This is a genomic window from Xanthomonas sp. WHRI 10204, from assembly GCF_040202875.1.
Taxonomy (GTDB): Bacteria; Pseudomonadota; Gammaproteobacteria; order Xanthomonadales; family Xanthomonadaceae; genus Xanthomonas.
On sequence record NZ_JBEGDW010000001.1, the window covers coordinates 1,392,284 to 1,449,434 of the forward strand.

The 57,151-nt window shown below is 62.2% G+C and carries 52 protein-coding genes, 2 tRNA genes and 1 other RNA gene (2 of these 55 cut by a window edge); 49 read left to right on the forward strand and 6 right to left on the reverse strand.

The features are described from left to right. Window positions 1-300: the start of a LysR family transcriptional regulator gene (locus ABQZ00_RS06035; RefSeq protein ID WP_323537344.1), read on the reverse strand. Its footprint begins 627 nt before the window's first position; only the first 300 of its 927 coding nucleotides appear in the window; it begins with the start codon at window positions 298-300; its stop codon lies beyond the left edge, outside the window. 107 nt (window positions 301-407) lie between these two features. On the opposite strand from ABQZ00_RS06035, the gene trpB reads away from it, so the two are divergent. From trpB to ABQZ00_RS06090, 11 genes are all read left to right on the forward strand, one after another. Beyond that, on the forward strand, window positions 408-1,625 hold the full coding sequence (gene trpB, locus ABQZ00_RS06040; protein ID WP_055850419.1) for a tryptophan synthase subunit beta: 1,218 nt from the start codon (window positions 408-410) through the stop codon (window positions 1,623-1,625). An 11-nt stretch (window positions 1,626-1,636) separates the two neighbouring features. Next, complete coding sequence (locus tag ABQZ00_RS06045) at window positions 1,637-2,140, forward strand: hypothetical protein (protein WP_503064244.1); 504 nt, start codon at window positions 1,637-1,639, stop codon at window positions 2,138-2,140. After that, complete coding sequence (gene trpA, locus ABQZ00_RS06050; RefSeq protein ID WP_323514937.1) at window positions 2,137-2,958, forward strand: tryptophan synthase subunit alpha; 822 nt, start codon at window positions 2,137-2,139, stop codon at window positions 2,956-2,958. Before ABQZ00_RS06045 ends, trpA begins: the two co-directional genes overlap by 4 nt. 295 nt (window positions 2,959-3,253) lie before the next feature. After that, window positions 3,254-4,138, forward strand: coding sequence for an acetyl-CoA carboxylase, carboxyltransferase subunit beta (gene accD, locus ABQZ00_RS06055; RefSeq protein WP_104615893.1), 885 nt, complete (start codon window positions 3,254-3,256; stop codon window positions 4,136-4,138). A gap of 148 nt (window positions 4,139-4,286) precedes the next feature. Next, window positions 4,287-5,636, forward strand: coding sequence for a phosphoglucosamine mutase (gene glmM / locus ABQZ00_RS06060; RefSeq protein ID WP_323537342.1), 1,350 nt, complete (start codon window positions 4,287-4,289; stop codon window positions 5,634-5,636). 123 nt (window positions 5,637-5,759) lie between these two features. After that, window positions 5,760-6,698, forward strand: a complete 939-nt coding sequence (locus tag ABQZ00_RS06065; RefSeq protein WP_055850060.1) for an isopenicillin N synthase family dioxygenase — start codon at window positions 5,760-5,762, stop codon at window positions 6,696-6,698. A 257-nt stretch (window positions 6,699-6,955) separates the two neighbouring features. Beyond that, the gene (locus ABQZ00_RS06070) at window positions 6,956-7,639 is read left to right on the forward strand and encodes a methylamine utilization protein (protein WP_323537446.1); all 684 of its coding nucleotides are present in this window, start codon (window positions 6,956-6,958) and stop codon (window positions 7,637-7,639) included. Continuing rightward, window positions 7,636-10,002 (forward strand): putative bifunctional diguanylate cyclase/phosphodiesterase, encoded by a 2,367-nt coding sequence (locus tag ABQZ00_RS06075; protein ID WP_323537341.1) that lies wholly within the window; start codon window positions 7,636-7,638, stop codon window positions 10,000-10,002. The genes ABQZ00_RS06070 and ABQZ00_RS06075 overlap by 4 nt, the downstream gene beginning before the upstream one ends. Beyond that, a complete protein-coding gene (locus ABQZ00_RS06080) occupies window positions 9,999-10,871 on the forward strand; it encodes a DUF3034 family protein (protein WP_323537340.1) in 873 nt (290 codons plus the stop codon). The genes ABQZ00_RS06075 and ABQZ00_RS06080 overlap by 4 nt, the downstream gene beginning before the upstream one ends. Next, window positions 10,871-11,296: a group I truncated hemoglobin gene (locus ABQZ00_RS06085; protein WP_115513335.1), complete on the forward strand. Its 426-nt coding sequence runs from the start codon at window positions 10,871-10,873 to the stop codon at window positions 11,294-11,296. The genes ABQZ00_RS06080 and ABQZ00_RS06085 overlap by 1 nt, the downstream gene beginning before the upstream one ends. A 61-nt stretch (window positions 11,297-11,357) precedes the next feature. Continuing rightward, window positions 11,358-11,434, forward strand: a non-coding RNA gene (locus tag ABQZ00_RS06090) — sX9 sRNA. 90 nt (window positions 11,435-11,524) lie between these two features. Here ABQZ00_RS06090 and ABQZ00_RS06095 read toward each other — a convergent pair. Further along, on the reverse strand, window positions 11,525-12,325 hold the full coding sequence (locus ABQZ00_RS06095) for an SDR family NAD(P)-dependent oxidoreductase (protein ID WP_323537339.1): 801 nt from the start codon (window positions 12,323-12,325) through the stop codon (window positions 11,525-11,527). A gap of 112 nt (window positions 12,326-12,437) precedes the next feature. Between ABQZ00_RS06095 and tpiA the strand changes: the two genes are divergently transcribed. The 25 genes from tpiA (at window position 12,438) to pnp (ending at window position 38,428) form a co-directional block, all read left to right on the forward strand. Beyond that, entirely contained in the window at window positions 12,438-13,193 is a 756-nt protein-coding gene (gene tpiA, locus ABQZ00_RS06100) for a triose-phosphate isomerase (protein WP_323537338.1), read from the forward strand. Between the two features lie 33 nt (window positions 13,194-13,226). Continuing rightward, complete coding sequence (gene secG, locus ABQZ00_RS06105; RefSeq protein ID WP_323537337.1) at window positions 13,227-13,700, forward strand: preprotein translocase subunit SecG; 474 nt, start codon at window positions 13,227-13,229, stop codon at window positions 13,698-13,700. Between the two features lie 49 nt (window positions 13,701-13,749). Further along, window positions 13,750-13,834: transfer RNA gene (locus ABQZ00_RS06110), tRNA-Leu, on the forward strand. Between the two features lie 105 nt (window positions 13,835-13,939). Further along, window positions 13,940-14,296 carry an NADH-quinone oxidoreductase subunit A gene (locus tag ABQZ00_RS06115; protein WP_005991364.1) on the forward strand — a complete coding sequence of 119 codons (357 nt, stop codon included), beginning with the start codon at window positions 13,940-13,942 and terminating at the stop codon, window positions 14,294-14,296. Further along, the gene (locus tag ABQZ00_RS06120) at window positions 14,287-14,841 is read left to right on the forward strand and encodes a NuoB/complex I 20 kDa subunit family protein (RefSeq protein WP_039420570.1); all 555 of its coding nucleotides are present in this window, start codon (window positions 14,287-14,289) and stop codon (window positions 14,839-14,841) included. The genes ABQZ00_RS06115 and ABQZ00_RS06120 overlap by 10 nt, the downstream gene beginning before the upstream one ends. Window positions 14,842-14,877: 36 nt before the next feature. After that, entirely contained in the window at window positions 14,878-15,630 is a 753-nt protein-coding gene (locus ABQZ00_RS06125; protein WP_115528405.1) for an NADH-quinone oxidoreductase subunit C, read from the forward strand. Continuing rightward, window positions 15,627-16,934: an NADH-quinone oxidoreductase subunit D gene (locus tag ABQZ00_RS06130; RefSeq protein ID WP_115513331.1), complete on the forward strand. Its 1,308-nt coding sequence runs from the start codon at window positions 15,627-15,629 to the stop codon at window positions 16,932-16,934. The genes ABQZ00_RS06125 and ABQZ00_RS06130 overlap by 4 nt, the downstream gene beginning before the upstream one ends. Continuing rightward, window positions 16,931-17,458: an NADH-quinone oxidoreductase subunit NuoE gene (gene nuoE, locus ABQZ00_RS06135; protein ID WP_005991372.1), complete on the forward strand. Its 528-nt coding sequence runs from the start codon at window positions 16,931-16,933 to the stop codon at window positions 17,456-17,458. Before ABQZ00_RS06130 ends, nuoE begins: the two co-directional genes overlap by 4 nt. A gap of 3 nt (window positions 17,459-17,461) precedes the next feature. Further along, a complete protein-coding gene (gene nuoF / locus ABQZ00_RS06140) occupies window positions 17,462-18,796 on the forward strand; it encodes an NADH-quinone oxidoreductase subunit NuoF (RefSeq protein WP_055850080.1) in 1,335 nt (444 codons plus the stop codon). Next, entirely contained in the window at window positions 18,793-21,027 is a 2,235-nt protein-coding gene (gene nuoG, locus ABQZ00_RS06145; RefSeq protein ID WP_323537336.1) for an NADH-quinone oxidoreductase subunit NuoG, read from the forward strand. Before nuoF ends, nuoG begins: the two co-directional genes overlap by 4 nt. After that, the gene (gene nuoH, locus ABQZ00_RS06150) at window positions 21,024-22,115 is read left to right on the forward strand and encodes an NADH-quinone oxidoreductase subunit NuoH (RefSeq protein ID WP_055850084.1); all 1,092 of its coding nucleotides are present in this window, start codon (window positions 21,024-21,026) and stop codon (window positions 22,113-22,115) included. The genes nuoG and nuoH overlap by 4 nt, the downstream gene beginning before the upstream one ends. 3 nt (window positions 22,116-22,118) lie before the next feature. Beyond that, window positions 22,119-22,607: an NADH-quinone oxidoreductase subunit NuoI gene (nuoI, locus tag ABQZ00_RS06155; RefSeq protein ID WP_055850086.1), complete on the forward strand. Its 489-nt coding sequence runs from the start codon at window positions 22,119-22,121 to the stop codon at window positions 22,605-22,607. Window positions 22,608-22,611: 4 nt separating this feature from the next. Next, window positions 22,612-23,274: an NADH-quinone oxidoreductase subunit J gene (locus tag ABQZ00_RS06160; protein WP_323537445.1), complete on the forward strand. Its 663-nt coding sequence runs from the start codon at window positions 22,612-22,614 to the stop codon at window positions 23,272-23,274. After that, on the forward strand, window positions 23,271-23,576 hold the full coding sequence (nuoK, locus tag ABQZ00_RS06165) for an NADH-quinone oxidoreductase subunit NuoK (protein ID WP_006450557.1): 306 nt from the start codon (window positions 23,271-23,273) through the stop codon (window positions 23,574-23,576). The genes ABQZ00_RS06160 and nuoK overlap by 4 nt, the downstream gene beginning before the upstream one ends. A 7-nt stretch (window positions 23,577-23,583) precedes the next feature. Then, on the forward strand, window positions 23,584-25,758 hold the full coding sequence (nuoL, locus tag ABQZ00_RS06170) for an NADH-quinone oxidoreductase subunit L (protein WP_323537335.1): 2,175 nt from the start codon (window positions 23,584-23,586) through the stop codon (window positions 25,756-25,758). Between the two features lie 20 nt (window positions 25,759-25,778). Next, window positions 25,779-27,281 (forward strand): NADH-quinone oxidoreductase subunit M, encoded by a 1,503-nt coding sequence (locus tag ABQZ00_RS06175; protein ID WP_115513329.1) that lies wholly within the window; start codon window positions 25,779-25,781, stop codon window positions 27,279-27,281. A gap of 36 nt (window positions 27,282-27,317) precedes the next feature. Further along, complete coding sequence (nuoN, locus tag ABQZ00_RS06180) at window positions 27,318-28,778, forward strand: NADH-quinone oxidoreductase subunit NuoN (protein ID WP_055850423.1); 1,461 nt, start codon at window positions 27,318-27,320, stop codon at window positions 28,776-28,778. A gap of 205 nt (window positions 28,779-28,983) precedes the next feature. After that, window positions 28,984-29,060, forward strand: a tRNA-Met gene (locus tag ABQZ00_RS06185). Between the two features lie 211 nt (window positions 29,061-29,271). After that, window positions 29,272-29,862, forward strand: a complete 591-nt coding sequence (rimP, locus tag ABQZ00_RS06190) for a ribosome maturation factor RimP (RefSeq protein WP_055850092.1) — start codon at window positions 29,272-29,274, stop codon at window positions 29,860-29,862. 4 nt (window positions 29,863-29,866) lie between these two features. Continuing rightward, window positions 29,867-31,378: a transcription termination factor NusA gene (nusA, locus tag ABQZ00_RS06195; protein ID WP_055850094.1), complete on the forward strand. Its 1,512-nt coding sequence runs from the start codon at window positions 29,867-29,869 to the stop codon at window positions 31,376-31,378. A gap of 95 nt (window positions 31,379-31,473) precedes the next feature. Next, on the forward strand, window positions 31,474-34,185 hold the full coding sequence (infB, locus tag ABQZ00_RS06200) for a translation initiation factor IF-2 (protein ID WP_323537334.1): 2,712 nt from the start codon (window positions 31,474-31,476) through the stop codon (window positions 34,183-34,185). A gap of 142 nt (window positions 34,186-34,327) precedes the next feature. After that, the gene (gene rbfA, locus ABQZ00_RS06205) at window positions 34,328-34,720 is read left to right on the forward strand and encodes a 30S ribosome-binding factor RbfA (RefSeq protein ID WP_005991395.1); all 393 of its coding nucleotides are present in this window, start codon (window positions 34,328-34,330) and stop codon (window positions 34,718-34,720) included. A gap of 81 nt (window positions 34,721-34,801) precedes the next feature. Beyond that, window positions 34,802-35,728 carry a tRNA pseudouridine(55) synthase TruB gene (truB, locus tag ABQZ00_RS06210; RefSeq protein ID WP_323537333.1) on the forward strand — a complete coding sequence of 309 codons (927 nt, stop codon included), beginning with the start codon at window positions 34,802-34,804 and terminating at the stop codon, window positions 35,726-35,728. Between the two features lie 156 nt (window positions 35,729-35,884). Continuing rightward, a complete protein-coding gene (rpsO, locus tag ABQZ00_RS06215) occupies window positions 35,885-36,145 on the forward strand; it encodes a 30S ribosomal protein S15 (RefSeq protein ID WP_055850100.1) in 261 nt (86 codons plus the stop codon). 168 nt (window positions 36,146-36,313) lie between these two features. Next, a complete protein-coding gene (gene pnp / locus ABQZ00_RS06220; protein WP_115513327.1) occupies window positions 36,314-38,428 on the forward strand; it encodes a polyribonucleotide nucleotidyltransferase in 2,115 nt (704 codons plus the stop codon). Between the two features lie 378 nt (window positions 38,429-38,806). Here the strand turns inward: pnp and ABQZ00_RS06225 are convergent, their stop codons facing one another. From ABQZ00_RS06225 to ABQZ00_RS06235, 3 genes are all read right to left on the reverse strand, one after another. Then, on the reverse strand, window positions 38,807-39,859 hold the full coding sequence (locus ABQZ00_RS06225; protein WP_323537332.1) for a DUF2272 domain-containing protein: 1,053 nt from the start codon (window positions 39,857-39,859) through the stop codon (window positions 38,807-38,809). Window positions 39,860-39,922: 63 nt separating this feature from the next. Continuing rightward, window positions 39,923-40,804, reverse strand: coding sequence for a carboxylating nicotinate-nucleotide diphosphorylase (gene nadC / locus ABQZ00_RS06230; RefSeq protein ID WP_323518330.1), 882 nt, complete (start codon window positions 40,802-40,804; stop codon window positions 39,923-39,925). Beyond that, window positions 40,801-41,070 (reverse strand): Trm112 family protein, encoded by a 270-nt coding sequence (locus ABQZ00_RS06235; RefSeq protein WP_055850108.1) that lies wholly within the window; start codon window positions 41,068-41,070, stop codon window positions 40,801-40,803. The genes nadC and ABQZ00_RS06235 overlap by 4 nt, the downstream gene beginning before the upstream one ends. A gap of 58 nt (window positions 41,071-41,128) precedes the next feature. Between ABQZ00_RS06235 and purE the strand changes: the two genes are divergently transcribed. After that, the gene (gene purE, locus ABQZ00_RS06240) at window positions 41,129-41,632 is read left to right on the forward strand and encodes a 5-(carboxyamino)imidazole ribonucleotide mutase (protein ID WP_115562410.1); all 504 of its coding nucleotides are present in this window, start codon (window positions 41,129-41,131) and stop codon (window positions 41,630-41,632) included. Further along, on the forward strand, window positions 41,629-42,774 hold the full coding sequence (locus ABQZ00_RS06245; protein ID WP_323537331.1) for a 5-(carboxyamino)imidazole ribonucleotide synthase: 1,146 nt from the start codon (window positions 41,629-41,631) through the stop codon (window positions 42,772-42,774). The genes purE and ABQZ00_RS06245 overlap by 4 nt, the downstream gene beginning before the upstream one ends. 132 nt (window positions 42,775-42,906) lie before the next feature. Here ABQZ00_RS06245 and ABQZ00_RS06250 read toward each other — a convergent pair whose 3' ends face one another. Continuing rightward, complete coding sequence (locus ABQZ00_RS06250) at window positions 42,907-43,485, reverse strand: superoxide dismutase (protein WP_323537330.1); 579 nt, start codon at window positions 43,483-43,485, stop codon at window positions 42,907-42,909. Window positions 43,486-43,606: 121 nt separating this feature from the next. On the opposite strand from ABQZ00_RS06250, the gene grxD reads away from it, so the two are divergent. From grxD to ABQZ00_RS06305, 11 genes are all read left to right on the forward strand, one after another. After that, entirely contained in the window at window positions 43,607-43,927 is a 321-nt protein-coding gene (gene grxD / locus ABQZ00_RS06255) for a Grx4 family monothiol glutaredoxin (RefSeq protein WP_055850119.1), read from the forward strand. Continuing rightward, window positions 43,924-44,667 (forward strand): SDR family NAD(P)-dependent oxidoreductase, encoded by a 744-nt coding sequence (locus ABQZ00_RS06260; protein ID WP_323537329.1) that lies wholly within the window; start codon window positions 43,924-43,926, stop codon window positions 44,665-44,667. The genes grxD and ABQZ00_RS06260 overlap by 4 nt, the downstream gene beginning before the upstream one ends. After that, entirely contained in the window at window positions 44,664-45,263 is a 600-nt protein-coding gene (locus ABQZ00_RS06265) for a YhgN family NAAT transporter (protein WP_005996031.1), read from the forward strand. Before ABQZ00_RS06260 ends, ABQZ00_RS06265 begins: the two co-directional genes overlap by 4 nt. A 375-nt stretch (window positions 45,264-45,638) precedes the next feature. Then, window positions 45,639-48,884 (forward strand): TonB-dependent receptor, encoded by a 3,246-nt coding sequence (locus tag ABQZ00_RS06270; RefSeq protein WP_323537328.1) that lies wholly within the window; start codon window positions 45,639-45,641, stop codon window positions 48,882-48,884. A 106-nt stretch (window positions 48,885-48,990) separates the two neighbouring features. Beyond that, a complete protein-coding gene (ppnN, locus tag ABQZ00_RS06275) occupies window positions 48,991-50,376 on the forward strand; it encodes a nucleotide 5'-monophosphate nucleosidase PpnN (RefSeq protein ID WP_323537327.1) in 1,386 nt (461 codons plus the stop codon). A gap of 175 nt (window positions 50,377-50,551) precedes the next feature. After that, on the forward strand, window positions 50,552-51,067 hold the full coding sequence (locus ABQZ00_RS06280; RefSeq protein ID WP_115513318.1) for a GspH/FimT family pseudopilin: 516 nt from the start codon (window positions 50,552-50,554) through the stop codon (window positions 51,065-51,067). After that, window positions 51,067-51,543: a type IV pilus modification protein PilV gene (pilV, locus tag ABQZ00_RS06285; RefSeq protein ID WP_115514560.1), complete on the forward strand. Its 477-nt coding sequence runs from the start codon at window positions 51,067-51,069 to the stop codon at window positions 51,541-51,543. Before ABQZ00_RS06280 ends, pilV begins: the two co-directional genes overlap by 1 nt. Next, the gene (locus ABQZ00_RS06290) at window positions 51,540-52,706 is read left to right on the forward strand and encodes a PilW family protein (protein WP_115513317.1); all 1,167 of its coding nucleotides are present in this window, start codon (window positions 51,540-51,542) and stop codon (window positions 52,704-52,706) included. The genes pilV and ABQZ00_RS06290 overlap by 4 nt, the downstream gene beginning before the upstream one ends. Before the next feature lie 3 nt (window positions 52,707-52,709). Further along, window positions 52,710-53,219: a pilus assembly PilX family protein gene (locus tag ABQZ00_RS06295; RefSeq protein ID WP_115513316.1), complete on the forward strand. Its 510-nt coding sequence runs from the start codon at window positions 52,710-52,712 to the stop codon at window positions 53,217-53,219. 10 nt (window positions 53,220-53,229) lie between these two features. Then, on the forward strand, window positions 53,230-57,117 hold the full coding sequence (locus ABQZ00_RS06300) for a pilus assembly protein (RefSeq protein WP_115559038.1): 3,888 nt from the start codon (window positions 53,230-53,232) through the stop codon (window positions 57,115-57,117). A gap of 24 nt (window positions 57,118-57,141) precedes the next feature. Continuing rightward, window positions 57,142-57,151, forward strand: the start of a protein-coding gene (locus ABQZ00_RS06305) for a type IV pilin protein (RefSeq protein ID WP_193552457.1). 428 nt of this gene lie beyond the right edge of the window; only the first 10 of its 438 coding nucleotides appear in the window; it begins with the start codon at window positions 57,142-57,144; the stop codon falls past the right edge of the window.

The window sequence follows — 57,151 nt, forward strand, 5'->3', positions numbered from 1 at the left end:
GCAGCCCAGCACCAGCGGTGCCTCGCTGGCCGGGCGTTGCAATGCGGCCCAGGTATCGGCGATCAGCGCGAAGCCTTCGCCGGTGGCATCGCGCAGGCGGGCGCCGGCAGCCGTCAGCACCAGGCCGCGGCCCTGGCGGGCGAACAACGCCGCGCCCAGCGCCTGTTCCAGCGAGCGGACGTGGCGGCTGATGGCGCCATGGGTGACGTGCAGTTCCTGCGCGGCGCGGCTGACGCTTTGCAGGCGTGCGGCGGCCTCGAAGGCGCGCAACGCCGCCAGCGGTGGAAGCACGGTGCTCATGTGTGAGTCCAGATCACAGGTTGCGGCAATCTTATCGATTTATCGCATTGCCTGGCTGCGGTAAGGTGGCGGCTTCGCGTATGACCGCATCGCTGCAGAGGATCTCCATGTCGGCCCAGCCCATCAGTGACTTTTACGCCTATCCCGACGCTGCCGGTCATTTCGGCAAGTTCGGTGGCCGGTTTGTCGCCGAAACCTTGATCGGCCCGCTGCAGGAACTCTCTGCCGCCTACGATCAGGCGCGTCAGGACCCGGCGTTCATCGCCGAATACGACAAGGACCTCAAGCACTACGTCGGCCGGCCCAGCCCGATCTATCACGCCGAGCGGCTCAGTCGCGAAGTGGGCGGGGCGCAAATCCTGCTCAAGCGCGAAGACCTGAACCATACCGGCGCGCACAAGATCAACAACACCATCGGCCAGGCCCTGTTGGCCAGCCGCATGGGCAAGACCCGGATCATCGCCGAGACCGGCGCCGGCCAGCATGGCGTGGCCAGTGCCACGGTGGCGGCACGGCTGGGCCTGGAGTGCGTGGTCTACATGGGCGCCACCGACATCGAACGGCAGAAGATCAACGTCTACCGGATGCAGCTGCTGGGCGCGAAGGTGGTTCCGGTGACCTCCGGCTCGGCCACGCTCAAGGATGCGCTCAACGAAGCGATGCGCGACTGGGTCACCAATGTGCGCGATACCTTCTACATCATCGGCACGGTGGCCGGCCCGGACCCGTATCCGCGCATGGTGCGCGACTTCAACGCGATCGTGGGCCGCGAAGCACGTGAGCAGATGCTGCAGGACTACGGCCGCCTGCCGGATGCGATCAGCGCCTGCGTCGGTGGCGGCAGCAATGCCATCGGCCTGTTCCACGCCTTCCTCAACGATCCGGGCGTCAAGATCTACGGCGCCGAAGCCGCCGGCGACGGCATCGCCACCGGCCGCCATGCCGCGTCCATCGCTGCCGGACGCCCCGGCGTGCTGCACGGCAACCGCACTTACGTGATCTGCGACGACGACGGCCAGATCACCGAAACCCATTCGATCTCCGCGGGCCTGGATTACCCCGGCGTCGGCCCCGAGCACGCGTTCCTGTCCGACAGTGGGCGCGCCGTGTATCAGGGCATCACCGACGACGAGGCGATGGCGGCCTTCCATCTGCTGGCACACACCGAGGGCATTCTTGCGGCGCTGGAATCCAGCCACGCAGTGGCGCAGTCGATCAAGCTGGCGCGCGAGATGCCCAAGGACGCGCTGATCCTGTGCAACCTGTCCGGGCGTGGCGACAAGGACGTGCACACCATCGCCGCGCGCGAGGGCATGGTGCTGTGATCGCAGCGCAGATGCGCACGCTGGGCGGTGGTGTGGCACTGCTGTGCATGTCTGCGCTGGCCTGTGCTGCGGCATCTGCCGCCGTGCTGGACCGCAGCGGTGAGGTACGTGTTGGCCAGCGCTTCAGTGAGCTGGAACCACGCGCGCGCTGGGCACCGCTCAACGTGGGGCCGCTGGGACATTGCGGCTATGTGGAAGCCGGGCTGTTGCCCAACGGCGTGGCGATGATGGTCGAAGCCGATCGCATCGTCCGTTTCGACGTTACCGACCCCGGCCCGGTGGGCCCGTTCGGTATCCGCGTTGGCGACAGCGAAGCGGACGCGCGTGCGCGCCTGCCATCGGGCTACAGCGTCCAACCGCATAAATACGGCTGCGACGGCGGCAACGATCTTTATCTGACGTGGCGCGACCCGCAAGGCGGGTTCGCCGTTCGCTATGAAACCGGAGAAGGCACTGTGACATCGATGTATTGGGGACGCTGGGACGCCGTGCAACTGGTGGAGGGCTGCGCATGAGCCGTGCGCCAGACCGTATCGCTGCGCGTTTTGACGCCCTGCGTCAGGCCGGCCGCAAGGCACTGATTCCCTTCATCACCGCCGGCGACCCGTCGCTGGAAGCCACCGTGCCGGTGATGCACGCGCTGGTGCGCGCCGGTGCCGACGTGATCGAACTGGGCGTTCCGTTTTCCGATCCAATGGCCGATGGCCCCACCATCCAGCGCAGCTCCGAGCGCGCGCTGGGGCGTGGCGCCGGCCTGGCCTACGTGCTGGAAGCGGTGCACGAATTCCGCCGCGAAGACGCCACCACCCCGGTGGTGCTGATGGGCTACCTCAACCCGATTGAAATCCACGGCACGCGCCGCTTCGCCGAAGCCGCCGTCGCTGCCGGTGTGGACGGCCTGCTGCTGGTCGATCTGCCTCCCGAAGAAGCGGCAGAAACCCGCGAAATCTTCACCGAGGTCGGGCTGGCGCTGATCGCGTTGGCGTCGCCGACCACCAGCGAGCAACGCCTGGACATGCTGTGCAGCACCGCGCAGGGGTATCTGTACTACGTCAGCTTTGCCGGCGTGACCGGTGCGTCGAACCTGCTCGATACCCATGCCGCCAGCGATCGCTTGCGCCAGTTGCGCCAGCGCGCCGGCGCACCAGTGGTGGCAGGATTCGGCATCAAGGATGCTGCCAGTGCCGCCGCGATGGCGGTCGATGCCGATGGTGTCGTGGTCGGCAGCGCCCTGGTCGCGGCCCTGGCCGAAGCCGAAGATGTGCGCAGCGCCCGCGAATGCGCCGAAGCCTTCCTGGCCCCGCTGCGGCAGGCGCTGGATCAGGCGCAGTGAGGCACCTGCGCAGCAGGCCCGGTTAGCGCTCGCTGCGTGGGAAAGGCGGTGCGGCGTCAATCCCTCTCTTGCGGCAAGGGGAGGGGGTGGACGTCAAGCGGTGCGAGGCTGTGTTAGCGGACGTTGCGTCAAATACCAGCCCGCAGCGCGGCGCCCAACAGCCATCTCCAGCAAGCCCCGCCAGAACCCCGGCCATCCGTCACTACCCCACGCGCTGCACCAGCCTGGGGCGCTGCGTTAGACTGTCGCCCCTCTGCGGCCCGCATCGCCGCCCTGCATGGATTGTCATAAACGCATGAGTTGGCTCAGCAAATTGATGCCCTCCGGCATCCGCACCGAGAACACCCCGGCCAAGAAGCGCAGCGTTCCCGAGGGGCTGTGGGAAAAGTGCAGCAACTGCGGCAGCGCGCTGTACGGCCCGGAGCTTGAGGAGAACCTGGAGGTGTGTCCGAAGTGTGACCACCACATGGCCATTCGCGCCCGCGCGCGCCTGAACTCGCTGTTTGACCCGGAAACCGCGACCACCGAAATCGCCGCCCAGCTGAGTCCGGTCGACGTGCTCAAGTTCAAGGACCAGAAGCGCTACGGCGAACGCATCAAGGCCAGTCAAAAGGCAAGCGGCGAGTACGACGCGCTGATCGCCATGCGCGGCACCCTCAAGGGCAACCCGCTGGTCGCCGCCGCCTTCGATTTTCCCTTCATGGGCGGCTCGATGGGCTCGGTGGTCGGCGAGCGCTTTGCGCGTGCGGCCGAAGTGGCACTGGAAGTGGGCTGCCCGTTCGTGTGCTTCTCCGCCAGTGGCGGCGCGCGCATGCAGGAAGGCCTGTTTTCGCTGATGCAGATGGCCAAGACCTCCGCAGCGCTCGGTCGCCTGCGCGAAGCCGGCTTGCCGTACATCTCGGTGCTGACCCATCCCACCACCGGTGGCGTGTCGGCGTCGTTCGCGATGCTGGGCGATATCAACATCGCCGAGCCGCATGCATTGATCGGCTTCGCCGGCCCGCGCGTGATCGAACAGACCGTGCGCGAAACCTTGCCGGAAGGCTTTCAGCGTTCGGAATTCCTGCTCGATCACGGCGCCATCGACCAGATCTGCGACCGTCGCGAGATGCGCGACCGCATCGCCGACCTGACCGCGATGATGATGCGTCAAGCGCGTCCGCAGGAGGCGGTGGCGTGAGGGTGGCACTGATGAACACGGGGCCCGGGACTCAGGGCCGGGGCCTCGAAAACGCTGTGCTCGCTCGCATGGCATTTTGCGATTGCGACGGTTCTTCCCAGGTTCCAGGGTCACGGTCCCTGGTCTCGGCCCTCAAGGTCCAGACCCTGTGAGCACCCGCAAATACTTCGGCACCGACGGCATCCGCGGTCGGGTTGGGCAGGGCGTCATTTCTGCCGATTTCGTGCTGCGTCTGGGCAATGCGCTCGGGCGCGTGCTGACGCAAGGGCGCAGCAAGCGTCCGTTGGTGTTGATCGGCAAGGACACCCGTATTTCCGGCTACATGTTCGAAGCGGCGCTGGAAGCCGGCCTGGTCGCTGCAGGCGCCGATGTGCAGATGATCGGCCCGATGCCGACGCCCGCCATCGCGTTCTTGACCAGCACCTTGCGCGCCGATGCGGGCGTGGTCATCAGCGCGTCGCACAACCCGCATTATGACAACGGCATCAAGTTCTTCTCCGCCGAGGGCGAAAAGCTCGATGACGCCACCGAAGCGGCGATCGAAGCCGCGCTGGACGAGCCGTTCCACACCGTGGAATCCGAGCGCCTGGGCAAGGCGATTCGCACCCGCGATGCGATCGGCCGTTACATCGAATTCTGCAAGGCCAGCGTGGCGCGCGGCTTCACTCTGCAGGGCCTGAAAATGGTGCTGGATTGCGCGCACGGTGCCACGTATCACATCGCGCCGATGCTGTTCCGCGAGCTGGGTGCCGATGTGGTGGTGATCGGTGCGGCGCCGGACGGGCTCAACATCAATGATGGCGTTGGCTCGACGCATATCGACAATCTTGCCGCCAAGGTGCGCGAGAGCGGCGCGCATTTGGGCATCGCCTTCGATGGCGATGGCGATCGCGTGCTGATGGCCGACGACCAGGGCAACCCGGTCGATGGCGACGATCTGCTGTATCTCCTGGCCCGCTCGTGGCAGGCCAGCGGCCGGCTCACCGGCACCGTGGTCGGCACCTTGATGACCAATTACGGCCTGGAGCCGGCACTGGCCGCGCTGGGGATTCCGTTTCAGCGCGCAAAGGTGGGCGACCGCTACGTGCATCAGGCGCTGGTCGAAGGCGGCGGCACGCTGGGCGGAGAGACCTCCGGCCATTTGCTGTGCCTGGACCGCGCCAGCACCGGCGACGGCATCGTCAGCGCACTGCAGGTGCTCGAAGCGCTGGGCCGTGATGGGCACAGCCTTCGTCAAGCGCTGAGCGGCCTGGCCAAGGTGCCGCAAAAGACCGTGAATGTGCGTCTGGAGGGCGGAGCGGCCAAGGCCATCGTCGAAGCGCCCGGCGTGCAGCAGGCGCTGCAGCAGGCGCAAGCCGCCGTGCAAGGCCGCGGACGTGCGTTCTTGCGTCCGTCCGGCACCGAGCCGGTGGTGCGCGTGACCGTGGAAGCCGACGACGCCGGCCTGATGCAGGACACGCTCGACCGGCTCTCCGGAGCGGTGCGTGACGCGGCGTGAGTCGCTGATCATTGGCGTTTGCGTGGTCTTCGCCAAGGCCGCAACGTTCTATGTGTTGTATCGCCTGTTGTCCTGAGCGGCAGGCGTCCTCCCGACTTTTCGACTTCGACTGCAGATATCCGTATGAGCGCGCGCATCCCCACCCTGGACATCACCCGTTTCGATACCGATCGCGATGCTTTCGTCGCCGAGCTCGGTGCGGCCTATCGCCAATGGGGCTTTGCCGGCATCCGCAATCACGGCATCGCGCAGACCGAGATCGACGCGGCCTACGACGTGTTCAAGGCATTCTTCGCCTTGCCCGAAGAGGTCAAGCGCCGCTATCACGTGCCGGGCAGTGGCGGCGCACGTGGCTACACCGCCTTTGGTGTGGAAACCGCCAAGGACTCCAAGCACTTCGATCTGAAGGAGTTCTGGCACATCGGCCGCGAGATTCCGGACGATTCGCCGTACCGCGAGGTGATGGCGCCGAACCTGTGGCCGGAAGAAGTCCCCGGATTCCGTGAGCGCGGCTACCAGCTGTATCAGCAGCTCGACCAGCTGGGCTCGCGCGTGCTCGCAGCACTGGCGCTGCACATCGGCCTGCCGCAGGACTATTTCGTCGACAAGACCAACAACGGCAATTCGATCCTGCGCCCGATCCATTATCCGCCGATCACCAGCGACGACATTCCCAATGTGCGCGCCGGTGCGCATGGCGACATCAACTTCATCACCTTGCTGGTCGGTGCGAGCGCGGCCGGTCTGGAGGTGCGTTCCAACGACGGCGAGTGGGTGCCGTTCACCGCCGACGCCGACACCATCGTGGTCAATATCGGCGACATGCTGCAGCGCCTGACCAACCATGTGTATCCGTCCACGATTCACCGCGTGGTGAACCCGCCGGGCGAAGCGGCGCGCAAGCCGCGCTACTCGGTGCCGTTCTTCCTGCATCCAAATCCGGACTTTTTGATCGACGTGCTGCCCTCGTGCATCAGTGCCGACAACCCGAGCCGCTACCTCGAGCCGATCACCGCACACGGGTTTCTGGAAGAGCGCCTGCGCGAGATCAAGCTGAAGTAACTCGACAGAGAGGTCGACTGTTGGCGCTGTTGGTTTTTTCGGCGCCAGGTGCGCAATGCGTTGCCGATAATTCACGCAGCGAATGGCTGCGTCCGCAACATGCGGCATGACAGGTGCCACACTTCTATTCATAAAATTCCGCTCGTGTCTGGTTAAAGCTTGCGTTCACCCGCGCCGATAACTCAGTCTGATCGCTAGCGCGACGTCGGATTCGCCTGGCGCCCGCTGCCGATTGCACGAGGTAGGGGCGCATGCGGATGCCGTGGTTCAAACAATTAGGTGCGATGTCGTTGCTTGCGCTGTATGGCGCGATGGCACCGGCTGCAGCAACGCCGGTGAGCGTCACCGTCACTGATGCCAATGGTGTCCTGGTCGATGCGGTGGTCAGTCTGGAACTGCCGCGGCCCGCCGCAGCCAGCGCGGGCAAGATGCTGGAGATGGATCAGGTCAATTCGCAATTCGTGCCGGCGGTCTTGGCGGTGCGCACCGGCACCTCGGTACGGTTTCCGAACAACGATCAGATCCGTCACCAGGTGTATTCGTTCTCGCCCGCCAAACGCTTCGAATTGCCGCTGTTTCAGGGCACTACCGCCGCGCCGGTGCGATTCGATCAGGCCGGTCTGGTGACGGTGGGCTGCAACATCCATGACTGGATGCTGGGCTATATCGTGGTGCTGGAGACGCCGTATTTCGGCAAGACCGGTAGCGATGGTCGCGTACAACTCGATGCCCCGGCAGGAACCTACACGCTGCGCGTGTGGCATCCACGCATCAAGGGCGCTGCGGTGGGCGAGCCGCTGGTGATTGCGCGTGATGCCTTGCAACGCAAGGTCACCTTGCAGACCACTGGCGCCGCTCCGGCGGTGGCGCCGCCGGACGAGCGGATGCGCGCGCTGCAGGACAAGTTCCGCAGCGCCGACCCCAAGAAGCCGCACCCATGAGGGCGATGCGCCTGCACACGCGCATCGCGGCTCTGCTGGTACTGGTCGTGCTGGCCACGCAGGCGTTGACCTTCATCGCCGTGCAGCTGGCCACCGAGCGCAGCGTCAAGGCGCAATTGGGCGAAGAACTGCAGATCGGCGAACGCGTGTGGCAGCGCATCAATCTGCGCCGTGACGAGCAACTGCTGCAATCGGCCTCGGTACTGGCAGACGACTTCGGGTTTCGTGCCGCGGTGGCCAGCGGCGATGTGCCCACCATGCAATCGGCGCTGCGCAACCATGCCGCGCGCATGTCTGCGCAGACCGCAGTGCTGCTTTCGCCGGATGGCGAATTTTTGACCGGGTTGGCCGACCTTCCGCAGGCCGAACAATTGCGTGCGGTGCAGGCGTTGTTGCAGCAGGCGCAGCGCGATGGGCGCGCAGTCGGCGTGGTTGCCCTGGATCAACATATCGTGCGCCTGGCCGTGGTGCAGGTGCTGGCGCCCAGTCGCGTTGGCTGGATCGCGATCGGCAACGAATCCGGCGACGGCCTGGCACAGGACTTCCGCAGCACGACCGGACTGGATGCCACGTTCTTTACCGATGGCCCACCGGTGCGCGTGCTGGCATCCACCTTGGAGCCGGCAGCGCGTCGCGAGTTTGCGCAACAGTTGCCTGCCGCCGAGCACAAGCAGACGGAAGCGATTCCGCTCAACCTGGGCGAATCACGCTACCTGGTCAAACTGCAATCGCTCCAGGGCGACAGCCACGTGCGGGTGGCCTTGCAGGCCTCGCTCGATCGCGCGGTCGCGCCCTATCGCACGCTCAAGTTGCGCATCCTGCTGCTGGCAGGTTTGGCGACCGCTGCAGCCTTGTGCGTGGCGATCGTTCTGGCACGCAGTGTCAGCAAACCGGTCGCGCAACTGGTGCAGGCGGCACGACGCATCCAGCGCGGCGATTATCAGACAGCGGTGGAAGTTCCGCCGGGTCGCGAGCTCGCCGAACTGGCCGATAGCTTTGGGCGCATGCAGCATCAGATCGCCAGCCGCGAGCAACACATTCTGCATCAGGCGCGGCACGACGCATTGACCGGGCTGCCCAATCGGGTCTGGTTGCTCGAACGCCTGAAAGAAGTGACCGCGCAGACAGTCGCCTCCGGCGGAACGGCGGCGGTGCTGATTCTGGATCTGGAGCGTTTCAAGGAACTCAACGACAGCCTTGGTCATGATTTCGCCGACCAGGTGCTGGTCGAGGCCGGCCGCAGGCTTGCAGAGGTGGTGCAAGAACCGAACTTGGTCGGGCGGCTGGGCAGCGATGAGTTCATGGTGATCGTGGCACACGCCGATGCGACCACCGTGCAGCAGGATGCACAACGCCTGCTGCTGCAACTGCGTCGCCCATTGGTGTTGCCGCAGGCACGCATCCAGCTCGAAGCCAGCATTGGCATCGCCCTGATTCCCGAGCATGGCGCAGACCCGGACACCTTGTTGCGCCGTGCCGACATCGCGCGACGGCAGGTGGACGATGCCGCCACCATCGGTGCCAGCGTCTATCGCATGGGGCAGGACGAACAGCATCTGCGGCGGCTGCGCCTCACCGGCGATCTGCGCCAGGCTATCGGCGGTAACGAGTTGACCTTGCGCTTCCAACCCAAGATCTGCCTGCGCAGCGATCGCGTCGAACAGGTCGAAGTGCTGGTGCGTTGGCATCATCCGACGCTGGGTCCGATCGGGCCCGACGAATTCATTCCGCTGGCTGAGCATTCCGGCGTCATCCATCCATTGACCCGCTTCGTACTGGACGAGGCGCTGCGCTGTCAAGCGCACTGGCGCACGCAAGGGCTGGAGCTGGGCATGGCGATCAATTTGTCGGCACTGGATCTCTCCGATCCGGGGTTGCCCGATTACGTGCGTGCGCGGCTGGAACAGCATGCGGTGCCGGCGCAGTCGGTCACGTTGGAACTGACCGAAAGCGCCTTGATGCGCGATGTCGAATCCGCGCTGCACATGCTGCATCAACTGCGTAGCGTCGGCGTACGTCTGTCCATCGACGACTTCGGTACCGGCTATTCCTCGTTGGCCCAACTCAAGCGCATGCCGGTGAACGAATTGAAGATCGACAAGAGCTTCGTCATGCAGCTGGCCGAAGGCACCGACGATGCGTTCATCGTGCGCAGCACGATCGATCTCGGGCATAACCTGGGCCTGAGCGTGATCGCCGAAGGCGTCGAGAACACCACTGCGCTCGGTCTGTTGCGCGGCTATGGTTGCGACATGGTGCAGGGCTATCTCTACGCGCCGCCGCTGGAGCAAGCTCCCTTCGTGGCGTGGTGCATGCGCCAACTTGGAATGGCCGCGCCCTCGCAGATCGGAGCGCAACGATGAAGCATCGTTTCCGCGCCGCGCTCGTTTCTGCAGTGTGCAGTGTCGCGCTCACGCCAGCGTTTGCGGTCGCCGGCGACGGGCGCCTGCTCGCTACCGGCGGCGTGTCGATGATCGAAGGCAGCAGCGGTGGCGGCATCGTGCCGTGGGCCACGTTGTCGGGGTATGGCACGCGCGACGAGCTCGGTACCGTGCTGTTCGCCACGCATGTGGACAGCGGCGATTATCGACTCGATGTACAAGGCGCCGCGCTGACGGTCGGCAACCGCCTGGAACTGTCGCTTGCGCGCCAGCGCCTGGACCTGGGCACCTTGCAGGATCGCCTGGCACTGCCGTGGAACGCGCTCGGTCAGGATGTCTTCGGCGCCAAGCTGCGCGTGTACGGCGATCTGGTCTACGGGCGCGCCCCGCAAGTCAGCGTCGGCGTGCAGTACAAGCGTGTGCGCGACGGCACGCTGCCACTGGCCATCGGTGCACGTGACGACCACGGCACCGATGTCTATGTCAGTGCCAGCAGGCTGCTGTTACAGGGCGCCGGCGGCTATCAATTGCTGCTCAACGGCACGCTGCGCGCGACCCGCGCCAATCAGACCGGTTTGCTCGGCTTCGGTGGCGATCGTCGCAACAGCTATCGACTGGTCGCTGAGGCCAGTGCTGCGGTCGTGCTGTCGCCGTCGTGGGTGGTTGGTGTGGAATATCGCGGCAAACCGGACAATCTGGGCTTTGCGCGCGAACAGGCCTGGGCCGACGGTTTTGTTGCCTGGTTTCCCAACAAGCATGTGTCGTTGACCGCAGCCTGGGCCGATCTTGGCGACATCGCCACGCTGACCAACCAGCGCGGCCCGTATCTTTCCTTGCAGGTAGCGTTCTGATGAATCGATGGCTGCGGTGGTCCCTGCTATGTGTGCTGAGCCTGAGTGCCTGCGCCACCACGCAGCCTCCTCAAACGCTGTACGACGAACTTGGTGGCCAAGCCGGCATCGAGGCGCTGGTGGAAACCATGTTGTCGCGCATTGCTGACGATCAACGCATCGTCGACAAATTCGCGCGGGTCAACATCGTCATGCTCAACGCGCGCCTGGTGCAGAAGTTCTGCCATGTCGCCGATGGCCCGTGCCCGGATACCGCCAAATCGATGCAACAGGCGCATGCGCATCTGGCCATTCGCGAGGGCGATTTCAACGCCTTGGTCGAAGATCTCAACTGGGCAATGGATCAGCAAAAGATCCCGCGCCGCACCCAGAATCGCCTGTTGGCACGACTGGCTGCCATGCACGGCGAGATCGTCAATCACTGAGCGCTGCTGACAAAACGACTGTGCCCACCGCCACGCGAGCGCAGCCGGTGCTCGGTGCGGCAGGTGCCACGCGTAAACTCCGGTTCTGAGTGCGCCGCCCGCACCCACCTGACGACTGCTCGCGACGTTTTGTGAGCCGTTCTAAGTCCCAGAGTTGTAAGCCATGCGCAGTGCGCGCGTGCGGTGACGATGCGCTGCGATGCACCTGCCAACGTGCAGTAACGCGTTTCAATCCAGCGGCCTTACCCGATGCGAGCCGCGGGCCATCAGGCGCAGCGCAACCGAATGCGGCAGCAGGCGCAGTGCGGCATTGACCAGTCGATAGCGCCAGCCCGGCACCGCCAGCACCTGGCCACGCTCCAAGGCGGCGATGCCGTACTCGGCAACTGCATCGGCCTGCAACCAGGCCCAGCCGGGCAGGGTGGACATCGCTTCGCGGGTGCCGGTGACATCGTGGAATTCCGACCACGCAAAGCCCGGGCACAGCGCACACACCTTGACCGCGCAATCGGCGTTTTCCAGCGCCAGCGACTCGCTGAAGCGCAACATGAAGCTCTTGCTGGCCGCATACAGCGTCTGTCCGTCGGCACTGGGCGTGAGTGCGGCAAATGACGCGACGTTGAGAATGCGGCCCTGGCCACTGGCGCGGATCATCGGCAACAGCCGCCAGGTCAGTTCGCACACCGCGCCGATCATCACCTGCAGAAAGCGTGCATGCGTGGCCCAGTCGTTGTGCAGGTAGCGGCCCGGCACGCCGTAGCCGGCATTGTTGACCAGCGTGCCTACCGTCCAGCCATTGCGCTGGATCTGCGTCACCAGCGCCTCGGCCGCCGCAGGGTCGGCCAGGTCGGCCGGCAGCACCTCTACACGTACCTGCGTGCCCAGTTCGGCGGCCAGCGCCTGTAGTCGCTCCACCCGGCGCGCGGTCAGGATCAACGGCACGCCCCGTTTGGCGTACGCCCGCGCAATCTCGCGGCCGATCCCGCTGGAGGCGCCGGTGACCAGCGCAAAGACAGGTGAAACGGACATGGCAGGTTCCTGTTGAACGAGGGGTGGGACATGCGGCGGACAGAAGTGTGCCGGTTGCCGACAGGGCATGGGCTATTCTGTCGCCTGTCTTCCACTCAGGAACCTGCGCCTGATGCGTCGAAAGATCGTTGCTGGAAATTGGAAGCTGCATGGCAGCCGCGCCTTCGCCACCGAATTGGTGGCCCAGGTCGCTGCGCACATGCCCCTGGAGGGTGTCGATGTCGTCATCCTGCCGCCACTGCCTTACCTCGGCGACCTGATCGAGGATTTCGAGGCGCATCACCTGTCCTTTGGAGCCCAGGACGTCAGTAGTAACGAGAAGGGCGCCTACACCGGCGAGGTTTCGGCCACGATGCTGGTGGATGTCGGGGCCGACTACGGCCTGGTCGGTCACTCCGAGCGCCGCCAGTACCACCAGGAGAGTAGTGAGCTGGTGGCGCATAAGTTTGCCGCCGCCATCCACGCCGGCTTGATCCCGGTGCTGTGCGTGGGCGAGTCGCTGGAACAGCGTGAAGCCGGTCAGACTGAGGCAATCCTACGTGCCCAGCTCGAGCCGGTACTGGCATTGGTCGGCAGCGAGGGCTTCGCCCGCGCGGTGCTGGCCTATGAACCGATCTGGGCCATTGGGACCGGACGGACTGCCAGCCCGGAGCAGGCGCAGGCCGTGCACGCCTTCCTGCGTGGCGAAGTCGCGAAGGCGGATGCTAGAATTGCCGACTATCTGCCCATCCTGTACGGGGGCAGTGTCAAGCCCGACAACGCCAGCGAGCTGTTCGCGCAGCCCGATGTCGATGGTGGGCTTGTCGGAGGCGCCTCCTTGGTGGCCGAAGATTTCCTGGCCATCGCGCGTGCGGCGGCCGCTTGTTAACCCATTAAGTTTTGTCCGGGGACGGATTTCGAAATGCTGATGTTGATCCTCAATGTGGTCTACGTGCTGGTCGCGCTGGCGATGATTGCGCTGATCCTGATGCAGCGTGGCGCGGGTGCGGCAGCCGGTTCCGGCTTCGGTGCCGGCGCCTCGGGCACGGTGTTCGGTTCGCAGGGTGCGTCGAACTTCCTGTCCAAGTCGACCAAGTGGCTGGCGGTGGTGTTTTTCAGCATCAGTCTGTTCATGGCGTGGTATGCCACCCACGGTGCCCGTCCGACCGATCAGAACCTGGGTGTGATGTCGGAGTCCGCCACCCCGGCGCCGGCTGCAGCCGGTGAGTTGACCCAGCCGTTGCCGCAGGCGCCTGCTGCCGGTGCGGTACCGACCGCTCCGTCGCAGCCTGCTCCTGCCGCCGCACCCGCTGCTGCGCCAGTGCAGTCCGCACCTGCGCCGTCGGCGCCAGCGGCCAGCGAAGAAAACGCTTCAGAACCAGCACAAAAACGCTGAAGCCGGTTACAATACGCTGCGCACTGGGATGCCCAGCGGCGCAACGTATGCCCAGGTGGCGGAATTGGTAGACGCACTACCTTGAGGTGGTAGCGACTTAGGTCGTAGGGGTTCGAGTCCCCTCTTGGGCACCATTGTTTGGCTGCAGTTCCTGTGCATTGCGACACGTCGCGCGCAGGGTCTGCCTATACCCCATGCCGGCACGCGGCGCGTGCGGGCAGAGGCAAGAGAGAATCGCTGTGCTGGCCGAATATTTGCCGAGTCTGCTGTTTCTGATCGTCGCCACTGGCATCGGCATCGTGCTGATGCTGATTGGTCGGTTCCTCGCTCCGCGCAGCCCGGACGCGCGCAAGCTTTCGCCGTACGAGTGTGGCTTCGAGGCATTCGAAGACGCGCGCATGAAGTTCGATGTGCGCTACTACCTCATCGCGATCCAGTTCATCGTGTTTGACCTGGAAATTATCTTCATCGTGCCGTGGACGCAGGTGTTCATGGAGATCGGCGCACGTTCGCTGGTCACCATGGGGCTGTTCGTCGGCATGTTGTTCCTCGGCTTTATCTACGTGTGGAAGAAGGGAGCGCTGGAATGGGAGTGATTCAGACCCTGGATCGTCTGATGACCAACCCGATGCCGGAAGGCCGGGTGGAAGACATCCTGCGCCCGGACGGCGAAAACCCGCTGCTCGAGAAGGGCTACGTGACCACCAGCGTCGACGCGTTGTTGAACTGGGCGCGGACCGGCTCGATGTGGCCGATGACCTTTGGTCTGGCCTGCTGTGCGGTCGAAATGATGCACGCTGGCGCCTCGCGTCTGGACCTGGATCGGTACGGCGTGGTGTTTCGCCCGTCGCCGCGCCAGTCCGACGTGATGATCGTCGCCGGCACCTTGGTCAACAAGATGGCCCCGGCGCTGCGCAAGGTCTACGACCAGATGCCGGACCCGAAGTGGGTCATCTCGATGGGCAGCTGCGCCAACGGCGGCGGCTACTATCACTATTCGTATTCGGTGGTGCGCGGTTGCGATCGCATCGTGCCGGTGGACATCTATGTCCCGGGCTGCCCGCCGACCGCCGAGGCGCTGGTCTACGGCATCTTGCAGCTGCAGAAGAAGATCTGGCGTACCCAGACGATCGCGCGCTGATACCCGTCTTCTCCTACCGAGAGCAGCCAAGCCCCCATGGCAGAGCAAGCATCCTCCTTCACTGACCGACTTGCGGCACGTTTCGCCGGTGCCCAGATCGCCGTGGCATTGCCGCGCGGCGAAGTCACGCTGGAAGTCGCCGCGGCCGATTGGCACGCCACCTGTCTGGCGCTGCGCGACGAGCTCGCTTTTGAGCAGCTCAGCGACCTGTGCGGCGTCGACTACCTGGGTTATGGCAGCGACGAGTGGGATACCGCCGACGTGTCCTCGCAGGGCTTCAGTCGCGGCGTCGAAGGCAAGGGCATCGGGCGTTTCGGTTGGGGTGAGTTTCCCAGCCAGGAAGGCTCCACCGGCGCGCATGCGCAGCACATGCCCAAACAGCGTTTTGCGGTCGTTGCTCAGCTGATTTCCTACCAGCACAACCAGCGTTTGCGCGTGCGTTGCTACGCACCCGACGAGCAGGTGCCGGTGGTGGCGTCGGTGACCGATATCTGGCCGGGCGTGAATTGGTTCGAGCGCGAAGCATTCGACCTGTTCGGCATCGTGTTCGATGGTCACCCGGACCTGCGCCGCATCCTGACCGACTATGGATTCGTCGGCCACCCGTTCCGCAAGGATTTCCCGCTGATCGGTAACGTCGAAGTGCGTTACGACGAAGAGCGCAAGCGCGTGGTGTACGAACCGGTTACCTCGGTCGAGCCGCGCGTTGGTGTGCCGCGCGTGATTCGCGACGATGCCCGTTATGAGACTGCCGCCGGTGAAGTGGGCAAGTCGGAGACCGCCAAGTGAGTGAGTTCCGCCAGGCAACCGATGCCTTCGCGAGCAATCCTGTCGAAAGCAAGCAGGAAATCCGCAATTACACGATGAACTTCGGCCCGCAGCATCCTGCGGCGCACGGCGTGCTGCGTCTGATCCTGGAAATGGACGGCGAGACCGTGGTGCGTGCCGATCCGCATATCGGCCTGCTGCACCGTGGCACCGAGAAGCTGGCCGAGTCCAAGCCATTCAACCAGTCGGTTCCGTACATGGATCGCCTGGATTACGTGTCGATGATGTGCAACGAGCACGCCTACGTGCGCGCGATCGAGTCCCTGATGGGAATCGAAGCGCCGGAGCGTGCGCAATACATCCGCACCATGTTCGACGAGATCACCCGCATCAAGAATCACCTGATGTGGGTCGGTTCCAACGCACTCGATCTGGGTGCGATGGCGGTGATGTTGTACGCGTTCCGCGAGCGCGAAGAATTGATGGACGTCTACGAGGCGGTCAGCGGCGCGCGCATGCACGCGGCCTACTACCGCCCGGGTGGCGTGTACCGCGATCTGCCCGATTTCATGCCCAAGTACAAGGAATCGCGCTGGCACAAGGGTGGGGCGCTGAAGAAGCGCAACGCTGCTCGCGAAGGCACGATGCTGGATTTCCTCGAGGATTTCACCGACACCTTCCCGTCGCGCGTGGACGAATACGAAACGCTGCTGACCGATAACCGCATCTGGAAGCAGCGTACTGTCGATGTCGGCATCATCAGCCCGGATCTGGCGCGTGCCTGGGGCATGACCGGTCCGATGCTGCGTGGCTCGGGGATCGAGTGGGATCTGCGCAAGAAGCAGCCGTATGCCAAGTACGACGCGGTGGATTTCGATATCCCGGTCGGCACCAACGGCGACTGCTACGACCGCTATCTGGTCCGCGTGGCCGAGATGCGCGAATCCAACCGCATCATCAAGCAATGCGTGAAGTGGCTGAAGGCCAACCCTGGCCCGGTCATGGTCACCAATTTCAAGGTCGCTCCGCCAAGCCGCGAAGGCATGAAGGACGACATGGAAGCGCTGATCCATCACTTCAAGCTGTTCAGTGAAGGCTATTGCGTGCCGGCCGGCGAGACCTATTGCGCGGTCGAAGCGCCCAAGGGCGAGTTCGGTTGCTACCTGATGTCCGATGGCGCCAACAAGCCGTTCCGCCTGCATCTGCGCGCGCCCGGCTTTGCGCATCTGTCGTCGATGGATGCGGTGGTGCGTGGTTATTTGCTGGCCGACGTCGTGGCGATGATCGGCACTTACGATTTGGTTTTCGGTGAGGTTGACCGATGAAGGCGACGGGTAATTTCGAAGCGGCGCGCGACGTCGATCCGCAGGTGGTGCTGAGCGATAAAACGCGTGCGCACATCGATCATTGGCTGGCCAAGTTTCCGCCCGATCGCAAGCGTTCGGCGGTGCTGCAGGGCTTGCACGCGGCGCAGGAGCAGAACCAGGGCTGGTTGACCGACGAGTTGATCGTTGGCGTGGCCAAGTATCTGGAACTGCCGCCGGTGTGGGCGTATGAGGTGGCCAGCTTCTACTCGATGTTCGAGACCGAGAAGGTCGGCCGCCACAACGTGGCGTTCTGCACCAACATCAGCTGCTGGCTCAACGGCGCCGAAGATCTGCTGGCGCACGCCGAGAAGAAACTGGGTTGCAAGCTGGGGCAGTCGACGGCCGATGGCCGCGTCTACCTCAAGCGCGAAGAAGAGTGCCTGGCGGCCTGCTCTGCAGCGCCGATGATGGTCATCAACGGCCATTACCATGAGCACCTGACGAAAGAGAAGGTCGACGCGCTGCTGGACGGGCTGGAATAAGACATGGCACATCATCACGCACCTACAGGTCCGGTCGGTCCGGCGCCGTTGCCGCATCAGGTCGTTTACACGACCCTGCATTACGACACTCCGTGGTCGTACGAGAGCTACCTCAAGACCGGTGGCTACGCCGCGTTGCGCAAGATCCTGGAAGAAAAGATCGCGCCGGCCGACGTCATCGAAATGGTCAAGGCGTCCAATCTGCGTGGCCGCGGCGGCGCCGGTTTTCCGACCGGTCTGAAGTGGTCGTTCATGCCCAAGGGCACGATGCAGAAGTACATCCTGTGCAACTCGGACGAATCCGAGCCGGGAACCTGCAAAGACCGCGACATCCTGCGTTACAACCCGCATTCGGTGGTGGAGGGCATGGCGATCGCCTGCTACGCCACCGGCTCGACGGTGGGCTACAACTACCTGCGTGGCGAGTTCCACCACGAGCCGTTCGAAAACTTCGAACTGGCACTGGCCGATGCGTATGCGAACGGCTGGCTGGGCAAGAACATTCTCGGCAGCGGCGTGGACATCGATATCTACGGTGCGCTGGGTGCTGGCGCGTACATCTGCGGCGAAGAGACCGCATTGATGGAATCGCTGGAAGGCAAGAAGGGCCAGCCGCGCTACAAGCCGCCGTTCCCGGCGAACTTCGGCCTGTACGGCAAGCCGACCACCATCAACAACACCGAAACCTATGCGTCGGTGCCGGCGATCATTCGCAACGGCCCGGAGTGGTTCCTCGGATTGAGCAAGACCAAGAACGGCGGCCCGAAGATTTTCTCGGTGTCCGGCTGCGTGCAGAAGGGCGGCAACTTTGAAGTGCCGCTTGGTACCACCTTCGACGAACTGCTGGAAATGGCCGGTGGCCTGCGTCCGGGCCGCACCCTCAAAGGCGTGGTGCCTGGCGGCGTGTCGATGCCGGTGCTGAAGGCCGATCAGGTTGCCGGTCTGCAGATGGATTACGACACCTTGCGTGCGCTGGGCACCGGTCTGGGATCGGGCGCCATCGTGGTGCTGGACGACAGCGTGTGCTGCGTGCGTTTTGCCTGCCGCATCTCGCAGTTCTTCCACAAGGAATCGTGTGGCCAGTGCACCCCGTGCCGTGAAGGCACCGGCTGGATGCACCGCGTGCTGGAGCGCATCGTCGCCGGCAAGGCCACCATGGAAGACCTGCACCAGCTGCGTACCGTGGCCGGTCAGATCGAAGGGCACACCATCTGCGCGTTCGGTGAAGCGGCAGCGTGGCCGATTCAAGGCTTCCTGCGCCAGTTCTGGGACGAGTTCGAGTACTACATCGTCAACGGTCGTTCGATCGTCGACACGCACGTCGGAGTGGCCGCATGAGCGCCCAACCAGTGAACCCGAACGTGCCGCCGGATCATGTCACCGTCGAAATCGACGGGCAGAGTCTGGTCGTGCCGAAGGGCTCGATGATCATCCAGGCTGCCGACAAGGCCGGCATTCCGATCCCGCGCTTCTGCTATCACGAGAAGCTGCCGATCGCCGCCAACTGCCGCATGTGTCTGGTGGATGTCGAAAAGTCGCCCAAGCCGTCGCCTGCCTGCGCCACGCCGGTGATGGATGGCATGAAGATCGCCACGCGTAGCGAAAAGGCGCTGAAGTACCAGCGCAGCGTGATGGAATTTTTGCTGATCAATCACCCGCTGGATTGCCCGATCTGCGATCAGGGCGGCGAGTGCGAGTTGCAGGACGTCTCGCTCGGCTACGGCCGGTCGGTGAGCCGCTTCAACGAGCGCAAGCGCGTGGTGCCGGACGAGGATATCGGTCCGCTGGTCGCCACCGAAATGACCCGCTGCATCCAGTGCACCCGCTGCGTGCGCTTCACTGCAGACATCGCCGGCACCTACGAGCTGGGTGGCATGTACCGCGGTGAAAACCTGCAGATCGGCACCTACGACGGCAAGCCGCTGACCACCGAAATTTCCGGCAACGTCATCGACGTCTGCCCGGTGGGCGCGCTGACCAACAAAGTGTTCCAGTTCCGCGCACGTCCGTGGGAATTGATGGCGCGCGAATCGCTGGGTTACCACGATGCGATGGGCTCGAACCTGTTTCTGCATGTGCGTCGTGGCGAAGTGCTGCGCACCGTGCCGCGCGAGAACGAAGCAGTCAACGAATGCTGGCTGTCCGATCGCGACCGTTATTCGCATCAGGGCCTGTACGCCGAAGACCGCGCGGGCAAGCCGCTGAAGAAGGTCAACGGCGAGTGGATCGAAGTGAGCTGGACCGAAGGTCTGGCCGCTGCGACCCAGATCCTGCGTGATAACGCTGGCGATCAGCTTGGCGTGCTGGTGCATCCGTCCACCTCGAACGAGGAAGGTGCTCTGCTGGCACGTCTGGCCGAAGGCCTCGGCAGCGGCAATCTGGATCACCGTCTGCTCAATCGGGATTTCTCAGACGCTGCAGTTGCCGAAGCCTTTGTAACGCCGCTGGCCGAGATCGAGCAGGCCGATGTGGTGGTGCTGTTCGGCACCAACGTGCGTCACGAGCTGCCGTTGCTGCATGCACGTCTGCGCAAGGCGCACATCCAGAACCGCACGCAGATCCATTCGGTCAATCCGGTCGATTTCGATTTCGCATTCACGCAGGCGAGCCGCGCCGTGGTCTCGCCGTCGCAGCTGGCAAGCGCACTTGACGACGCCGCGCTACGCGATGCGGTGAAGGGCGCAACGCGCGCCGTGATCGTGGTTGGTGCATTGGCTGAAAATCATCCGCAGGCTGCGACACTGCGTGCTGCTGCACGCGACCTCGCTGCCGCAACGGGCGCATCGTTGTGCCGTATCCCGCAGGGCGCGAACGCGGTGGGTCTGGTGTCGCAAGGTGTGTTGCCCACCGCACGTGATGTGGCCGGCATGCTGGCGCAGCCGCGTCAGGCGTATGTGCTGTACGGTATCGAGCCCGGCCTGGATTTTGCCGACGCCGCCGCTGCACGCAGCGCGCTGGCCGGTGCCAAGGTCGTTGCCTTCAGTCAGTTTGCCTGCGCTTCAACGCGCGATGTGGCTGATGTGATCCTGCCGATCGGTGCATTGCCGGAAATCGATGCCTCGTTGACCAACCTCGACGGTCGCGTGCAGACGGCGCGTGCCGCAGGCCGCTTGCCGGTCGAAGCGCGCGAAGGCTGGCGTGTGCTGCGTGCGCTGGGTGGTGAGCTGGGTCTGGCTGGTTTCGAGTTCATCGATCTGGTCGGCTTGCGTGCAGAGATGCAGAACCGCAGCGTGCGTCCGGTGGCCTCGGCACAGCCGCAGGTGGCAAGCGACGGGCTGGAAGTCGCGGCGACTGCTGCGATCTACCGCACCGATGCGGTAGTGCGTCGCGCCGCTGCGCTGCAATCGCATCCGCTCAATATTGCACCGTGCGTGGCGATGCACCCCGAGCAGGCTGCGCAGCTGCAGATCGCCGATGGGCAGATGGTCAAGGTCGGCACCGACGCGGGTAAGGCGACGTTGCCGGTGGTGCTGGACAAGCGTGTTGCACCTGGCACGGTGTGGATCGAATCCGGCCATGGCGCAACCGCGCCGCTTGGTGCCGGTCGCGTAACGGTGGTGGCTGCATGAACGAATTGCTGTTGAACGTGGTCGACCCTCTGCACCAGTGGTTTCTCGGACTGGGCGATGGCGGCATCCTGCTGTGGACCGTGTTGAAGATCCTGTTGATCGCCGTGCCGGTGATCGTCTCGGTGGCCTTCTACGTGGTGTGGGAGCGCAAGCTGATCGGCTGGATGCACGTGCGTCACGGGCCGATGTACGTGGGTATGGGCATCTTCCAGGCCTTCGCCGACGTGTTCAAACTCCTGTTCAAGGAGATCCTGCAGCCCAGCAGCTCGCACAAGGCGATGTTCATCATCGCGCCGCTGCTGACGCTGGCGCCTGCATTCGCGGCGTGGTCGGTGGTGCCGTTCGATGCGCAGCTGGTGCTGTCCAACGCCAATGTCGGTTTGCTGTATTTGCTGGCGATGACCTCGCTGGGCGTGTACGGCATCATCCTCGCGGGCTGGGCTTCCAACTCCAAGTACGCGTTTCTGGGTGCAATGCGCTCGGCGGCGCAGGTGGTCAGCTACGAAATCGCGATGGGTTTTGCCCTGGTCGGCGTCATGATCGCTTCGGGCAGCGTCAATTTGAGCCAGATCGTGTTGGCGCAGGGCGGTAATTCGGGTTTCTTCGACTGGTTCCTGATTCCGCTGTTCCCGTTGTTCATCGTGTACTGGGTCTCCGGCGTTGCCGAAACCAACCGCGCGCCGTTCGACGTGGTGGAAGGCGAATCGGAAATCGTCGCCGGCCACATGGTGGAATACTCGGGCGGTGCGTTCGCACTGTTCTTCCTGGCCGAATACGCCAACATGATCCTGGTCAGCTTCTTGATCTCGATCTTCTTCCTCGGCGGCTGGCTGAGCCCGATCCAGGGTTGGGTCACTGCGGATATCTCGCCGTGGATCGACTGGGTGTGGAAGGGCGGTTGGCCGTGGCTGCTGATGAAGGTGTTCTTCTTCGCCAGCGCTTACATCTGGTTCCGTGCCAGCTTCCCGCGCTACCGCTACGACCAGATCATGCGTCTGGGTTGGAAGGTGTTCATTCCGCTCACGATCGTGTGGATCGCAGTGACGGCGTTGATGGTGTTTTACGGCGTGATCCAGAAGGGCGTGTAACCGATGAACAAGATCACCCATTACTTCAAGAGCCTGCTGCTGCTCGAACTGCTCGCAGGCTTGTGGCTGACGTTTAAGTACACGTTCAAGCCCAAGTACACCGTGCTGTATCCGATGGAGAAGTTTCCGCAGTCGCCGCGTTTCCGTGGCCTGCACGCGCTGCGTCGCTATCCCAATGGCGAAGAACGCTGCATCGCCTGCAAGCTGTGCGAAGCGGTGTGCCCGGCGCTGGCGATCACCATCGACTCGGCCAAGCGCGAGGACGGCTCGCGCCGTACCACGCGTTACGACATCGACTTGTTCAAGTGCATCTTCTGCGGCTTCTGTGAAGAAAGCTGCCCGGTGGACTCGATCGTCGAGACGCACATCCTCGAGTACCACTTCGAGAAGCGTGGCGAGAATATTGTCAACAAGCCGCAGTTGCTGGCGATCGGAGACCGGCTAGAAGCCGAGATCGCCGAGCGTCGCGCTGCCGATGCCGCCTTCCGTTGAGGTCATGATGGACTGGGTCTCTATTGCTTTTTACGCCTTCTCCGCAGTCGCGGTGGTGTCCGCCGGTGCGGTGATCAGCGTGCGTAACCCGGTGTATGCCGTGTTGTGCCTGATCCTCACCTTCTTCTCGATGGCGTGTATCTGGTTGCTGGTCGGTGCTGAGTTCCTCGGCGTCACGCTGGTGCTGGTCTACGTCGGCGCAGTGATGGTGCTGTTCCTGTTCGTGGTGATGATGCTGGACATCGACACCAGCCGGTTGCGCGAGGGCTGGGTCAAATACATGCCGCTTGGCGTGATCGTTGCGGTGGCGATGCTGGCGCAGATGGTTACCTTGATCGGGGTCAAGGCCCGCACTGCCACGCCGTTCCCGGCCGACAACGCGGCAGCGCAAGCCGCCGACAGTTCTAACCTGACCTGGCTGGCCAAGAGCCTGTACACCGAGTTCCTGCTGCCGTTCGAATTTGCCGCCGTGATTCTGACCGTGGCCGTGGTGGCTGCAGTGATGCTGACCTTGCGTAAGCGCACCGGCATCAAGCTCCAGAACGCCAGCGAGCAATCCCGCGTGAAGGCGGGCGACCGTCTGCGCATCGTCAAGATGGCAGTCGAAAAGCCAGCACAGGTTGCGCCGCGCGTCGGTGCGGCCGACGGACAGGAGGCGAAGTCTTGATTACCTTGGGCCACCTGCTTGGACTGGGCGCGGTGCTGTTCTGCATCTCCCTGGCCGGCATCTTCCTCAACCGCAAGAACGTCATCGTGTTGCTGATGTCGATCGAGTTGATGCTGCTGTCGGTCAACGTCAACTTCATTGCATTTTCGCGCGAGCTGGGCGACCCCGCCGGTCAGTTGTTCGTGTTCTTCATCCTGACCGTTGCCGCCGCGGAGGCCGCCATCGGCCTTGCGATCCTGGTGACTCTGTTCCGCACGCGCCGCACGATCAATGTGGCCGAAGTCGATACGTTGAAGGGCTGACCTGTAGATGGAAATCACTCTCTCCAAGAGTCTGTTGATTGCGGTGGTGCTTGCACCGCTGATCGGCAGCATCATCGCCGGCCTGTTCGGTCGCCAGGTAGGGCGCAAGGGCGCGCAATACGTCACCATCCTCGGTGTGGCTGTCAGCTGCGTGCTGTCGTGCCTGACGCTGTACCAATTGGTGGAGCAGGGCGCCAGCCCGTTCAACCAAAACCTGTACACCTTCTTCGACGTCGGTAATTACTCCGCGCATGTCGGATTCATGGTCGACCGCCTGACCGCGATGATGATGGTTGTGGTGACCTTCGTGTCGCTGCTGGTGCACATCTACACCATCGGCTACATGGAAGAAGACCCGGGCTACCAGCGCTTCTTCAGCTACATCTCGTTGTTCACCTTCTCCATGCTGACGCTGGTGATGAGCAACAACTTCCTGCAGCTGTTCTTCGGCTGGGAAGCGGTGGGTCTGGTGTCGTACCTGCTGATCGGTTTCTGGTTCAAGCGCCCGACGGCCGTGTTCGCCAACATGAAGGCGTTCCTGGTCAACCGCGTGGGCGACTTCGGCTTCATTCTCGGCATCGCCGGCGTGCTGTTGTGGTTCGGCTCGTTGGATTATTCCACCGTGTTTGCCAACGCGACCACCATGGCCAACGCCAAGGTGCAGCTGTTCGCAGGCCACGAATGGAGCGTGATGACGCTGATCTGCATCTGCCTGTTCATCGGCGCGATGGGCAAGTCGGCGCAGGTGCCGCTGCATGTGTGGCTGCCTGACTCGATGGAAGGCCCGACCCCGATCTCGGCACTGATCCATGCTGCGACCATGGTCACCGCTGGCATCTTCATGGTGGCGCGCATGTCGCCGCTGTTCGAGTTGTCGGAAACCGCGCTCAACTTCATCCTGTTCATCGGTGCGACCACGGCCTTCTTCACCGGCCTGATCGGCATCGTGCAGAACGACATCAAGCGCGTGGTCGCGTACTCGACGCTGTCCCAGCTCGGCTATATGACCGTGGCGCTTGGCGTGTCGGCCTATTCGGCCGCCGTGTTCCACCTGATGACGCATGCCTTCTTCAAGGCGCTGCTGTTCCTGGCGGCGGGCTCGGTCATCATCGGCATGCACCACGAGCAGGACATGCGCAAGATGGGCGGCCTGCGCAAGTACATGAAGGTGACCTACTGGACCAGCGTGATCGGTACGCTTGCACTGGTCGGTACGCCGTTCTTCTCGGGTTTCTACTCGAAGGACACCATCATCGAAGCCGCTGCGCACCACGCGCACGAATCGCATAGCTGGATCGCGACCTACGGCTACTGGTCCGTGCTCGGCGGCGTGCTGGTCACCAGCTTCTACAGCTTCCGGCTGCTGTTCCTGACCTTCCACGGCAAGGAGCGTTTTCGCGATGCTCATGCGCACGATGCGCATGCATATCACGACAACGCGCATGCCGATGCAGAAGCACAGGTGCATGCCCACGACAGCCACGCGCACGATGCACATGCGCATGACAGTCATGGCCACGACGATCACGGCCATGGTCACCACGGTGTTCACGAGCCGCACGAGTCCAAGTGGGTGGTGACGTTGCCGCTGATCCTGCTGGCGATTCCGTCGGTGGCGATCGGTTTCTTCACCATCGGCCCGATGTTGTTCGGTACCGATTGGCAGGGCCACCACGCGGCGCACGCGCTCAAGGGTCAGGCCGTGTCGTTCTTCACCGGCATCGTCGACTTTTATGACCCGGCGCGCGATACCGTTGGTGCGCTGGCCGAAGAATTCCATGGCCCGGTGGCGTTCGCGTTGCACGGCATGATGGCGGCGCCGTTCTTCCTGACGGTCGCCGGTCTGTTGCTGGCCGCGCTGTTCTATCTGTGGAAGCCCGACCTGGCCACCAAGTCGCGCAAGGCGTTCGCGCCGATCGTGTGGCTGCTGGAAAACAAATACGGCTTCGACAAGCTGTGGATCAATGGCTTCGCCGGTGGCGGTGTTGTCCTTGGCAAGGCGTCACGCGCAATCGACACCCATGTGGTCGACGGCGTGGTCGTCAATGGTTCTGCCCGACTGATCGACCTGGCTGCAAATCTGCTGCGTCGCACGCAATCCGGTTTCCTCTATCACTACGCCTTCGCAATGATCATCGGTTTGATCGCCTTGTTGGCGGTACTGATGCATTTCTGGCGTTGACCTGTACGGAATAAGAAAACGTGTCGAACTGGCCTTTACTGTCTATCTTGATCTGGCTGCCGATTATCGGTGGCGCCCTGATCCTTGCGTTGCGCAACGCCGAGACTGCCCGCTGGGCGTCCTTGGCGGTGGCGGTGGCGACCTTTGCGCTGAGTCTGCCGCTGTTGGGCTACGACACTGCCAATGACGCGATGCAGTTCATCGAACTGCATGCCTGGATTCCGGCTTACAACATCGGCTACAACCTGGGCGTGGATGGCATCGCGGTCGCGTTGATCGTGCTCACCACATTGGTGACGGTGCTGGCGCTGATCGGCGCCTGGCGCTCAATCGACAAGCGCGTCAATCAGTACGTCGCCGCGTTCCTGATTCTGGAAGGCGTCACCGTCGGTATCTTCGCTGCCACCGACGCGATGCTGTTCTATGTCTTCTTCGAAGCCATGTTGATCCCGATGTTCCTGATCATCGGCGTCTGGGGCGGTCCGCGGCGTATCTATGCGGCAATGAAGTTCTTCCTTTACACCTTCCTCGGCTCGGTGCTGATGCTGGTGGGTCTGGTTTACCTGTATCTGAAGGGCGGCAGTTTCCAACTCGCCGACCTGTACGCGCTGCAGCTGACCGCCAAGGAGCAGACCTGGATCTTCTTCGCGTTCTTGATCGCCTTCGCGGTCAAGGTGCCGATGTTCCCGGTGCACACCTGGCTGCCGGATGCGCACGTCGAAGCGCCGACCGCCGGTTCGGTGATCCTGGCTGCGATCGCACTGAAGATCGGCGGCTACGGTTTCCTGCGCTTCAACCTGCCGATCGTGCCGGATGCCAGTCACGAGTTCGCCTGGTTGGTCATAGCGTTGTCGCTGATCGCGGTGGTCTACGTCGGTCTGGTGGCATTGGTGCAGGAAGACATGAAGAAGCTGGTGGCGTACTCGTCCATCGCGCACATGGGCTTCGTCACCCTGGGTACCTTCATTGCCTTCACGCTGGTGCGTGAGTACGGCAGCACCGACGCTGCACGTCTCGGCTTGCAAGGCGCGATGGTGCAGATGATTTCGCACGGCTTCGTGTCTGGCGCCATGTTCTCCTGCATCGGTGTGTTGTACGACCGCATGCACACGCGTCGCATCGCCGATTACGGCGGCGTGGTCAATGTGATGCCGTGGTTCGCCACTTTTGCGATGTTGTTCTTCATGGCCAATGCCGGTCTGCCGGGTACCAGCGGTTTCGTCGGCGAGTTCATGGTGATCCTGGCCAGCTTCCAGAAGCATCCGTTGGTTGCCTTCGCTGCCGCCACCACGCTGGTGATCACTGCCGCCTACACGCTGTGGCTCTACAAGCGCGTGTTCTTCGGCGAAGTGGCCAACGCGCATGTGGCCGAGCTGAAGGACATCAATGGCCGCGAGGCCTTCGTGCTGGGGGTGTTCGCTGCTGGCGTGCTGGCCCTGGGCCTGTATCCGAAGCCGCTGACCGATCTGATGGAACCATCGATCGCCAAGCTGGCTACCCAGATTGCCGCGACCAAGCTGTAACTGCTTGCCGTACGTACCGATTTTCAGGATTTGATGATGACCACGCCAACGCTCGCGCCGTTGACCACCGCTGACCTGGCTCCGCTTGTTCCGGAGCTGGTGCTGATCGGCGGCGCCTTCGCACTGCTGATGCTCGACCTGTTCATGAGCCAGCGGAACAAGGTCTGGACCCACTTGTTCTCTATCGCTGTTCTGGCCGTGGTGTTTGCGTTGTTGGCAACCGGCACAGGCGGGCAGGGCGACATTTTCAATGGCATGTTCGTGCGCGATACCGCTGCGGATGTCATGAAGACGGTGATCGTGCTCGTCAGCGGGTTGAGCCTGGTGTATGGCTGGACCTACCTGCGCGAGCGCAATCTCTATCAGGGCGAAATCCCGGTGTTGGTGTTGTTCGCCACCGCCGGCATGATGCTGCTGGCCTCGGCAGGCAGTCTGCTGATGGTCTATCTGGGACTGGAACTGCTGGCGCTATGTTCGTACGCGCTGGTCGCATCCAATCGCGACAACGGCCTGGCCACCGAAGCGGCGATGAAGTATTTCGTGCTGGGTTCGTTGGCGTCGGGTCTGCTGCTGTACGGCATGTCGCTGGTCTATGGCGCTACCGGCACCTTGAGCCTGGCGGGCATCCATGACGCGATCGACGGCTCGGGTGAGCGCACACTGCTGCTGACCGGCACCATCTTCATGATCGCTGGCGTTGCATTCAAGCTGGGCGCCGCGCCGTTCCATATGTGGCTGCCCGACGTCTATCAGGGCGCACCGGCACCGATCGCGCTGTTTATCAGTTCGGCACCGAAGTTGGCTGCATTCGGCATGGCCTACCGCCTGCTGGAAGTGGGTATGGGTCCGTTGTCGCCGCAGTGGCATCTGCTGATTGGCGGGCTGTCGGCACTGTCGTTGGTCATCGGTAACCTGATGGCCATCGCGCAGAGCAATCTCAAGCGCATGCTTGCGTATTCGACGGTGTCGCACATCGGCTTCCTGCTGATGGGCGTGGCCGGTGGCGGCGAAGAAGGCTATGCGGCTGCGATGTTCTATGCGGTGAGCTACACCATCATGTCGACCGCTTCGTTCGGCGCGATCATCGCGTTGTCGCGCAACGGCTTTGAAGCGGAGAACATCGACGACTTCAAGGGGCTCAACGCGCGCAATCCGTGGATGGCTGGCCTGGTGCTGTGCATCATGGCTTCGCTGGCGGGCATTCCGCCGTTCCTCGGCTTCTGGACCAAGCTCGCCGTGCTGGGCGCGGCGGTGAAGGGCGACATGCTGTGGCTGGCGCTGGTGGGTGTGCTGTGCGCGGTGATTGGTGCGTACTACTACCTGCGTGTCATCAAGGTCATGTACTTCGACGAGCCGGTCGGTGAGCCGTTGCCCGCCAACAACGATCGCGTCCTGGGCACGGTGCTGGGCGTCAACGCACTCGCGTTGCTGGCGCTGGGTCTGGCCTGGAGCCCGATCATGGTGTGGTGCCAGCGCGCGTTTGCTGGTCTCGCGTAAGCGGGCAGACGCGCACGACGCTGACGCAGCGGCGTTTGCCGCAGGTGTATGACGCGGATCTGAAATAAAGTTGTGATTGGTGTTTCGTTTTTGTTGCATTGCGGTTATCATTCGCCGCGACGTTGGACACTCGCCAAAGTGTTCAACAGATGAAAAACTTAGGGCTTGCAATTGCCGCTCAAGTTCTTCATAATTCCGCTTCTGCTGCGGGGTGGAGCAGTCTGGCAGCTCGTCGGGCTCATAACCCGAAGGTCGCAGGTTCAAATCCTGCCCCCGCTACCAAGTTTGAATTGCTGCTTTAATGCAGTTTGCCTTAGGGCAGCAGTTCATGTTCTTGGATCGCAAAGACGCATGTTCCCGTCTTTGCGCCGACCCTGAGAGGTCGGGCTTTTTTCACGCAAGGGGCCCATCGGGCCCCTTGTTTTTTCCGGAACCGGAAAGTTTGCTGCCGGTTGCCGGGGTTCTACTGGCAATCATTTGATCAGGGCAGTCTGTGAGCGAAAAAGCGACCGAAATCGCGAATCTGCTGAGTCCAACGGTTGAGTCCCTGGGCTTGGAACTGCTGGGCGTGGAATATCTTCCCGCGCCAGGTGGCGCCACGTTGCGCCTTTACATCGATGTGCCGCTGGCCGAACAGCCCGAGCGTGTGATCAACGTCGACGACTGTGAGCGCGTGAGCCGCGAAGTGTCGGCCCAGCTCGACGTCGAAGACCCGATCAGTGGCAACTACACCCTGGAAGTGTCATCGCCGGGTGTGGACCGTCCCCTGTTCACCCTCGAACAGTTCGCGCGCCATGCCGGCGAGTCCGCAAAGATCGTGTTGAAGCTTGCGCAGGATGGTCGGCGCCGTTTTCAGGGTCAGATCCTGCGTACCGAGTCTGAGTCCGAGGCCGTGGTGTTTTCGGTCGATGGCAAAGACGTCCAGATCGGCTTCGACAACATCGACAAGGCGCGCATCCTGCCGGATTGGGTTGCCTTGGGCCTGGCGCCGCAAAAACCGAATAAGCCCGGCCCGAAAAAACCCGGGCACGACAAGAAGAAACCATCCAACGAGTCGGCGGCTGGCAAGCCGCGCGCGGAGTGACTAAATGAGCAAGGAACTTTTGCTGGTAGTGGATGCGGTGGCCAACGAAAAGGGCGTGCCGCGCGAAGTGATCTTCGATGCGATCGAGGCCGCGTTGGCTTCCGCAGCGAAGAAGCGCTATCCCGACCAGGACGTGCTGGCACGCGTGACCATCGACCACAAGGACGGTAACTACGAAACCTACCGTCGTTGGGAAGTAGTCGCCGACGACGTGGTGATGGAATCCCCGGATCGCCAGGTGCGTCTGATGGATGCCATCGACGAAGCCGACGGCGTGGATGTGGGCGACTACATCGAAGAACAGATCGAAAATCCGGATTTCGGCCGCATCGCCGCGCAGGCTGCCAAGCAGGTGATCGTGCAGCGTGTGCGCGAAGCCGAGCGTCAGCAGGTTGTGGACGCATGGAAGGATCGCGTCGGCGAGTTGATCACCGGTGTGGTCAAGCGTGCCGAGCGCGGCAATATCTTTGTCGATCTGGGCGGCAATGCCGAAGCCTTCATTCCGAAGGACAAGGGCATTCCGCGCGACGTGCTGCGCCCGGGCGACCGCGTGCGCGGCTACCTGGCCGAAGTGCGTTCCGAGCCGCGTGGCCCGCAGCTGTTCATCAGCCGCGCTGCGCCGGAATTCATGATCGAGCTGTTCAAGCTCGAAGTGCCGGAAGTGGGCCAGGGTCTGGTCGAGATCAAGGCCTGCGCACGTGATCCTGGCGACCGCGCCAAGATTGCGGTGATTGCGCACGACACGCGTACCGATCCGATCGGTGCCTGTATCGGTATGCGCGGCTCGCGCGTGCAGGCAGTGTCCAACGAGCTCAATGGCGAGCGCGTGGACATCGTGTTGTGGAACGAGAACCCGGCCAACTTCGTGATCAACGCGATGGCGCCTGCAGAAGTGCAGTCGATCATCGTCGATGAAGACAAGCACTCGATGGACCTGGCCGTGGCAGAAGACCGCCTGGCGCAGGCGATCGGCAAGGGCGGCCAGAACGTGCGCCTGGCCAGCCGCCTGACCGGTTGGCAGCTCAACGTGATGACTGCCGACCAGGTGGCTGCCAAGTCCGAGGCTGAACAGGCATCGGCGCGCCAGCTGTTCATGGATCGCCTGGAAGTGGACGAAGAAATCTCCGCGATCCTGGTGTCCGAAGGCTTCAACACGGTCGAAGAAATCGCCTACGTGCCGGTCGGCGAACTGCTGGCGGTGGAAGGCTTCGACGAAGACATCGTCGAAGAACTGCGTGCCCGTGCCCGCGATGCGCTGCTCAACGCCGCGCTGGCCGAGGAAGAAGGCCTGGAAGGAACTCAGCCCACCGAGGACCTGCTGGCGCTGGAGGGGATGGACGAGGAAACGGCCTTTGCTCTGGCCGAGCACGGCGTGCGTACCAGCGAGGACTTGTCCGACCTGGCAGCGGACGAGATCGTCGACTTCGGCATCGAGGGCATGACCCAGGAGCGCGCCTCGGCGCTGATCCTGGCGGCCCGCGCCGAGGAGATCGCCCGTTTGGAGCGCGGCGAATGAGCCGGCAATGAACCGCGCCCTGACCCCATCAGGGCTTAGAATCAGCGTTTCCCTTGCTCTGGGCGAGGGGGCGCCAACCAGATCATAGGATCCGAATGTCGCAGCAAACCACCATCCGCAAGCTTGCCGAACTGGTCAACACGCCGGTCGATAAACTGCTGGTTCAACTGGCCGAGGCCGGAATGAAGTTCAGCGGTCCCGACCAGGTCGTGACCAGCACCGAGAAGATGAAACTGCTTGGCTTCCTGCGTCGCACGCATGGCAAGTCCGATGCACCTGCCGAAGCGGCAAGCGAAGCAGCCAAGAAGATCACGCTGAATCGGCGCAAGCTGCAGGAAGTCACGGTCAGCGCCGGCCGCACCAAGACCACGGTCAACGTGGAAGTGCGCCAGAAGCGGACTTACGTCAAATCCGAGAACGAAGTCGGCGGCCGTGCCGTGCCGATGACGCCGGACGAAGAGCGTGCCGACATCCTTGCCAAGCTCGCTGCATCGCGTCAGCGCAATCTCGACGAGCAGCAGGCCCTGGCCGAAAGCGACCGTGTGCGCGATGAAGCGATTCAGCGCAAGCGCGACGAAGAGCAGGCCGCAAAAGACCGTGTAGAAGCCGAGCGCAAGGCTGCCGAGGAAGCCGCTGCGGCTGCCAGTGCGCCGGCCCCGGTTGCCGCTGCGCCGACGCCGTCTTCGGCGCCTGCTGCGCGTGCACCGTCCTCGCCGTCTTCGGCACCGCGTCCGGCCCGTCCGGCTGGCGCGTCGCCCGCTTCGCGTCCGGCGACGCCGGCACGTCCGGATGATCGCAATAACGCAGCCAAGCACAAGACGCGCGGTTCGCACGTCATGGTGGCTGGCGTCGAAGACGATGATGCGACCAAGCGCTTTGCTGGTCAGCTGCATCTGTCGGCCGCCGATCGCGCGCGTCGTTCCAATGTGCGTGGCAAGCCGACCGGTCGTCCGGGTTCGTCGTCGTCGCGTCGCGGCAATGATGGCGGTCGTGGTAGTAACCAGAGCAACAGCGGCCCGCACGGGTTCGAGCGTCCGACTGCACCGGTGGTGCGTGAAGTGGCGATCGGCGAGACCATCACCGTGGCCGATCTGGCGCAGAAGCTCGCGCTCAAGGGCGGCGACGTGGTCAAGGCGCTGTTCAAGATGGGCGTCATGGCGACCATTACCCAGAGCATCGATCACGACACCGCTGCACTGGTGACCGAAGAACTCGGCCACAAGGCAGTGCGTGCGGACAATGCCGACTTCGAAGATGCGCTGCTGGCGCATTCCGAAGACGCGCAGGGCGAGACCACCTCGCGTCCGCCGGTCGTGACCATCATGGGTCACGTCGATCACGGCAAGACCTCGCTGCTGGACTACATCCGTCGCACCAAGATCGCTTCCGGCGAAGCTGGTGGCATCACTCAGCATATCGGTGCGTACCACGTCGAAACCGGTCGTGGCGTCATCAGCTTCCTGGATACGCCCGGCCATGCCGCGTTTACCTCGATGCGTGCGCGCGGCGCCAAGATCACCGACATCGTGGTGCTGGTGGTTGCGGCCGACGACGGCGTCATGCCGCAGACCAAGGAAGCAGTGGCGCATGCCAGGGTGGCAGGCGTTCCGTTGATCGTGGCGGTCAACAAGATCGACAAGGCCGGCGCGGATCCGCTGCGGGTCAAGAACGAATTGCTGGCCGAAAACGTGGTTGCCGAAGATTTCGGCGGCGATACCCAGTTCATCGAAGTGTCGGCCAAGGTCGGTACCGGTGTGGACACGCTGCTGGATGCGATTTCGCTGCAGGCCGAAGTGCTGGAACTCAAGGCAGTGGCCGATGGCCGCGCCAGCGGTACCGTGATCGAATCCTCGCTGGACAAGGGTCGTGGCCCGGTCGCAACGGTGCTGGTGCAGCAGGGCGCGCTGAAGCGTGGCGACTACCTGGTGTGCGGCATTCAGTACGGCCGCGTGCGTGCGCTGTTCGACGAAACCGGCCATCAGCCGGCCTCGGCGGGCCCGTCGATTCCGGTGCAGGTGCTCGGCCTGTCCGGCGTGCCGGAAGCTGGCGATGACTTCGTGGTCGTTGACGACGAGCGTCTGGCCAAGGACGTGGCACAGCAGCGCGAAACCAAGCGCCGCGAATCGCGTCTGGTCGCCTCGGCAACCAACCGCATGGAAGACATCCTGGCCCAGATGGGCAAGGGCGAAGGCCAGCAGGTGTTGAACCTGGTGATCAAGGCCGACGTGCAGGGTTCGGTGGAAGCGCTCAAGCAGTCGCTGGTGGCGTTGTCCAACGACGACATCCGCATCAACGTGATCCATTCCGGCGTGGGCGGCATCACCGAGTCGGATGCGAATTCGGCAGCGGCGTCCAAGGCAACGATGATCGGCTTCAACGTGCGTGCGGATGCATCGGCGCGCAAGATCGTCGAGTCCAACGGTATCGATCTGCGTTACTTCTCGATCATCTATGACGTGATCGATCAGGTGAAGCAGGTGGCGTCCGGTCTGCTCGGCGTGGAAATCCGCGAAGAGATCATCGGTATTGCGCAGGTCCGCGACGTGTTCCGCAGCTCGAAGTTCGGTGCGGTTGCAGGCTGCATGATCATCGAAGGCGTGGTGAAGCGCAGCAAGCCGATCCGCGTGCTCCGCGACAGCGTTGTGGTGTTCGAGGGCGAGCTGGAATCGCTGCGTCGCTTCAAGGAAAACGTCGACGAAGTGCGCAACGGTACCGAGTGCGGTATCGGCGTGAAGGCTTACAACGACGTCAAGCCTGGCGATCAGATCGAGTGCTTCGAGCGTATCGAGGTTGCCCGCACGCTGTAATGGCTGCCGGGGCCTGCGGGCCCTGGTCTTCCACACAGGCGATGGTGTACGCAAGTTCTGCAAGGCGAGGGCGGCATGGCCGCCCGCGTTCGTTTTTGGCTTCGGTGCCATCTGGCCCTCCGAATCAACCAGGTCCACGACCATGCCAACCAAATCATTCCATCGCACCGATCGCGTTTCTGCGCAGGTGCGTCGCGACCTCGGCACGATCGTGCACGCGGCCGTGCGCGACCACGGCTTGCCGTCGGTCAGCGTTTCCGATGTCGAAATCAGCCGCGATCTGGCGCACGCCAAGGTATTCGTCACCGCGTTGCAGCAGGAGCGTTCGGCCGAAGCGGTCAAGGGACTCAAGGAAATCGCCGGGCAGCTGCGCACGCAGTTGGCGCGTGCGATGAAGCTGCGTCACGTGCCCGAGCTGCACTTTCACTACGACGACTCGGTCGATCGTGGCGAGCGTATCGATAACCTGCTGCGTGACCTGGACGATGTCGGTCCGCAGGCCACGTCCAGCGATGAAGACGCTGAGCAGCGCTAAGCGCTGTGTCGGCGGGGCAAGATTGCCGCGCCCCCTGGATTCCTGCGGACGCGCACAGCGCCCGATTCGAGCACCGATCTTTTGAAACCCCGCATCGTCTATCGCCCGCTACACGGCATCCTGTTGCTGGATAAACCGGCCGGGCTCAGTTCCAACAACGCACTGCAAGCCGCGCGCCGTCTGTTGCGAGCCGAGAAAGGTGGCCATACCGGTAGCCTGGATCCGCTGGCCACCGGCTTGCTGCCGTTGTGCCTGGGCGAGGCGACCAAGATCGCCGGCTTGCTGCTCGGGTCGGCCAAGGCGTACGACGCCGAGGTGGTGCTGGGCGTCACCACCGATACCGACGATGCCGACGGTGAACCGCTGCGCGAGCGTGCGGTGCCTGCGCTGACCGAAGACGCGTTACGCGCAGCCTTGGCGCCGTTGATTGGCCGCATCCAGCAGCAGGCCCCGATCTATTCCGCGCTGAAGCAGGGCGGCGAGCCGCTGTATGCCAAGGCACGCCGTGGCGACGTGATCGAGGCGCCGGTGCGCGAGGTCGAGGTGCATGCGATCGAACTGATCAGTTACCACGCGCCGCGTCTGCAGTTGCGCGTGACCTGTGGCTCCGGCACTTACATCCGCAGCCTGGCCCGCGATCTGGGCGAAGCGCTCGGTTGCGGCGCGCATATCGCCTCGCTGCGCCGGCTCTGGGTCGAGCCGTTCCGGTCGCCACAGATGATGACCCTGGAGGCGTTGAGCGCGGCATTGGAATCGGGTGCGCGGGCCGAAGATCTGCTGCTGCCGATCCAGGCCGGGCTGGCCGATTTTGCGCAGATCACCCTCGACCAGGCCCATGCGACCCGCTTCCGGATGGGGCAGCGGCTGCGCGATCCGGCATTTCCGGCCGGTCAGGTCGCTGTTTTCGGCCCGGATGGAAGCCCGTCAGGCCTTGGCCTTGTTGACGCTGACGGCAGGTTGTCGCCACAGCGCCTGTTCAATGGACTGAACGGAAATCCGGGTTGTTAAAGTTTAGTCAACTTGTTCCCGGCGCCGTGCAACGGTACAATTTCGCGGCCCCGATCGGGGCACCTCAGCGCCAAGCGCGCTTATCCCTAGCAAACGGCGAGTCCGACGGTGCGTCATGCACGTTTCTGTCGACCACGCATCTATCGAGAAAACATCATGTCTGTTGACACCCAGAAAGTTATTGAAGACAACAAGCGCAGCGCCCAGGACACCGGTTCGCCGGAAGTGCAGGTCGCTCTGCTGACCGCACGCATCGAGCTGCTGAGCGGTCACTTCAAGACCCACAAGAAGGATCACCACAGCCGTCGCGGTCTGCTGCAGATGGTCAACCGTCGCCGCAGCCTGCTCGACTACCTGAAGAAGAAGGACAACGAGCGTTACAAGTCGTTGATCGAGAAGCTCGGCCTGCGCCGCTAATCGAGTCCTACCACCGCGGTGCAGCGATGCGCCGCGGTTTTGTTTTGGTCCTTCGCAAACGCGTCATCGCACCATCAAGTTTATGGGCCGGAGCCTCCCGGCCGCCCGTTCTCGGCATGGGTCGACGACGGTCCAACGAAGACAGTTACACCTAAGGAAAAAACCTCCGTGGCAAAAATCACCAAAACCTTCCAGTACGGCAAGCACACCGTCACCCTGGAGACGGGCGAAGTCGCTCGCCAGGCGAGCGGTGCCGTCATCGTCAAGATGGACGACACCGTACTGCTGGTCACCGCCGTCGCCGCAAAAACTGCGCGCGAAGGGCAGGACTTCTTCCCCCTGACGGTCGATTATCAGGAGAAGTTCTATGCCGGCGGCCGCATCCCGGGCGGCTTCTTCAAGCGCGAAGGACGTGCGACCGAGAAGGAAACGTTGATCTCGCGCCTGATCGACCGTCCGATCCGTCCGCTGTTCCCGGAGGACTACAAGAACGAAGTACAGATCATCGCGACCGTGATGTCGATGAACCCGGACATCGACGGCGACATCGCCGCGCTGATCGGCGCATCGGCTGCACTGTCGCTTGCCGGTACCCCCTTCAACGGCCCGATCGGCGCCGCCAAGGTGGGCTACAAGAACGGTGAGTACATCCTCAACCCGACCATCGCCGAGCTGAAGGATTCGCAGCTGGAGCTGGTGGTTGCCGGTACCGCCAATGCGGTGCTGATGGTCGAGTCGGAAGCCGAGCTGCTGTCCGAAGAAGTGATGCTGGGCGCAGTGACCTTCGGTCATCGCGAACTGCAGAAAGTCATCAACGCGATCAACGAGCTGACCGTCGAAGCCGGTACCAAGCCCAGCACCTGGGTTGCGCCTGCCAAGAACACCGCGCTGATCAACGCGCTGAAGGAAGCCGTCGGCACGCAGCTGGCGAGCGCCTTCCAGGTGCGCGACAAGCTGCAGCGTCGCGACGCCATCTCGGCGATCAAGAAGGACGTGCTGGAGTCGTTGGCCGGCCGCGTCGCCTCCGAGGGCTGGAGCACCGCTGAGCTGTCGAAGGAATTCGGCGAGCTGGAATACCACACCATGCGCGACTCGGTGCTCGACACCAAGGTGCGTATCGATGGTCGTGCGCTGGATACCGTGCGTCCGATCGCTGTGCAGGCCGGCGTGTTGCCGCGTACCCACGGCTCGGCGCTGTTCACCCGCGGCGAGACGCAGGCGATCGTGGTCACCACGCTGGGCACTGCGCGCGATGGCCAGGTGATCGACGCGGTCAGCGGCGAGTACAAGGAAAACTTCCTGTTCCATTACAACTTCCCTCCGTATTCGGTGGGCGAGTGCGGTCGTTTCGGTGCGCCGAAGCGTCGCGAAATTGGCCACGGCCGTCTGGCCAAGCGCGGCGTGCTCGCCGTGATGCCGAGCCTGGAAGAATTCCCGTACACCATCCGCGTGGTCTCGGAAATCACCGAGTCCAATGGTTCCTCGTCGATGGCATCGGTCTGCGGCAGCTCGCTGGCGCTGATGGACGCCGGTGTGCCGATCAAGGCGCCGGTCGCAGGTATCGCCATGGGTCTGGTCAAGGAAAACGACCGCTTCGTGGTGCTGTCGGACATCCTGGGTGACGAAGATCACCTGGGCGACATGGACTTCAAGGTCGCCGGTACTGCCGAAGGCGTGTCCGCGCTGCAGATGGACATCAAGATCGAAGGCATCACCGAAGAAATCATGAAGCAGGCATTGCAGCAGGCCAAGGCTGGCCGTCTGCACATCCTCGGCGAGATGGCGCATGCATTGACCACCCCGCGTCTGGAACTGAGCGACTACGCGCCGCGTCTGCTGACCATCAAGATCCACCCGGACAAGATCCGCGAAGTGATCGGCAAGGGCGGCTCGACCATCCAGGCGATCACCAAGGAAACCGGTACGCAGATCGACATCCAGGACGATGGCACGATCATCATTGCCTCGGTCAACGCCATCGCCGCGCAAGCTGCGAAGTCGCGCATCGAGCAGATCACCTCGGACGTGGAGCCGGGCCGCATCTACGAAGGCAAGGTCGCCAAGATCATGGACTTCGGTGCGTTCGTCACCATCCTGCCGGGCAAGGACGGCCTGGTGCACGTCTCGCAGATTTCCAGCGAGCGCGTGGAGAAGGTCGGCGACAAGCTGAAGGAAGGCGATCTGGTCCGCGTCAAGGTGCTGGAAGTGGACAAGCAAGGCCGTATCCGTCTGTCGATCAAGGCAGTGGAAGAGGGCGAGGGCGTTCCGCCGTCGGCCGAGTAATCGCCGCTGGTTGATGCGTCACGAAAAGCGGGCTTCGGCCCGCTTTTTCGTTGTCGGTTCGGAATAGCCCACGCCTTGTTCCTTCTCCTAACAGGAGAAGTTGCCCCGAAGGGGCGGATGAGGGTGCGTGCGAAGCCCGGTGTAGTTAAGGCAGCACCATGGCTTCGCTTCGTACTCTCACGCCAACCTCTCTCCCGCAGGGAGAGGGGCTAGAGCGTGGCGCCATGCGTCTGATACTTCTCCCCTTGGGAGAAGGTGCCCCGAAGGGACGGATGAGGGTACGTGCGCAGCCCGGTGCAGTTGAGGCGGCACTAGGGCTTCGCCCCACACCTTCACCTCAACCAGCCTGCCGGCGGGAGAGGGGCTTTGAATCTTTTCTCACCCAGGCTGCTGAGTCGGCGCCGGCTGCGTTTCCGGGCGCGGCGGCACCACGCGCGGGAAACCTGGGGGCATCGTCTGCTCGGCAGGCGGTGCGGTGGGCACAGGCAGTGGTTCGGTTGGCGGTGGCGCCAGCATTGCTGCGTCTGGACGCAGCTTCAGCAGTGCCGCCCAGTCGCGTCGGTTGAAGTCGCACAATTCTTCGTGTGCCGGCGTGCATTCGCTTGCGACGCCAAGGCTGTCTTCATTCTGATCCTGCGCGCTGTCGGACTGCGGCGTCGGCAATACCACACGGCCGGCGCGGTCCAGCGGCATCTTGCGCATCATGACGGTGTTGAACACGTTGCCGCCAATCAGATACAGCGTGCGATCGCCACCGACATTGGCGGCCACCACTACATCGCAATGCGATTGCCATGGCATCGGTGCGCTACCGCCCAGCGCGGCCTTCAAACCCGCGTAGCCGAGTGCAACGTTGCGCCCACGCAGCAGGCATAGCAGATCGCCGGGTGCGGGTTTTTCCACCGCAGGGTCGGTGAACTGATACGGGCCGGTGGCGCCGTCGTTGTACGCGCTGCGGATGTAATCCAGATGGCGTGCGGAGCGATGAAATCCGCTCAGTCTCGCTTGCGTCATCACCCATGAAATGAAGGCGGCCGACCACGGGTTGTCGATCAGGAACGCGCGACAGTCGCTGGCGGTGTAGCGGGTGCCGTCCAATGCAGCGCAGCTCGATGCGCCGGGACGTCCACCCATCGAGGCAAGCGTGCCGCTATCGCGCCAATAGCCAGCGACGCGTTGCCAGGCCACGACGCCATGGTCGGCGAGATAGCCGGATTCAGCCTCGGTCACGCCCAGGCTGGCAAGGCGGCCTTTGGCGTCGATAAACGGGTGCTGCCATAGACGATGCTCATTGCAGGCCGTGCGCACGATGGCGATGGCTGCAGGGGTGGTGCCGAAGCGCGGTGGCATATCGCACACTTCCGCAGCCGCAGCGCTGCCACCCAATCCTGCAAGCAGCAGGCACATCCACGGCCAGGGTCTTACGGTCATCGAACATCCTGCACGAAATCAATCGCAGCAGGCTGACAGAGCAGCCTGCGCGCACGCGTGAAATCAGCGCGGGGCCGGGCCGAGTTTGAGCGACAGATCCACCGCCTGCACATGCTTGGTCAGCCCGCCGATGGAAATGCAATCCACGCCGTCCTGCGCAATTGCGCGGATGCCGGCCAGGTCGACGCTGCCGGAGACTTCCAGCGGGATACGTTGATCCACCGACAACGCGGCGACGATACGCACGGCATCGCGACGCATCGCCGGATCGAAGTCGTCGATGAGGATGCGCGTGCAGCCCACCTGCAATGCCTCGCGCAGCTGCGCCAGCGTTTCCACCTCGACCACCAGCGGTAGCTGCGGTTGCTGGGCACGTGCGGCCTGCACGGCTGCGCTCAACGAGCCGGCGGCGCGGATGTGATTTTCCTTGAGCATCACCGTGTCGAACAGGCCGATGCGGTGATTGTCGCCGCCGCCGCAGCGCACTGCGTATTTCTGCGCCATGCGCAGGCCCGGCAGCGTCTTGCGCGTGTCCAGGATGCGGGCGCCGGTGCCGGCGACTGCGGCCACATACGCAGCGGTAGTGGTAGCCGTGGCCGAAAGCGTCTGCAGAAAGTTGAGCGAGGTACGTTCGGCACTGACCAGGCTGCGGCTGCGACCTTGCAGGATGGCCAGCACCGTGCCGGCGCTGACGTGCTGGCCTTCGTGCACGTGCCAGTCGATGCGTACCTGCGGGTCGAGCGCGCGATGCGTGGCATCGAACCAGGGCCGGCCGGCAATCACCGCATCCTGCTTGCACAGCAGGTACGCACTGTCGGCTTGATCGGGAAGCAATGCGGCAGTTACATCGCCAGTACCGATGTCTTCGGCCAGCGCGCGCGCCACGTCGGCGTCGACCAACGCGGCGGGCGGCGCCTCCGGCACGGTGCGCACTGACGAATTCACTTGTCGGGAAAGTCGGTGATCTGGGCGGTGCCGATGGCTTCTTCGGCCAGCAGTACCGGAATGCCGTCGTCGACGCGGAAGATCTGCTTGCGGTCGCGGGTGATCAAGGCCTCGCGCAGCGGCTGGCTTTGCGCGGTACCGTCGGCGCGCTGCAGGTTTCCGGCGGCGATGGCGGTGTTGAGTGCTTCCAGGCCTTTGCCATCCAGCAGCGAGAGTGGCTGGCGGGTGTCGGGCGAGCACAGCAGGTCGAGCAGTTTGCGATCCATCGAAGTCTTGTCTTGCGTGGAGATTGGCTAGAATACGTCTTTACCGCAGGGCAGGGCCATGACCTCCAACCACTCCGCGCCGCTGGTCGGCATCGTGATGGGCTCCCGTTCGGATTGGGAGACCATGCAACACGCAGCTCAGAAGCTCGATGCGCTGGGCGTGCCGTACGAAGTCAAGGTAGTGTCGGCGCACCGCACGCCCGATGTGCTGTTCACCTACGCCGAGCAGGCGAGCGCGCGTGGGTTGCGCGCCATCATTGCCGGTGCCGGCGGTGCGGCGCACCTGCCGGGCATGCTGGCGGCCAAGACGGCGGTGCCGGTCCTGGGCGTGCCAGTGCAGTCCAAGGCGCTCAACGGCATGGATTCACTGCTGTCGATCGTGCAGATGCCGGCGGGTATCCCGGTGGCTACGTTTGCGATCGGCAATGCCGGCGCTGCCAATGCGGCATTGTTCGCCGCTGCGATGTTGGCGCCGGAGCAGCCGCAGATCGGCCAGGCACTGGCGCAGTTCCGTGCCAAGCAGACCGATGATGTGATGGCCAGCGACGACCCGCGCCAATGACCACAGTTGGAATTCTGGGAGGCGGCCAGTTGGCGCGCATGCTGGTGCTGGCCGGCTCGCCGCTTGGGCTGCGGTTTGCAGTGTTCGACCCGGCAGCCGATGCCTGCGCAGGGCAGGTGGCGCCGCTGCAGGTGGGCGCGTTCGACGATGCTGCCGCGCTCGCTGCGTTCGCCGCGCAGGTGGATGTGATCACCTTCGATTTCGAGAACGTGCCCGCGGCCAGCGCGCAGCAACTTGCCGCGCAGGTGCCGGTGTTTCCGCGCCCGGATGCCTTGGCGGTGGCGCAGGACCGGCTGAGCGAAAAAACCTTGTTCCGCGAACTCGGTATTCCGGTGCCGGAGTTTGCTGCCATCGACGACCGCGCCGGGCTTGACGCTGCATTGGCGCGTATCGGCACGCCGTGCGTCCTCAAGACGCGCCGCTTCGGTTATGACGGCAAGGGCCAGTTCCGCATCAAGACGCTTGCCGATGCGGATGCGGCATGGACTGCGCTGGGTGCACAGGCAGCCAAGGTCGGGTTGATTCTTGAAGCGTTCGTGCCATTTCAACGCGAAGTCAGCGTGGTGGCGGTGCGGGGCCGCGATGGCGAATTCCGTGCGTGGCCGCTGACCGAAAACTGGCATGTCGATGGCGTGCTGTCGGCCAGTCTCGCGCCTGCCAATGTGGACGCAACGTTGCAGGAGGTCGCCGAAGCACACGCGCGCGCCATTGCCGACACGCTGGACTACGTGGGCGTGTTCGCCCTCGAACTATTTGTGCGCGATGGCGCACTGCTCGCCAACGAAATCGCCCCACGCGTGCACAACTCCGGCCACTGGACCATCGAAGGCGCGGAGACCTCGCAGTTCGAAAATCACCTGCGCGCTGTGCTCGGGTTGCCGTTGGGCAGCACTGCAATGCGCGGCCATGCCTGCATGCTCAACTGGTTGGGTGCGATGCCCGACGCTGTGGCATTTCTGGCAGTTCCCGGTGGGCATTGGCACGACTACGGCAAGCAATCGCGCGACGGTCGCAAGGTGGGCCACGCAACGCTGCGTGCCGATACGCCGCAGATGCTGGTACAGGCGCTGGTCGAGGCCGGCATGGCACTGCAGCGCAATGCGCACGTTGAACCGGTGATTGCGCGCCTGCGCGAAGGCTGAGTGTCAATCCCGAGAGATCGCGACGCAGCAGTGCGGCGTCGCGCTGGTTGTGGTGCCGACTGCGTGCGCTTCGATTGAGTGCACGCAGGCGGGTGCATCGGCGAGCGCTCCGTTGCTAACGAGACGCGCCTGCTAGCCCAACCGGCTGGCGACAAAATCCCAGTTGATCAGCTTCCAGAATGCCTCCAGGTACTGCGCACGGTCTTGCTGATAATCCAGGTAGTACGCGTGCTCCCAAAGGTCGCACGCCAGCAGCGGCGTATCCGGCCCGGTCTGCGGGGTGGATGCATTGGGCGTGGCGACAACGGCCAATGCGCCGTCCGGACGCTGCACCAGCCATACCCAGCCCGAGCCGAAGCTGCCCAAGGCGACGCGATTGAATTCCTGCTTGAAGTGCACGAAATCGCCGAAGGATGTGCCGATGCTGTCGGCCAGCTTGCCGAGCGGCTCGCCGCCGCCGCGTGGCCGCAGGCATTGCCAATAGAAATTGTGGTTCCACACCTGCGCGGCCAGATGAAACAGCGTGCCCTGTGCCTGCGCGATGATCTCTTCGAGCGTCAGTTCGGCAAACTCGCTACCTTCGATGCGCGTATTGAGCCGTTCGACCTCGCCGCGATGACAGACGCCGTGGTGCGCCTCCAGGGTCGCGGACGAGAGATGCGGCTCCAGAGCGGCGCGGGAGTAGGGCAGTGCAACGTGTTCGATCGGCATGATGGCAATGGCAGCGAAGGGAGTGCGGCGACAGGTCGCGCTGAAGGCTTACAATGCGCGCCTTTGCGGAAGTCTATCCGACCCGGCGGTCGGGCCTGCCGCTCCCAGTCAGGAGAGTCCAATGCCGGTGATGGAACGGATCCAGGCCGAAGTCGAACAACACCCGATCGTGTTGTTCATGAAAGGCACCCCGCAGTTTCCGATGTGCGGGTTTTCCAGTCGCGCAGTGCAGGCGTTGATCGCCGCTGGCGCAGACCAGGTGCGCACGGTCAACGTGCTGGAAGAACCCGAAGTGCGCGCCAATCTGCCGCGCTATTCCAACTGGCCGACCTTCCCGCAGTTGTTCATCCATGGCGAGTTGATCGGCGGGTGCGACATCACGCTGGAACTGTTTGAAGCCGGCGAGCTCAAGCGCATCGTCACCGAAGCGTACCAGCCGTGACTGCAGTGCAGGGCCAGCCTCTCTCGCCATCACTGACCGGGCGGGTCGTGCTGATCACCGGCGCGGCCGGCGGGCTGGGCACTGCTGCCGCACAGGCATGCGCATCCGCAGGGGCGACCGTGGTGCTGCTGGGCCGCAAACTGCGCCCGCTGGAGCGCGTCTACGATACCGTCGCCACGCTAGGGCCGGAGCCGTTGCTTTATCCGCTCGACCTGGCCGGGGCTACCCCGGAGGATTACGCTGCGTTGGCGCAGCGGCTGCAGTCCGAATTGGGCGGCGTCCACGGCCTGCTGCATTGCGCGGCCGAGTTCGGTGGGCTGACGCCCGCCGAACTTGCGGCACCTGCGGACTTCGCACGCAGCATCCACGTCAACCTCACCGCACGCGCCTGGCTGACCCAGGCCTGCCTGCCGCTTTTGCGGCAGCAGGACGACGCGGCCGTGGTCTTCGTCGTCGACGATGTCGTACGCGTCGGTCAGGCGTACTGGGGCGCATACGGCGCCGCCCAGCACGCACAGCTCGGCGTGATCGCCAGCCTGCATCATGAAACTGCAGCCGGTCCGGTGCGTGTCCACGGCTTGCAACCTGGCCCCATGCGTACTGCGTTGCGCGCGCGCGCCTTTACCCATCAGGAAGACAGCGAGGCGGCCGATCCTACCCGTTACGCGTCCGCCTGCGTCACCCTGTTGTCCATGGCAGGTGTCCCGTACCGCGGTGCGATCTGGAGCCCTTCCACATGACCATTCTGTCGGCGGCGTTGCTGCTGTTCCTGATTCTGGACCCGCTGGGCAACATCCCGGTCTTTCTCAGCGTGCTCAAGCCCTTGCCGCCGAAGCGTCAGCGCTTCGTGCTCGCACGCGAGCTGCTGATCGCGCTGTGTGTGCTGATGGCGTTCTTGTGGGGCGGTAAATACGCGCTGGAACTGATGCATCTACGTCAGGAATCGGTGGCGATCGCCGGCGGCATCGTGCTGTTTTTGATCGGCATCCGCATGATCTTCCCGCGCCCGGAAGGCCTGATGGGCGAGATCCCCGATGGCGAGCCCTTCATTGTGCCGTTGGCCATCCCGCTGGTGGCCGGCCCGTCCGGTATGGCCGCGGTGATGCTGATGGGCAGCAACGAACCCACGCGTCTTTGGGACTGGAGCCTGGCGCTGATGATCGCCTGGATCGGCGCTTCCACGATCCTGGCCTCGGCACCATTGCTGTACAAATTGCTCGGCCACCGTGCACTGACCGCAATCGAGCGGCTGATGGGCATGCTGCTGGTCGCGATTTCGGTGCAGATGTTCCTGGACGGGTTGGGGACGTACTTCAAGCTGCCGGTGTCCATCTAAGGCGATTGTCATATTCGGGAACGACCCGGGCCGCGCGCCGCGTCTTGCGCGCGCGGTTGCGCAGAGTGGGCGAACGGCATTCCCGCCGGCTTTCCGCGCGTAAGAAACTCCCTGTCGAGACGCACGTCTCGCTCCCGCTGCGACCTTGCGCAGTCTGGCGGTTGCGCCGTCACATGCGAAGTTCATGTTGCAGTGCGCGAACTTTGTCACGCCGCCGTCACAATCAGGCCTTAGCGTGTTAATCTGTTGTTAACCGTTGCGGCAGCAACCAGCCGCGCGGCAAGGGACCCCCAGATCATCGGCAGCCCACCCCCGGGAACGGTTGGGCTGACTGCGCCTTTTTGTCACTGCCCAACCTGTATCGAGGCTACCGAAATGACCCACCCCCGTTGTCTCCGCATGTCCAAGCTCACCCTTGGTCTCGTTGCCGCACTCGCCGCTGCGCCCGTATTTGCCCAGAGCACCTCCGCCGGCGTCGCTGGCCTGGTCACCAGCAGCGGCGGTCAGCCGGTGCCGAATGCCGAAGTCACGATCACCCACGTCGAATCGGGTACCGTCAGCCGCGCCACCACCGATGCCAGCGGACGCTACAACGCGCGCGGCCTGCGTGTGGGTGGGCCGTACACGATCACCATCACCAAGTCGGGTGAAGGCACCAAGACCGAAGAGGGCGTGTACCTCAACCTCAATCAGGTCAATAGCGTCGACGCTTCCCTGGGCGGTGACGTCACCACGCTGGGTGCTGTGCAGGCCATTGGTGGCGACTACGGCTCGGCTCTGTTCAGTGCCAACAAGATGGGCACCGGCACCAACGTGACCCGTGAGCAGATCGAATCGCTGCCGTCGATCAACCGCAACCTGCAGGACTATGTGCGTCTCGACCCGCGCGTGGCGCAGACCGATAAGGCGCGCAACGAAATCTCGGTAGGTGGCCAGAATCCGCGCTTCAATCTAATCCGCGTTGACGGTATCAGCACCAACGACGCGTTCGGTCTCGAGTCCAATGGCCTGCCGACTCCCCGCCAGCCTTTCTCGATGGATGTCATCGACGAAATCTCGGTAGACGTTGCGAACTACGACGTCACCATCACCGGCGCCACGGGCGGCGTGATCAATGCGGTCACCAAATCCGGTACCAACGAATTTCACGGTTCGGTCTACGGCACCTATCGCGAAAACGATTGGTCGGGCAAGAACCAGAACGATATCCGCCCGCAGCTGTTCGATAACGAGACCACCTACGGCCTGACCCTTGGTGGCCCGATCATCAAGGACAAGCTGTTCTTCTTCGCCAACTACGAAAAGTACAAGGGCAAGGGCGTGTTCACCGGAGCCTCTGGCTACGGTCCGACTGGCTCGGGCGAGAGCAATATCGTTCCGATCTCGCAGGCGCAGGTCGATCAGATCATCGACATCTCGCGTAATGTCTATGGTTTCGATCCGGGTACTCTCGCGCTGCCGGCGCTGGATTCGGATTCGGAAGAAAAGGGCTTCAAGCTCGACTGGAATATTTCCGACAAGCACCGTGCCTCGCTGCGTTATGGCGAAAGCGAGCAGAGCACTGCCAACCTCAATGGTTTCGGCAATCAGGCGCTATCACTGAATTCGTATCACTACGTTCGCGACTTCAGCCTTAAGACTTACACGACTCAGTTGTTCAGCGATTGGACCGATACCTTCTCGACTGAAGCCAAGGTGTCCTATCGCGATTATTCGGCCGTGCGTACAGCTGCGTCGCAGCTACCGGCCATCGCGGTGCGCCTCGGTAACAACACCGTCAACCTGGGTACCGAGCAGAGCACCCAGGCCAATGAACTGCGTACCGAAACCTGGAATGCCTTCTTCGCGGGCACGCTGTTCTTGAACGACCACACCGTCAAGTTCGGCTTCGACTATGAAGACAACGATCTTTTCAATCTGTTCGGGCAGCGCGTCTTCGGTTCTTACACGTTCAACTCCATCGCCGACTACGCGGCCAATCGTCCGTTGAACTATCGTTACTCGCGCTCCAACAGCGGCAACATCGACGACATCGCGGCCAACTGGGGCATGCGTAACGTCGGCGTGTTCCTGCAGGACACCTGGGCTGTCAACAACAACCTGACGCTGACGTTCGGTGTGCGTTATGACGAGCCGATGGTCAAGAACAGCCCTGCCTACAACGCAGCTGCGTCGACGGCGTTCGGCTTCCGTAATGATCAGACCATCGACGGTAATGGCCTGTTTGAGCCACGCTTCGGCTTCAACTACACCTTCGACAGCGATCGCCCCACTCAGCTACGTGGCGGCTTAGGCTTGTTCCAGGGCGCTGCGGCAACGGTGTGGCTGTCCAATCCATACTCCAATACCGGTCTGGCTTACACGGATTACAACTTCTCCAGCCAGGCGCTGGTGAACTCCAATGGAATCCGCTTCACGCCTGATATCAACAACCAGCCGACCGGTAATGGTTCGGTGAATGGCGCCACGCAGTCTGTCGATTTTGTCGACAGCAAGTTGGGTCAGCCATCGGTTTGGAAGGCCAACCTTGCATTCGATACCGAGCTGCCCTGGTACGGCATCGTGGCGTCTGCCGAAGCGGTGGTGACCCAGGTCAACGAAGCGATTTATTACCAACAGCTCAATTTGGGCAACACCACCCGAGTGGGACAGGATGGCCGGAATCTGTACTGGAATACACCGGGCCTGAATCCGGCTTGCTGGCTGGACGACGGCCGCAATCCCACCGGTGCGAGTGCTCCGGCCGCATGTCTGCGTGGAACCGGCTCTTCGGTCGATGCGCGCGGGTCGCGCAATACGAGATACAACGATGCAATCATCGCTCGTCCAACCGACAAGGGTGGTAGCGAGAGCTTCACCGTCGGCCTGAACAAGCCCTTCAACGGTGGTGATTGGTCGTGGGGCCTGTACTACACCTACACCGATGCCGACGAAGTCAGCGGCCTGACCAGTTCGACCTCGGGTTCGCAGCTGGGCAATAACGCGGTATTCCAGGCCAACGAAAACGTCGCTTCGACCGCCGCGTACGAAGTGAAGAACAGCATCCTCGGTACGTTGAACTGGAAGCATGCGTTCTTCGGCGATTACGAGACCAAGTTGGGCCTGATCTACCAGGGCCGCAATGGTCGCCCGTATAGCTATGCGTTCGACAACGACGCCAATGGCGATGGTCGCTTGAACGACCTGTTGTATATCCCGGCCGGCCGTGGCGACGTGCTGTTCGGTACCGCGCGAGAAGAACAGGCGTTCTGGAACTACATCGAAGGCAACGAGTATCTGGCCGCCCGTCGTGGTCAGGTCGCCGAACGTAATGGCGCACGTAACTCCTGGATCAACCAGTTCGACCTGCACATCGAGCAGGAGATTCCGGGCTTCTTCAAGGACAACAAGGCCTCCCTCTGGCTTGACGTCATGAACGTGGGCAACCTGCTCAACAAGAAGTGGGGCCGTGTCGAGGAATATGGCTTCCCGGGTATGCGTGGTGTCGTGGAATACGGCGGTATCGATGCGGCCAGCGGCAAGTACGTATATCGCTTCAATACGCCGGACCAGTCCACCGTGTACGACGACCGCGGCATCTCCCGCTGGGCACTGCAGCTGGGTTTCCGCTACCAGTTCTGATCGCGTTTAGCGTGTCATGTGTTGCGAAAACGGCCGGGTCTTCCCGGCCGTTTTCTTTTGGGCGGGTGAGTACGTTAAAGTCCTTGAGAGACGACAGGAGCAAGCTATGGAACTCAGCAGTACGGCGGCACGGGCGCTGCCGGTGGTGGATGCGCGGATCTACCCGCGTGGTGGCCTCGACGTGTTGTCCAAGGCGGAAGTGGCCCGGTTGCGCGATGCATCCAGCGGCGGCATGCACGAATTGCTGCGCCGTTGCGCGCTGGCGGTGCTGACCAGCGGCAGCGCTTCCGACGACCCGCGCGCCGCGCGCGATCTGTACCCGGATTTCGACATCCAGGTGAACCAGCAGGATCGCGGTATCCGCATCGACCTGAATAATGCGCCGGCCATGGCGTTCGTCGATGGCGAGATCATCCGTGGCGTCGCCGAGCTGCTGTTTGCCGTCGTGCGCGATCTGGCCTACATGGCCATCGAGCTGGAAGCGCAACGCGGCGATTTGGACACCAGCGAGGGCATCACCAATGCGGTGTTCGGCCAGTTGCGCAACGCGCGCATCCTGCAGCCGTCCGACCCGAATCTGGTCGTGTGCTGGGGCGGGCATTCCATCTCGCGCGACGAATATCTCTATACCAAGCAGGTGGGCTACGAGCTAGGCCTGCGCGGACTGGACATCTGCACCGGCTGCGGCCCGGGCGCAATGAAGGGCCCGATGAAGGGTGCCACCATCGCCCATGCCAAACAGCGCAAGCATCACACGCGCTACATCGGCGTAACCGAGCCCGGCATCATCGCGGCCGAATCGCCGAACCCGATCGTCAACCACCTGGTGATCATGCCGGACATCGAGAAGCGCCTCGAGGCCTTCGTCCGTATCGGTCACGGCATTCTGGTGTTTCCGGGCGGCGTCGGCACTGCCGAAGAGATCCTGTATCTGCTCGGCATTCTGCTGCGCGAAGAAAACGCGGACCTACCGTTCCCGCTGATCCTGACCGGGCCGACCATCGCCGCGCCGTATTTCGAACAGATCGACCGCTTCATCCGCCTCACCCTCGGCGACGGGGCAGCGTCACGCTACGAAATCATCGTTGGCGACCCGGTCGCCGTTGCGCGCCGCATGGCAGAAGGCATCCACGAAGTGCGCGCGCATCGCAAGGACCAGAAGGACTCGTACTACTTCAGCTGGTCGGTGCACATTCCGCTCGAGTACCAGCAGCCATTCGTCCCCAGCCACGAAGCCATGGCCGCCCTGGACCTGCACCACGGCCGCCCGGCACCCGAACTGGCCGCCGACCTGCGCCGTGCTTTCTCCGGCATCGTCGCCGGCAACGTCAAGGAAGACGGCATGCGCCGTATCGAAGAGTTCGGCCCGTTCGAGATCCACGGCGACCCGGACATCATGCAGGCCCTGGACGAACTGCTGCGCGGTTTCGTCGAGCAGCGCCGGATGAAGATCTCGGGAGACTACCGGCCTTGTTATCGGGTGGTGACTTAGATGTGCTGAGCGCCAAGCCCTGATCAGAAAAAGGCGCCCAGAATCCGCACAAGTTTCGGTCCCTGCAAGGTTCGCTGCTTACGTTGGCAACCCTAAAACGACCACTCGTCCCCCCAGCGCTTGTCACTGGGGGGCGTCCGACGCACTCTGACATGGTCACGCTGGGGAGCGTCCAATGTCTTTTCGCCGATCTGCCGGCTTCACATTTATTGAATTGATGATCGCCATTGTGGTGCTGGCGATCTTGCTCACGCTCGCGTTGCCCAGTTTCCGGGGAGTCATTCGCTCCAATCGCGTTGCAAGCAGTACCAATGAAACCCTAGGGTTGTTGTCGCTTGCTCGCAGCGAGGCAATCAGGAATCGCCGAGGAGGCGGGGTTTGTGGAAGCGCATCTGGAGCAGCCTGCGACAATAACTGGGGGGCAGGGATGCTTGCGTGGGCGGATACCGACGGTGATGGTGCCTTCAAAAGTGGTGACACGGTCTTACGTTTCGTCTCGATAGACCAGTCGCTGACAAGCTCCGGCCCCTCTGGAACTGCCATAGCTTTCGATGGGCGCGGCCGAAGGCTCTCTGCCACCAATCAGCAGATTACGTTGCAGCCGACTACGTGTGATGGGCAAGCACTACGCCGTACGCTGACGGTCAACGGTGCCGGCCAGATCACTTCTCAGAAAGGTGCCTGTCAATGATGCATCGCCGAAAGCTTGCCTTACGATCCCGCTCCCATGGCTTCAGCCTTCTTGAGGTGTTGATTGCCATCATCGTTCTTGCATTTGGTTTGCTGGGATTTGCGCTGTTGCAGACAGCCAATGTCCGGTTTGTGCAAAGCGCAAACTACCGTACCCAGGCAACCAATCTTGCTTACGATTTGCTCGACCAGATGCGCAGCAATCGTTTCCAGTCGGCTTGGTATACCGATGCAACCTTTTCCGCTAATACAGTGACCGTTTCAGGCTGCAGCCGGCCACTTGGGGCCGACCTCGCTATCACGAGTAATATCACGCGTTGGAAGTGTCAGGTTGTGCAAGCGTTAGGCGAGGGCGCTAGTGCAACCGTCCTTAATGCAAATGGCCAAGTGACTGTAGGCATCAGCTGGGGAGATCAGCGCTGGGACGCAAGTAATCCCGATGCGAAAACCACCTTCACGCTGGTATCTCAACTATGACTCGCCGTTTTCTGCCCAGGCATGCCATTGCTGGCATCAGCCTGATAGAAATGATGATTGCCTTGGTGATCGGTCTGGTGCTGATGCTGGGTGTGATCCAGGTTTTTTCGGCATCCCGTACCGCATCGATGCTCGCTGAAGGCAATGCGCGTGCGCAGGAAAATGGGCGGTTTGCCTTGGAGTTCCTGCAGCGCGACATTCGAATGGCGGGGCATTTTGGCTGTGTCAACGATCAGGCGCATTTCGTTCGCGGTGAAGGAGATCCAGTCGTTACCACCGGTGCGGCAAGCGGGTCTGGCCATCCGCTGGATTTCAGTGTCAGTGTCCAGGGATATGAGGCTCCCAATACGAAGCCACCAGGTAGCTTGACGCTTGGAGCTACCTGGGCGGCGCCTACCAACTTGCCGACAGCAATCTCCAAGCTCAATCCCCGCGGTGGAAGCGATATTCTCGTATTGCGCTATCTGGCACCGGAAAGCGTGCCCATCACGGCATTGACGTCCGGTACTAATAGCGTCGTCGGCTTTGATGCCGCTGCCGGCGCACGTTTGACCGAAGGTGGTCAGACAGCGCCAAACCTGTTCGGCATCGCGGATTGCAGCCATGCCACTGTTTTCAAGGGTGTCTATGCCAGCGGCAAAGTCACCGCCAATGGCACGAATTTGTCCAATTATTCAACCAGGCCTAGTGGTCAGGCATTGATCTATAGAGCCGAGTCGTTGGTGTACTACGTTGGAACATCTGCTACATCCGGCGAGCCTGCTCTGATGCGCGCGCGCTCAAATGGTGCAGACGATTATGCAGCGCCGGAGGAACTGGTTGAAGGTATCGAGAATATGCAGTTGCTATTTGGTCTTGACCAGACTCAAAACATGTCCACTACTGCGCCCCCGCTGGGCAACATCAATACTCAGGCAGTAGCAAGCGATGTCTCCGTCGGAAGTGATGCAGCGGCAGCCGCTCAATGGAGACGGGTCGGACAGGTCCAGGTCGGCATCCTGGCACGTAGTCCATCAACTTCCACTGCGGAAAAACCTGCAAGCGCCTTGAGTAACCCTAGTGCGCTAGGAGTGTCTTTTGCGTCGCCTACTCAAACTGATGGACGTTACAGAATGACTTACGAGTCCACGATCGCCTTGCGTAATCGACTGTTCGGAAATTAGCTCATGAATTCATTCGTTCGTTTGCGCCCGATGTCATCTCGCCCTCGTGGCGCGGTGCTCTATGTCGCCCTGATCATGTTAATCCTGTTGGCATTAATCGGCATCGCGGGGATGCAGGTGGCAGGCATGCAGGAAAAGATGGCGTCCAATTATTTGGCAACCAATATCGCTTTCCAAAATGCGGAGGGCGTCACCCGTCGAAGCGAACGCGCCATCGAGGCCATTGCCAATCGCACGGATGCGCCATCAGGCGCCCCTTTGGTCGATACCGATATCCAGCAGAACTGTGATGCCGCATTTGATCCGGTCGCATGGGGTCGCAACAAGGCGACAACCGTGAACCAGGCCGTCAATGTGCGTCGGATTGACTCCTGCATTATCGGTGGAGGATCGCTTGCGATGGGGGATCCGCTCGACCCCGTGACTCCGGTGTACCAGATCACCACATTCGCCAACGATACCGCGACGGATGCCTCGTCATCGGCATCGATCGACACTATTTTCAAGCTCTGAGGCTGCCGACATGTCCCGTCGCATTTTCCGAACCGCTATCGTTTCCGCTACCGTTCTCGCGGTCGGCGGCTACTTTGTCTACAACCTGATTGCTGCGCAAGGGCAGGGGACACTGGCGCAAGCTCCGCTCAATAATGCGAACTCAATTCCACCAGCCTTCATTATGGCGGTCGATGACTCGAATTCGATGACGTTCGAACGCATTTTCAAAGGGGGGGATGGTCGTTTACGTTGGACCGGGACTAGCTTTTTCAGCTCCGCCGGAACTTTTTTTGATGCCAGTCAGGCCTGCGCGAGTAACTCGGCAGATTGCTATCTCTACCTGTATCCGCACAGCGGCTACAATGCCGCTTATACGCCAGGTGATGCGCTTCCTCCGCTTGACATCTTCGGGTTTGCGCGATCGCCGACATATAATGCAAGCTATTATAATCCAGAAGTTCTCTACAGCCCATGGACACTTCCCCCTAAATCACAGCCTGGCCCAACCCTTTGGGATGACGCTAAATTTGGCGCCGCCCGGGTCGATCCTCGTGATCCTTCCATCTATGGCAATGAATTCTCTGCTGGTTATTTCACTATTTACGACCTCAGGTATCGTGAGGGTAATGACGAATTCTTCCAGTTCCTTACTGGTATGACGATACCGGCGGGGACTCGTTACCGGTCTTCTGCTCGATCATGCAATACGTTCAACAATCAAGGGGTTCCGAACAATAATGGTTTGCCAAGTAGTAACGGCAATTGGACGACATTGGCTTCTGCGGTAACTGTTGTGGCGAATTGTCAAGTGCAGATCGGTTATGTGCCTGCTACCTTCTATTTGCCAGAAGCGGCTCCGGCTCCGGTGGGTTATCTGACCAGTAACCTCAATCGGCCCATAATTCAAAATGCCTGTGGTCCCGGTTGCAATATGAGGCGTTATCAAATTCTTTCGCAGAATTATGGAAACATAGACTCATACAACGAAGCGAGCAAGAACTTCGCGAACTGGTTTCAGTATCATCGTAATCGTATTCTTGCTGTTGTTGGATCGGAAACGCGCGCTTTAGCGACAGTCGAAAAGATGCGCGTGGGGTACTTTACGATTAATAATCGCGTCAATGTCACCATGTATGACGTAGATGTCGAGTCCGAAATTTTTTCGCTGTATGATAGAGTGTATAAATTGAGGCCCTTGGGTGGGACGCCGAATCGCACGGCTGTGGACTACCTTGGGAAACAGTTTTTGCGCGTTGGGGCTGGTGCTCCGGTATTGCGAGCATGTCAGAAGAACGGCGGTATGCTGTTTACTGATGGTTATACAAATAGCACGGACGCGGTTACTGGTTACGCTAATGCAGATTCAGTTGGCACTGTAGATTTTCCTGCCGTGCCTTTTGCCGATGATTACTCAAACACCATAGCCGACATTGCCGCGTCCTACTATTCGGGGACATCGACGCCATTAGTGTCCGGGCAGGGATTTCAAGCAGGTCTGGTGCCTGTAGACGACAAGTGTGCAACGCTCTCAAAGACATCGCCAGACTGGAAACGGCTGGACTGTCAGAAAAATTTGCATATGAACTTTTATGCTATTACGCTTGGTGCGCAAGGGAATATCTACGAAGTTAATCAGTCTGCTACGACCGACCCGTATACTAATGCGCCCAACTGGAACGCAAATGGCGATCCAAATGATGGTGATGACGGCCGTGTGATCGATGAACTTTGGCATGCAACCGTAAATGGACGGGGTCAATTTATCAATGCAAAAAGTCCGGCAGAGGTAACTGCCGCAATGCAGCGTGTCCTTTCTGCGGCCAGTGCGCCAAGTTCGCCTTCGGGGACATTGGCGCTGACCGGTGCACGAATCGGCGCAGGTTCGTTGTCTGTCGCGCCTGAGTATCAGATAAAAAACAACGGGACCGATTGGTCAAGCAAGTTGAAAGCGAGCCAGGCCTCGGTGGATCCGGATACGCGAGAAGCTCGTTTCACTCAGCTGTGGGAGGCTTCCGAGCGGATTCCTGCGCCTAGTGCTCGCAATGTGTTCTTTGATGATGGCGCTGGTGTACGTAAGTTTGATGGGACGACCATCAGTTTGAGTGGGCTTTGTGGTTTGTCCAGGACATTGTATCCGGCGCGAACACTTTGTTTGGAAAAAGACCTGGCGGATCTTGGGGCCACAGCAGCTACTGCCGCCAGCTATCTATTGGGCGATCAGAGTGGCGAGATTAAACAGCAGGGCAAGTTTCGAGACAGAACCACTGTATTAGGCGATATCGTCAATTCCGCACCTTTGATCAGCGCGCCTGTCGATGACTATGGATACAGGTCTCTTGGTGGAACGTTGGGAACGACATATACAAGCTATCTGAACAGCAAGCGTGCCAGTCAGGGATACATGGTGTATGCAGGTGCAAATGACGGAATGTTGCATGCTTTCGATGGTGGAATTAATAGCAGTGGTACGGTGACCGGTACTGGCGGCCGCGAACGCTTTGCTTATATTCCCGCAACATCTTATGGACATATGGGTAATCTGTTGTTGCCTTATCAAGCCACGAAGGGAACCACCCCATCGTTTGATCATCGTTATTTCGTCGATGGGCCGCTCGCGGTGGGAGATACTTACTACAGCAATAGTTGGAAAACGACTTTGGTTGGTACCACCGGCGCTGGCGGTCGCGGGGTATTTGCTCTGGATGTGACCAATCCAGGTACGTTCGGTAGCGCAAGTCGCCTTTGGGAAATCAACGATCTCAGTGGTGATGCCACAGTGCGCTCGAACATTGGGCATGTGCTCGGCAAGCCAGTAATCGTTCCTGTGCGTGCCTCTAACGGAGCGGTCAGCTGGAAAGCCATCTTTGGTAACGGGTATGACAGCGCCAGCGGCAAAGCAGTACTGTTCGTAGTCGACATCGGAGCGGGCGCGACTCCAGTCGTCCGTATGATCGAGGCCACTGAGCCGGGTAACGCGATAAGTGGCCGGAATGGACTTGGAAATATTATTGTTCTGGACAGGGTGGACAACCTGACGGTCGATCCATCAGGTAAACCCGCTCGTACCCGGGACGGTTATGCCGATACGGTCTATGCTGCCGATCTTCGCGGAGCCATCTGGAAGTTCGATCTCACCTCTACAGCAACGACGGTGACTGTGCCCACGTTTACTACAGGGACTTATGTGGAGGGCGGTCTCACGTACCGGCAGCCCATTACTGGAGGGCTGCAGGCCGCATCTGGTGAAAATGGCGGTGTTCTTGTGTTATTCGGTACCGGTAGCTTCTCATTCGAAAGTGACACTCTTGCAAGTGCCGCGCAGCATACGCAAAGTCTTTATGGTTTTACGGATATTACAGATGGCGTGATTAGTGCTGCAGTGACAAGGGCCAGCCTGACGTCTTATTCGGTTACGACCGCAGCTGGCGGTGGGGTGCGCACCCTGCAGTTAGGCGCTTCCCCTACGGTATCCCTCGGGTGGTATGTGGATTTGCCTGCCGGAGAGCGGTTTGTCGGTTACCCAGAGCTTGTTTCAGGAATTTTGTTCATGCCCACGTACGCACCACTTGCTGCAAGTAGCGGATGCAGTACCGATGGCGTGAACTGGCTGTTTGGTCTGAACCCGCGTACCGGCGTTGGTGCTTTGTCTGGTGTTCGAATGGCGAGCGTCAGTGGTTCTACGCTTGCCACTGGCTCTGCCGGTATTTCTCTCAACACCGGCGGAAATGCACCGGTCAAGGATGTCGGTGTTTCGGTCGTGCCCCGGCTTGAGCCAAAGGCCAATCCAAAGGACGGCTCGGCAGCACCAGCCGTGCCGGCAGGTTCTGGCTGCTGGATGGTCGTCAACGTGGCGGGTGCTGCCCCCATGTATGTTCCTTATCCTTGTGGCCGCCAATCCTGGCGCCAGATTCAGTGACGGAGATTTTCAATGTCGCCACACATGTCCCGTT

Excerpts from the sequence above, each read along its gene's own strand:
- trpB (WP_055850419.1), top strand. The coding sequence starts at position 408 with ATGTCGGCCCAGCCCATCAGTGACTTTTACGCCTATCCCGACGCTGCC.
- ABQZ00_RS06045 (WP_503064244.1), top strand. The coding sequence starts at position 1,637 with ATGCGCACGCTGGGCGGTGGTGTGGCACTGCTGTGCATGTCTGCGCTG.
- trpA (WP_323514937.1), top strand. The coding sequence starts at position 2,137 with ATGAGCCGTGCGCCAGACCGTATCGCTGCGCGTTTTGACGCCCTGCGT.
- accD (WP_104615893.1), top strand. The coding sequence starts at position 3,254 with ATGAGTTGGCTCAGCAAATTGATGCCCTCCGGCATCCGCACCGAGAAC.
- ABQZ00_RS06065 (WP_055850060.1), top strand. The coding sequence starts at position 5,760 with ATGAGCGCGCGCATCCCCACCCTGGACATCACCCGTTTCGATACCGAT.
- ABQZ00_RS06070 (WP_323537446.1), top strand. The coding sequence starts at position 6,956 with ATGCCGTGGTTCAAACAATTAGGTGCGATGTCGTTGCTTGCGCTGTAT.
- ABQZ00_RS06075 (WP_323537341.1), top strand. The coding sequence starts at position 7,636 with ATGAGGGCGATGCGCCTGCACACGCGCATCGCGGCTCTGCTGGTACTG.
- ABQZ00_RS06080 (WP_323537340.1), top strand. The coding sequence starts at position 9,999 with ATGAAGCATCGTTTCCGCGCCGCGCTCGTTTCTGCAGTGTGCAGTGTC.
- ABQZ00_RS06085 (WP_115513335.1), top strand. The coding sequence starts at position 10,871 with ATGAATCGATGGCTGCGGTGGTCCCTGCTATGTGTGCTGAGCCTGAGT.
- ABQZ00_RS06095 (WP_323537339.1), bottom strand. The coding sequence starts at position 12,325 with ATGTCCGTTTCACCTGTCTTTGCGCTGGTCACCGGCGCCTCCAGCGGG.
- tpiA (WP_323537338.1), top strand. The coding sequence starts at position 12,438 with ATGCGTCGAAAGATCGTTGCTGGAAATTGGAAGCTGCATGGCAGCCGC.
- secG (WP_323537337.1), top strand. The coding sequence starts at position 13,227 with ATGCTGATGTTGATCCTCAATGTGGTCTACGTGCTGGTCGCGCTGGCG.
- ABQZ00_RS06120 (WP_039420570.1), top strand. The coding sequence starts at position 14,287 with ATGGGAGTGATTCAGACCCTGGATCGTCTGATGACCAACCCGATGCCG.
- ABQZ00_RS06125 (WP_115528405.1), top strand. The coding sequence starts at position 14,878 with ATGGCAGAGCAAGCATCCTCCTTCACTGACCGACTTGCGGCACGTTTC.
- nuoE (WP_005991372.1), top strand. The coding sequence starts at position 16,931 with ATGAAGGCGACGGGTAATTTCGAAGCGGCGCGCGACGTCGATCCGCAG.
- nuoF (WP_055850080.1), top strand. The coding sequence starts at position 17,462 with ATGGCACATCATCACGCACCTACAGGTCCGGTCGGTCCGGCGCCGTTG.
- nuoG (WP_323537336.1), top strand. The coding sequence starts at position 18,793 with ATGAGCGCCCAACCAGTGAACCCGAACGTGCCGCCGGATCATGTCACC.
- nuoH (WP_055850084.1), top strand. The coding sequence starts at position 21,024 with ATGAACGAATTGCTGTTGAACGTGGTCGACCCTCTGCACCAGTGGTTT.
- nuoI (WP_055850086.1), top strand. The coding sequence starts at position 22,119 with ATGAACAAGATCACCCATTACTTCAAGAGCCTGCTGCTGCTCGAACTG.
- ABQZ00_RS06160 (WP_323537445.1), top strand. The coding sequence starts at position 22,612 with ATGATGGACTGGGTCTCTATTGCTTTTTACGCCTTCTCCGCAGTCGCG.
- nuoL (WP_323537335.1), top strand. The coding sequence starts at position 23,584 with ATGGAAATCACTCTCTCCAAGAGTCTGTTGATTGCGGTGGTGCTTGCA.
- nuoN (WP_055850423.1), top strand. The coding sequence starts at position 27,318 with ATGACCACGCCAACGCTCGCGCCGTTGACCACCGCTGACCTGGCTCCG.
- nusA (WP_055850094.1), top strand. The coding sequence starts at position 29,867 with ATGAGCAAGGAACTTTTGCTGGTAGTGGATGCGGTGGCCAACGAAAAG.
- infB (WP_323537334.1), top strand. The coding sequence starts at position 31,474 with ATGTCGCAGCAAACCACCATCCGCAAGCTTGCCGAACTGGTCAACACG.
- rbfA (WP_005991395.1), top strand. The coding sequence starts at position 34,328 with ATGCCAACCAAATCATTCCATCGCACCGATCGCGTTTCTGCGCAGGTG.
- rpsO (WP_055850100.1), top strand. The coding sequence starts at position 35,885 with ATGTCTGTTGACACCCAGAAAGTTATTGAAGACAACAAGCGCAGCGCC.
- ABQZ00_RS06225 (WP_323537332.1), bottom strand. The coding sequence starts at position 39,859 with ATGACCGTAAGACCCTGGCCGTGGATGTGCCTGCTGCTTGCAGGATTG.
- ABQZ00_RS06235 (WP_055850108.1), bottom strand. The coding sequence starts at position 41,070 with ATGGATCGCAAACTGCTCGACCTGCTGTGCTCGCCCGACACCCGCCAG.
- purE (WP_115562410.1), top strand. The coding sequence starts at position 41,129 with ATGACCTCCAACCACTCCGCGCCGCTGGTCGGCATCGTGATGGGCTCC.
- ABQZ00_RS06245 (WP_323537331.1), top strand. The coding sequence starts at position 41,629 with ATGACCACAGTTGGAATTCTGGGAGGCGGCCAGTTGGCGCGCATGCTG.
- ABQZ00_RS06250 (WP_323537330.1), bottom strand. The coding sequence starts at position 43,485 with ATGCCGATCGAACACGTTGCACTGCCCTACTCCCGCGCCGCTCTGGAG.
- grxD (WP_055850119.1), top strand. The coding sequence starts at position 43,607 with ATGCCGGTGATGGAACGGATCCAGGCCGAAGTCGAACAACACCCGATC.
- ABQZ00_RS06265 (WP_005996031.1), top strand. The coding sequence starts at position 44,664 with ATGACCATTCTGTCGGCGGCGTTGCTGCTGTTCCTGATTCTGGACCCG.
- ABQZ00_RS06270 (WP_323537328.1), top strand. The coding sequence starts at position 45,639 with ATGACCCACCCCCGTTGTCTCCGCATGTCCAAGCTCACCCTTGGTCTC.
- ppnN (WP_323537327.1), top strand. The coding sequence starts at position 48,991 with ATGGAACTCAGCAGTACGGCGGCACGGGCGCTGCCGGTGGTGGATGCG.
- ABQZ00_RS06280 (WP_115513318.1), top strand. The coding sequence starts at position 50,552 with ATGTCTTTTCGCCGATCTGCCGGCTTCACATTTATTGAATTGATGATC.
- pilV (WP_115514560.1), top strand. The coding sequence starts at position 51,067 with ATGCATCGCCGAAAGCTTGCCTTACGATCCCGCTCCCATGGCTTCAGC.
- ABQZ00_RS06290 (WP_115513317.1), top strand. The coding sequence starts at position 51,540 with ATGACTCGCCGTTTTCTGCCCAGGCATGCCATTGCTGGCATCAGCCTG.
- ABQZ00_RS06295 (WP_115513316.1), top strand. The coding sequence starts at position 52,710 with ATGAATTCATTCGTTCGTTTGCGCCCGATGTCATCTCGCCCTCGTGGC.
- ABQZ00_RS06300 (WP_115559038.1), top strand. The coding sequence starts at position 53,230 with ATGTCCCGTCGCATTTTCCGAACCGCTATCGTTTCCGCTACCGTTCTC.